The 55918-nt window shown below is 65.2% G+C and carries 54 protein-coding genes (2 of these 54 running past the window's edge); 30 read left to right on the top strand and 24 right to left on the bottom strand.

Going from position 1 to position 55918, the window contains the following annotated elements; genetic code table 11:
* The 3 genes from KMZ68_RS22240 to KMZ68_RS22230 form a co-directional block, all read left to right on the top strand.
* Positions 1–1130 carry the 3' portion of a serine hydrolase domain-containing protein gene (locus tag KMZ68_RS22240; protein WP_215613286.1) on the top strand. Its footprint begins 151 nt before the window's first position, so 1130 of the gene's 1281 nt are visible here — the last part of the coding sequence; the start codon falls outside the window, past its left edge; its stop codon occupies positions 1128–1130.
* Positions 1117–1290 (top strand): MaoC family dehydratase, encoded by a 174-nt coding sequence (locus KMZ68_RS22235; RefSeq protein ID WP_249779448.1) that lies wholly within the window; start codon positions 1117–1119, stop codon positions 1288–1290. The genes KMZ68_RS22240 and KMZ68_RS22235 overlap by 14 nt, the downstream gene beginning before the upstream one ends.
* 329 nt (positions 1291–1619) lie before the next feature.
* Positions 1620–2744: a tetratricopeptide repeat protein gene (locus tag KMZ68_RS22230; protein WP_215613285.1), complete on the top strand. Its 1125-nt coding sequence runs from the start codon at positions 1620–1622 to the stop codon at positions 2742–2744.
* Positions 2745–2901: 157 nt separating this feature from the next.
* Here the strand turns inward: KMZ68_RS22230 and KMZ68_RS22225 are convergent, their stop codons facing one another.
* Complete coding sequence (locus KMZ68_RS22225; protein WP_215613284.1) at positions 2902–3948, bottom strand: acyl-CoA desaturase; 1047 nt, start codon at positions 3946–3948, stop codon at positions 2902–2904.
* Between the two features lie 316 nt (positions 3949–4264).
* Between KMZ68_RS22225 and ykgO the strand changes: the two genes are divergently transcribed.
* Positions 4265–4390, top strand: a complete 126-nt coding sequence (gene ykgO, locus KMZ68_RS22220; protein ID WP_002718645.1) for a type B 50S ribosomal protein L36 — start codon at positions 4265–4267, stop codon at positions 4388–4390.
* Between the two features lie 119 nt (positions 4391–4509).
* The gene (locus KMZ68_RS22215) at positions 4510–5160 is read left to right on the top strand and encodes a hypothetical protein (RefSeq protein ID WP_215613283.1); all 651 of its coding nucleotides are present in this window, start codon (positions 4510–4512) and stop codon (positions 5158–5160) included.
* Positions 5161–5266: 106 nt separating this feature from the next.
* Here KMZ68_RS22215 and KMZ68_RS22210 read toward each other — a convergent pair whose 3' ends face one another.
* Positions 5267–5446, bottom strand: coding sequence for a hypothetical protein (locus tag KMZ68_RS22210; RefSeq protein WP_215603482.1), 180 nt, complete (start codon positions 5444–5446; stop codon positions 5267–5269).
* A gap of 267 nt (positions 5447–5713) precedes the next feature.
* Here KMZ68_RS22210 and KMZ68_RS22205 point away from each other — a divergent pair, with 267 nt between their 5' ends.
* Complete coding sequence (locus KMZ68_RS22205; protein WP_215613282.1) at positions 5714–6676, top strand: alpha/beta fold hydrolase; 963 nt, start codon at positions 5714–5716, stop codon at positions 6674–6676.
* A 154-nt stretch (positions 6677–6830) separates the two neighbouring features.
* On the opposite strand, the gene KMZ68_RS22200 is transcribed toward KMZ68_RS22205, so the two are convergent.
* A complete protein-coding gene (locus KMZ68_RS22200; protein WP_215613281.1) occupies positions 6831–8003 on the bottom strand; it encodes a thiolase family protein in 1173 nt (390 codons plus the stop codon).
* Positions 8004–8458: 455 nt separating this feature from the next.
* On the opposite strand from KMZ68_RS22200, the gene KMZ68_RS22195 reads away from it, so the two are divergent.
* The 5 genes from KMZ68_RS22195 to KMZ68_RS22175 all read left to right on the top strand — a co-directional run bounded on the left by KMZ68_RS22195 (position 8459) and on the right by KMZ68_RS22175 (position 14430).
* Positions 8459–9952, top strand: coding sequence for an FAD-linked oxidase C-terminal domain-containing protein (locus KMZ68_RS22195; RefSeq protein ID WP_215613280.1), 1494 nt, complete (start codon positions 8459–8461; stop codon positions 9950–9952).
* A 10-nt stretch (positions 9953–9962) separates the two neighbouring features.
* The gene (locus KMZ68_RS22190; RefSeq protein ID WP_215613279.1) at positions 9963–11201 is read left to right on the top strand and encodes an FAD-binding protein; all 1239 of its coding nucleotides are present in this window, start codon (positions 9963–9965) and stop codon (positions 11199–11201) included.
* Positions 11198–12508 carry a glycolate oxidase subunit GlcF gene (glcF, locus tag KMZ68_RS22185; protein ID WP_215613278.1) on the top strand — a complete coding sequence of 437 codons (1311 nt, stop codon included), beginning with the start codon at positions 11198–11200 and terminating at the stop codon, positions 12506–12508. Before KMZ68_RS22190 ends, glcF begins: the two co-directional genes overlap by 4 nt.
* A gap of 75 nt (positions 12509–12583) precedes the next feature.
* Positions 12584–13012, top strand: coding sequence for a hypothetical protein (locus tag KMZ68_RS22180; protein ID WP_215613277.1), 429 nt, complete (start codon positions 12584–12586; stop codon positions 13010–13012).
* Positions 13013–13398: 386 nt separating this feature from the next.
* Positions 13399–14430, top strand: a complete 1032-nt coding sequence (locus tag KMZ68_RS22175; RefSeq protein ID WP_215613276.1) for a TorF family putative porin — start codon at positions 13399–13401, stop codon at positions 14428–14430.
* A gap of 308 nt (positions 14431–14738) precedes the next feature.
* Here KMZ68_RS22175 and KMZ68_RS22170 read toward each other — a convergent pair whose 3' ends face one another.
* Complete coding sequence (locus KMZ68_RS22170) at positions 14739–16484, bottom strand: ABC transporter ATP-binding protein/permease (protein WP_215613275.1); 1746 nt, start codon at positions 16482–16484, stop codon at positions 14739–14741.
* Positions 16485–16749: 265 nt separating this feature from the next.
* Here KMZ68_RS22170 and KMZ68_RS22165 point away from each other — a divergent pair, with 265 nt between their 5' ends.
* Positions 16750–17163, top strand: a complete 414-nt coding sequence (locus tag KMZ68_RS22165; RefSeq protein ID WP_215613274.1) for an META domain-containing protein — start codon at positions 16750–16752, stop codon at positions 17161–17163.
* Between the two features lie 37 nt (positions 17164–17200).
* On the opposite strand, the gene KMZ68_RS22160 is transcribed toward KMZ68_RS22165, so the two are convergent.
* From KMZ68_RS22160 to KMZ68_RS22150, 3 genes are all read right to left on the bottom strand, one after another.
* Positions 17201–18397, bottom strand: a complete 1197-nt coding sequence (locus KMZ68_RS22160) for a hypothetical protein (protein ID WP_215613273.1) — start codon at positions 18395–18397, stop codon at positions 17201–17203.
* A gap of 112 nt (positions 18398–18509) precedes the next feature.
* Complete coding sequence (groL, locus tag KMZ68_RS22155; protein ID WP_215613272.1) at positions 18510–20156, bottom strand: chaperonin GroEL; 1647 nt, start codon at positions 20154–20156, stop codon at positions 18510–18512.
* Between the two features lie 272 nt (positions 20157–20428).
* Positions 20429–20725, bottom strand: a complete 297-nt coding sequence (locus tag KMZ68_RS22150) for a co-chaperone GroES (protein WP_215603469.1) — start codon at positions 20723–20725, stop codon at positions 20429–20431.
* A gap of 330 nt (positions 20726–21055) precedes the next feature.
* Between KMZ68_RS22150 and KMZ68_RS22145 the strand changes: the two genes are divergently transcribed.
* A complete protein-coding gene (locus KMZ68_RS22145) occupies positions 21056–21571 on the top strand; it encodes a hypothetical protein (protein WP_215613271.1) in 516 nt (171 codons plus the stop codon).
* 97 nt (positions 21572–21668) lie between these two features.
* Here KMZ68_RS22145 and KMZ68_RS22140 read toward each other — a convergent pair whose 3' ends face one another.
* Positions 21669–22439: a protein phosphatase CheZ gene (locus KMZ68_RS22140; protein ID WP_215613270.1), complete on the bottom strand. Its 771-nt coding sequence runs from the start codon at positions 22437–22439 to the stop codon at positions 21669–21671.
* Between the two features lie 293 nt (positions 22440–22732).
* On the opposite strand from KMZ68_RS22140, the gene KMZ68_RS22135 reads away from it, so the two are divergent.
* A complete protein-coding gene (locus tag KMZ68_RS22135; RefSeq protein ID WP_371741383.1) occupies positions 22733–23506 on the top strand; it encodes a L,D-transpeptidase in 774 nt (257 codons plus the stop codon).
* Positions 23507–23579: 73 nt separating this feature from the next.
* On the opposite strand, the gene KMZ68_RS22130 is transcribed toward KMZ68_RS22135, so the two are convergent.
* The 6 genes from KMZ68_RS22130 to KMZ68_RS22105 all read right to left on the bottom strand — a co-directional run bounded on the left by KMZ68_RS22130 (position 23580) and on the right by KMZ68_RS22105 (position 29517).
* Positions 23580–24368, bottom strand: a complete 789-nt coding sequence (locus KMZ68_RS22130; protein ID WP_215613268.1) for a DUF2076 domain-containing protein — start codon at positions 24366–24368, stop codon at positions 23580–23582.
* A gap of 122 nt (positions 24369–24490) precedes the next feature.
* Positions 24491–25333 carry a ChbG/HpnK family deacetylase gene (locus KMZ68_RS22125; protein WP_215613267.1) on the bottom strand — a complete coding sequence of 281 codons (843 nt, stop codon included), beginning with the start codon at positions 25331–25333 and terminating at the stop codon, positions 24491–24493.
* Positions 25330–26376 carry a glycosyltransferase family 2 protein gene (locus KMZ68_RS22120; RefSeq protein ID WP_215613266.1) on the bottom strand — a complete coding sequence of 349 codons (1047 nt, stop codon included), beginning with the start codon at positions 26374–26376 and terminating at the stop codon, positions 25330–25332. The genes KMZ68_RS22125 and KMZ68_RS22120 overlap by 4 nt, the downstream gene beginning before the upstream one ends.
* 82 nt (positions 26377–26458) lie before the next feature.
* Entirely contained in the window at positions 26459–27436 is a 978-nt protein-coding gene (gene hisG, locus KMZ68_RS22115) for an ATP phosphoribosyltransferase (RefSeq protein ID WP_215613265.1), read from the bottom strand.
* Complete coding sequence (locus KMZ68_RS22110) at positions 27433–28596, bottom strand: ATP phosphoribosyltransferase regulatory subunit (RefSeq protein ID WP_215613264.1); 1164 nt, start codon at positions 28594–28596, stop codon at positions 27433–27435. The genes hisG and KMZ68_RS22110 overlap by 4 nt, the downstream gene beginning before the upstream one ends.
* Before the next feature lie 168 nt (positions 28597–28764).
* Positions 28765–29517 carry a 16S rRNA (uracil(1498)-N(3))-methyltransferase gene (locus KMZ68_RS22105; RefSeq protein ID WP_215613263.1) on the bottom strand — a complete coding sequence of 251 codons (753 nt, stop codon included), beginning with the start codon at positions 29515–29517 and terminating at the stop codon, positions 28765–28767.
* A gap of 206 nt (positions 29518–29723) precedes the next feature.
* Between KMZ68_RS22105 and KMZ68_RS22100 the strand changes: the two genes are divergently transcribed.
* On the top strand, positions 29724–30389 hold the full coding sequence (locus tag KMZ68_RS22100; protein ID WP_215616433.1) for a hypothetical protein: 666 nt from the start codon (positions 29724–29726) through the stop codon (positions 30387–30389).
* Between the two features lie 4 nt (positions 30390–30393).
* Positions 30394–31323, top strand: coding sequence for a 4-hydroxybenzoate octaprenyltransferase (gene ubiA, locus KMZ68_RS22095; protein ID WP_215613262.1), 930 nt, complete (start codon positions 30394–30396; stop codon positions 31321–31323).
* 75 nt (positions 31324–31398) lie between these two features.
* Here the strand turns inward: ubiA and KMZ68_RS22090 are convergent, their stop codons facing one another.
* Together KMZ68_RS22090 and KMZ68_RS22085 are read right to left on the bottom strand one after the other, a co-directional pair.
* On the bottom strand, positions 31399–31701 hold the full coding sequence (locus KMZ68_RS22090) for a hypothetical protein (RefSeq protein ID WP_215613261.1): 303 nt from the start codon (positions 31699–31701) through the stop codon (positions 31399–31401).
* A gap of 146 nt (positions 31702–31847) precedes the next feature.
* A complete protein-coding gene (locus KMZ68_RS22085; protein ID WP_215613260.1) occupies positions 31848–32372 on the bottom strand; it encodes a DUF6101 family protein in 525 nt (174 codons plus the stop codon).
* 296 nt (positions 32373–32668) lie between these two features.
* Here KMZ68_RS22085 and KMZ68_RS22080 point away from each other — a divergent pair, with 296 nt between their 5' ends.
* From KMZ68_RS22080 to lpxK, 6 genes are read left to right on the top strand one after another with little or no spacing between them, the layout of a single operon-like run.
* Complete coding sequence (locus tag KMZ68_RS22080) at positions 32669–34069, top strand: TldD/PmbA family protein (protein ID WP_215613259.1); 1401 nt, start codon at positions 32669–32671, stop codon at positions 34067–34069.
* 40 nt (positions 34070–34109) lie between these two features.
* Positions 34110–34889: a 3'(2'),5'-bisphosphate nucleotidase CysQ gene (locus KMZ68_RS22075; RefSeq protein ID WP_215616432.1), complete on the top strand. Its 780-nt coding sequence runs from the start codon at positions 34110–34112 to the stop codon at positions 34887–34889.
* 60 nt (positions 34890–34949) lie between these two features.
* Entirely contained in the window at positions 34950–35198 is a 249-nt protein-coding gene (locus tag KMZ68_RS22070) for a DUF4170 domain-containing protein (RefSeq protein WP_215603456.1), read from the top strand.
* Entirely contained in the window at positions 35195–35908 is a 714-nt protein-coding gene (locus KMZ68_RS22065) for a lysophospholipid acyltransferase family protein (protein ID WP_215613258.1), read from the top strand. The genes KMZ68_RS22070 and KMZ68_RS22065 overlap by 4 nt, the downstream gene beginning before the upstream one ends.
* The gene (locus KMZ68_RS22060) at positions 35871–37205 is read left to right on the top strand and encodes a 3-deoxy-D-manno-octulosonic acid transferase (RefSeq protein ID WP_215613257.1); all 1335 of its coding nucleotides are present in this window, start codon (positions 35871–35873) and stop codon (positions 37203–37205) included. The genes KMZ68_RS22065 and KMZ68_RS22060 overlap by 38 nt, the downstream gene beginning before the upstream one ends.
* Positions 37198–38226 (top strand): tetraacyldisaccharide 4'-kinase, encoded by a 1029-nt coding sequence (lpxK, locus tag KMZ68_RS22055; protein ID WP_215613256.1) that lies wholly within the window; start codon positions 37198–37200, stop codon positions 38224–38226. The genes KMZ68_RS22060 and lpxK overlap by 8 nt, the downstream gene beginning before the upstream one ends.
* On the opposite strand, the gene KMZ68_RS22050 is transcribed toward lpxK, so the two are convergent.
* Positions 38223–38450 (bottom strand): DUF2093 domain-containing protein, encoded by a 228-nt coding sequence (locus tag KMZ68_RS22050; RefSeq protein ID WP_215613255.1) that lies wholly within the window; start codon positions 38448–38450, stop codon positions 38223–38225. The genes lpxK and KMZ68_RS22050 overlap by 4 nt on opposite strands.
* Positions 38451–38645: 195 nt before the next feature.
* Here KMZ68_RS22050 and KMZ68_RS22045 point away from each other — a divergent pair, with 195 nt between their 5' ends.
* Entirely contained in the window at positions 38646–39482 is an 837-nt protein-coding gene (locus tag KMZ68_RS22045) for a dienelactone hydrolase family protein (protein ID WP_215613254.1), read from the top strand.
* 47 nt (positions 39483–39529) lie between these two features.
* On the opposite strand, the gene xseA is transcribed toward KMZ68_RS22045, so the two are convergent.
* Positions 39530–41140: an exodeoxyribonuclease VII large subunit gene (gene xseA / locus KMZ68_RS22040; protein ID WP_215613253.1), complete on the bottom strand. Its 1611-nt coding sequence runs from the start codon at positions 41138–41140 to the stop codon at positions 39530–39532.
* A gap of 137 nt (positions 41141–41277) precedes the next feature.
* On the opposite strand from xseA, the gene KMZ68_RS22035 reads away from it, so the two are divergent.
* From KMZ68_RS22035 to purD, 4 genes are all read left to right on the top strand, one after another.
* Positions 41278–42291, top strand: coding sequence for an alpha/beta hydrolase (locus KMZ68_RS22035; protein WP_215613252.1), 1014 nt, complete (start codon positions 41278–41280; stop codon positions 42289–42291).
* A gap of 23 nt (positions 42292–42314) precedes the next feature.
* A complete protein-coding gene (locus KMZ68_RS22030; RefSeq protein WP_215613251.1) occupies positions 42315–42863 on the top strand; it encodes a hypothetical protein in 549 nt (182 codons plus the stop codon).
* A 5-nt stretch (positions 42864–42868) separates the two neighbouring features.
* On the top strand, positions 42869–43174 hold the full coding sequence (locus KMZ68_RS22025; RefSeq protein WP_215603446.1) for a winged helix-turn-helix domain-containing protein: 306 nt from the start codon (positions 42869–42871) through the stop codon (positions 43172–43174).
* Positions 43175–43281: 107 nt separating this feature from the next.
* Entirely contained in the window at positions 43282–44565 is a 1284-nt protein-coding gene (purD, locus tag KMZ68_RS22020) for a phosphoribosylamine--glycine ligase (RefSeq protein WP_215613250.1), read from the top strand.
* 748 nt (positions 44566–45313) lie between these two features.
* Here the strand turns inward: purD and KMZ68_RS22015 are convergent.
* Positions 45314–46546: an acyl-CoA dehydrogenase family protein gene (locus KMZ68_RS22015; RefSeq protein ID WP_215613249.1), complete on the bottom strand. Its 1233-nt coding sequence runs from the start codon at positions 46544–46546 to the stop codon at positions 45314–45316.
* A 131-nt stretch (positions 46547–46677) separates the two neighbouring features.
* On the opposite strand from KMZ68_RS22015, the gene KMZ68_RS22010 reads away from it, so the two are divergent.
* A complete protein-coding gene (locus tag KMZ68_RS22010) occupies positions 46678–47589 on the top strand; it encodes an alpha/beta fold hydrolase (RefSeq protein WP_215613248.1) in 912 nt (303 codons plus the stop codon).
* A gap of 140 nt (positions 47590–47729) precedes the next feature.
* Here KMZ68_RS22010 and KMZ68_RS22005 read toward each other — a convergent pair whose 3' ends face one another.
* Positions 47730–48188 carry a nucleoside deaminase gene (locus KMZ68_RS22005; RefSeq protein ID WP_215613247.1) on the bottom strand — a complete coding sequence of 153 codons (459 nt, stop codon included), beginning with the start codon at positions 48186–48188 and terminating at the stop codon, positions 47730–47732.
* 152 nt (positions 48189–48340) lie between these two features.
* On the opposite strand from KMZ68_RS22005, the gene KMZ68_RS22000 reads away from it, so the two are divergent.
* Positions 48341–50488 carry a pseudouridine synthase gene (locus KMZ68_RS22000; RefSeq protein WP_215613246.1) on the top strand — a complete coding sequence of 716 codons (2148 nt, stop codon included), beginning with the start codon at positions 48341–48343 and terminating at the stop codon, positions 50486–50488.
* A 6-nt stretch (positions 50489–50494) separates the two neighbouring features.
* Positions 50495–51049 carry a 16S rRNA (guanine(966)-N(2))-methyltransferase RsmD gene (gene rsmD, locus KMZ68_RS21995; RefSeq protein WP_215613245.1) on the top strand — a complete coding sequence of 185 codons (555 nt, stop codon included), beginning with the start codon at positions 50495–50497 and terminating at the stop codon, positions 51047–51049.
* A 154-nt stretch (positions 51050–51203) separates the two neighbouring features.
* Here rsmD and mutL read toward each other — a convergent pair whose 3' ends face one another.
* The 4 genes from mutL to KMZ68_RS21975 form a co-directional block, all read right to left on the bottom strand.
* Positions 51204–53015, bottom strand: a complete 1812-nt coding sequence (gene mutL, locus KMZ68_RS21990) for a DNA mismatch repair endonuclease MutL (RefSeq protein WP_215613244.1) — start codon at positions 53013–53015, stop codon at positions 51204–51206.
* Between the two features lie 101 nt (positions 53016–53116).
* Positions 53117–53536, bottom strand: a complete 420-nt coding sequence (gene arfB / locus KMZ68_RS21985) for an alternative ribosome rescue aminoacyl-tRNA hydrolase ArfB (protein ID WP_215613243.1) — start codon at positions 53534–53536, stop codon at positions 53117–53119.
* 91 nt (positions 53537–53627) lie between these two features.
* The gene (locus tag KMZ68_RS21980) at positions 53628–54941 is read right to left on the bottom strand and encodes a M16 family metallopeptidase (protein WP_249779663.1); all 1314 of its coding nucleotides are present in this window, start codon (positions 54939–54941) and stop codon (positions 53628–53630) included.
* 71 nt (positions 54942–55012) lie between these two features.
* Positions 55013–55918: the 3' portion of a M16 family metallopeptidase gene (locus KMZ68_RS21975; protein ID WP_249779447.1), read on the bottom strand. The gene runs 474 nt beyond the window's last position; 906 of the gene's 1380 nt are visible here — the last part of the coding sequence; the start codon falls outside the window, past its right edge; it ends in the stop codon at positions 55013–55015.

Below are 55918 nucleotides of genomic sequence, written 5' to 3'. Positions count from 1 at the left end.
CTGTGCTTGACGAAAGCGTGCGAGCGCAAGATGTGCCGTTCGCAGTCGCAATGCTTGGCGACAGGAATGGCATCAGGTGGTCGGGAGCGGCGGGACAGCGCTCGCCCGGCCAGGCCGCATCCATCGATACGGTATTCCGCATCTTCTCGATGACAAAGGCGGTCGGCAGCACGGCCGCAATGATCCTCGTTGAGCGAGGCAAGCTCAATCCCGATACACCCGTCGAAGACATCCTTCCCGAGTTTGCCAGGATCAAGGTGCTCGATCATTTCGACGGCGACAAACCGGTGATGCGCGCGCCCAGGACCAGGGCCACGGTTCGCAATTTGGCCACCCACACCAGCGGCCTCGAATATGAATTCTGGAACGGAGACGTGGCAAAGTATTTGACCGTTACGGGCCATCCGACGATCCTGAGCGGCCTGAAGGCCGCGCTGTTCTATCCCATGGCGAGCGATCCCGGCACGCGATGGGCCTACGGCATTGGCATCGATTGGCTCGGGCAAGTCGTCGAGAAGATCGACGGCCGGCGCATCGACCGGTTCTGCCGCGAGGAAATATTCGAACCTCTTGGAATGTCCGATACTGCCTTCGAGGTCTCCGAGCCGATGCAAAAGCGGCTGGCTGCCGCGGCCATTCGCGGCGCAGACGGCGCGTTTGCCCCCTTCGAAATAGCCCCTCCGTCGAACCCGGAATTCTACGGAATGGGTCACGGGCTCTACTCGACGGCCCCGGACTACATGAAGTTCCTGCAGATGTTCCTGGGTCGTGGCCAACTCGGCAGCCGCCGGTTGCTCTCGGAGGCCTCGGTGGATTGGATGCTTGCGGACCGCCTTCAGGGACTGAACTTCCGCAGGATGGTGAGCGTGTCGCCGCTGACGGCGGATTGCGATCCCTTCCCGGACACGCGACGGACACACAGCTTCGGCTTCCTGAGGATGGAAGAGGATGTACCGGGGATGCGGTCGGCCGGCTCGCAGAGCTGGGCAGGCGTCCTGAACTCGCACTACTGGTTCGATCCGAAAAAGGGCGTTGCCGCAGTCATCATGACGCAGTCGCTGCCCTTCGTCGAACCGCGGTTCATGGACACCTATGCAAAGTTCGAACGCGAGGTGTATGCGACGCTGTAAGCCGGTCAGGCCGGGCGACACCATCCAGCCCACCGGAATCGTGAAATCGAAGGGGGTCACCGCCAATTCGCGCTGGGTCCTGATCGACGTCATGGTGAAGAACCAGACCGGCGAGAAGGTCGCGACCGGGGAGGCGATGGTGGGGTTTCCGCCGGCGTAGCGGCGTGAGCGGTGTTCGAATCTCGGCACGCGCATCGGAAGCGCAGTACGGCAACGCGCAGGCGATCATTCGTTGTGGCGAACCGGTACAACTCGTCGTCCGTGAAGAACCACAAGCATCCTGATTTTTTTTGGGAATTTCCATAACGCTGACATCGGAGATGCGCGGTGCCGCCAAAGACGGTTGGCTAGCGTCCGTACAAGAATGCATGCTAACGTTGTATCCGGCGTGGAAATATTCAGAGGCAGACTGTGAGTTCGTGGCAACAGAGCTATAGCGTTCGCATCGCTTGCGCCTTCAGAACACATTTCCGGCTTCGGCGAACAGGGTTGGCATTTGCTCTGTCGGCGCAGTCTCTGATGATCCTGGGTGAAATCGGGAGCTTTGCCCGCGCAGAGGAACCAAAGTTACCTCAGGTGGTGGTCTCGGCTTGTCGTCCGACCGCCGGGCTTGCAGCTTTCGCGAAAGATCCGAAAATTCAATACGACATGAGGAAAGGTAGCCAGTTCGCCAGAGCCGCTGTTCTTCACATGCATGCGGGGAATTACGAGCAAGCATTCGAGCAATTCGACCATGCGATCAACGTCAACCCGATAAACCCTCTCTTTTACATCGAGCGAGGCATGGCCCGGACGAGGAACGACGAGCCTAGCCGGGCTGTCGAGGACTTCGATAAGGCAATAGCGCTTAATCCTAATTCCTCCGTTGCCTTCTTCGGCCGAGGACAGGCTTATGCCCGGATGAGCGAATATGACCGAGCCATTGAGAACCTCGACGAGGCAATCAAGCTCCTGCCAGGCAACGCTGCTGCCTACGCGATCCGTGGCTCGGCCTACATTAGCAAGCGCGAATACGGGCGAGCCGTTGAGGACATTGGTCAGGCCATCAAACTCGATCCCCTTTGCCCCCTTGGCTTCGTTTATCGGGGCATTGCCTACGATCTCAATGGCGAGCAGGACCGCGCCATGGTGGACTATGCTCGGGCGATCGAACTAAACCCGAGCCCGTCGGCTCCCGACAATTTCCTCTTGCGGGGAACTGTCTATCGCAGAAAGCACGACTACGACCGTGCCATCCAGGATTTTACCCGGGCGCTCGAACTCAATCCCAAAGATGCTCACAGATTGAACGACCGCTGCCACGTGCAGGCGATCGCCGGCGCTTTTGACAGGGCCCTGGGGGATTGCAACGAAGCGCTGCGGATACGACCTAACGATGCCCGCATTCTCGATAGCCGCGGCTTCACCTATCTTAAAATGGGGTTGCTCGACGACGCCATTGCCGACTACGAGGCCGCACTTCGCGTCGATCCGAAATTGGCAATTTCGCTCTATGGACGCGGTATAGCCAAACGGCGGAAGGGAGACCTCGCAGGGAGCGAGGCCGACGTCGCGGCGGCGAAAGCCATCAAGCCAAGTGTGGCGGACGAGTTGGCGCTGGTCGGAGTCAAGTGACGAATTTATGCGCAATATTAAAATTGTGCCGGTGATTTGCCCGACACGTCAAATGTTTTTGCGGGCAAGGCATCCATGCCGGCGACCCCTTGTTACTTTGCATGGGGTTGTTTTCGATATTTTGATTGGGAGCCGACGCGGCCATGCGGCCGGGCCTCTACTCGGCCGGCACGCCGTTCGATCCGCGTGTGATCAGTCTGGCGCCGGTGCGCCGTCCGGCGAGGTGGGCACTGGGCGCCACGACTTCGGTGGCAAGGCCAATCCACGCCAGGAAGCGGATGGTGAGCCAGGTATTGTCCATTTCCCACCAGCGCAGCCCATGGCGAGCCGAGCGCGGGTCGGCATGGTGGTTGTTGTGCCAGCCTTCGCCATTGGAGATCAGGCCGACAACGATGTTGTTGCGGCTGTCCTCGTCGGTCTCGTAGCTCCGGTAGCCCCACAAATGGGTCACCGAATTGACCGCCCATGTGATGTGCCAGACCAGCACGGTGCGGACGAAGACGCCGAACATCATGATGCTGAGCCCGGTCTGCATTGCCGCCGCCGTGGTCTCGCCTGACAGCCATGCTGCGGCAAATCCGGCGCCGAAGAACAGCGGCATCTGGATGAGATTGATCCAGACCAGCCAGCCATGGCGTTCGAGCGCGACGTAGAAGCGATCGCGCAGAATGTCCTTGGCGTAGCGTTCGTAGATTCCAAGCCGCGCCAGTTCCGGCTGGTGGACCAGGATCCACCCGATATGGGCCCAGAAGAAACCGGCGAGCGGGCTATGCGGGTCGGGCTGCTCGTCGGAGAACTGATGATGCCGGCGGTGGATCGCCACCCAGCGCGCCGGCGTTTCCTGCAGGCACGACATCGCCACCACCACCATGGAATGCTCCAGCCACTTCGGGCACTTCAGGCCGCGGTGGGTGAGAAGCCGGTGATAGCAGAGGTTGATGCCGAACAGGCCGCACAGATGAGTGCCGAGGATCGCGACAAGGAAGCCGCTCCAGCTGAAATAGCCGGGCATGAAGGCCAAGAGCGCGGCACCGTGATAGGCTGATATCACGATGATGTAGGGCCAGTTGAGCTGAAACGGCAGGACGCCCGCGGGCAGCGCCAGCCGCGGCCTCGCAGCAACAGGACCGGCGGCAACCGGAGAGATATCGGCCGCGGCGGCCAGCACCGCGGTCTTGGTCGTTGGCCTGGAAGCTGAGGTCATGCCGAGGTCGGAATCCCCTTGATATCTGCGCGCGACGCAGCCCGCCGAATCACCTGATCCGCAAGCTACGGCGCTTCTTGGTATCGGGTGCAAACCTTTGACTCAATTTGTTTATTTTTCGGTCCCTGCAGCGGGCGGGTTCCCGCCGCAGCGGCGACCCGGATCGAGGCCGCAGGGAGCTTGCCGGATTGACATTCGGCCCTGGCATGGCTTAGAAACCGGCCGTCCCGGGCGGTATGGCCGCTGGCGGGATAAATCTCATTTTGCCACTTTCGGCCTGTCGAAACACGGCCTTTCAAAGCATCAGGATTGTCCCATGAAGGTCCGTAACTCGCTGAAATCGCTGCGTGGCCGCCACCGCAACAACCGTCTGGTCCGCCGCAAGGGCCGGGTTTACGTGATCAACAAGGTTCAGCGCCGTTTCAAGGCGCGCCAGGGTTGATTCCGGGCTGAAGCGAGCCTGATTCCAGCTTTCCGGCCCTCGCGAATAGTTCAGGCCATCACGAGCCTTTGACGTCTTGCTGCTTTGCAAGCGCGTTTTGCTGCGTCTAGACTTTGACGATGGCAACGAGATTCCCGCGCGCGCGCCGCCAGCTCGCCATTCTCCTCGCCGCGACGTTTGCCGCGGTGTCGGCGCCTGCGTCGGCGCAGGACCCAAGGGTCGCCCCGCCGAAGAACCAGAAGAAATTGCCGGAGGCGCCGAGCAAGCTGCCGAAGGTCGGCGCCGACAAGACGCGAGGGCTGGACTTCCTGTTCGGCGCGCTGAAGGCGGCGCCCGACGAGGCCAGCGCCAAGCACGTCGAGGCGCGGATCTGGGCGCTGTGGATGCAGACCCCGAGCGATACGGCGGCGCTCCTGATGATGCGCGCCAAGGCCGCGATGGATGCCCAGCAGACCGACGTCGCGCTGAAGCTGCTCGACTCCGTGGTCAAGCTGCGCCCGGATTACGTCGAGGGATGGAACCGGCGTGCGACGCTGTACTATCTCAAGAACGATTACGCCCATTCGCTGCAGGATATCGAGCAGGTCCTGGTCCGCGAGCCCCGCCATTTCGGCGCGCTGGCCGGGCTCGGCATGATCATGCAGGACATCGGCGACGAAAGGCGCGCGCTCGACGCCTTCCGCAAGGCGCTCGCGATCAACCCGCATCTCGAGAAGGTGCCGGAACTGGTCAAGACCCTGAGCGAGAAGGTCGAAGGCCGCGATATCTGATCGATTTTCTATCGTTCCGATCGCGCCGGATAACTACGGCCGCAGACAATCCATCGTCAGCAGCTACGTTTTCCGTTGCTGCGCGCCTGCCTTGGGACAAGAAGGGTTAGTGCAGGGCGCTGTTGCCGCGCTCCAGGGGACCAGCCTGGGCGATAATGGCATGCAGCTGCTGAACCTCCGCTTCCAAATGCTCGTTGACCAGCAGCAGGGCTCTCAAGGCCCCGCGCATGTCGCCGCCGCAGCGGGCCACGATTTCGTCGATGGCGATATCATTCGGTTTGGTCATCGAAAATCCCCCAATGAGACCAAGACACTACCCCGGTGACGCGCCCTGCGTTCCCCTGTGGATTGTGTGGATAGCCCGGCCACCTGAGCCTCGACGGTGCTCGCCCGTCACATGGCAAAAGTGCGGATGACGATGATATAAAGTTGCCGATGACGGCTATATGAAGGCGCATGGCGTGCGGCGGGAAAACCTTCGCTGCCTGCCGCGAAACCATCCCCGCCATGACGCCGTAACTGGTTCGTGCCCAAGATCGTCCGGACATTGCAAATGATATTCATGGTCGTCGTGGCGGCGCTGGCGATCCTGGCGCTGATCACGCAGGTCGGGGTGGTGGCGCTGCAACGCGCCCATCCCGCGCAGGGGCGGATGGTCGAGGTTGAGGGCGCGGTCCTCAACGTCGTCGATATCGGGCCGCGCGATGCCGCCGGTCCTCCGGTCGTGATGCTCCATGGCGCCAGCTCCAATCTGGAAATCATGCGGCAACCGCTGGGCGACAGACTCGCCGAACATCATCGGGTGATTCTGATCGACCGGCCCGGCCATGGCTGGAGCACGCGCGCGGATCAGGACGATTCGACGCCGGCGGTGCAGGGCAGAATGATCGAGGACGCGCTCGACAAGCTCGGCATCAACAGGGCGATCTTCGTGGTTCATTCCTGGAGCGGCGCGCTTGGCGCGCGGATGGCGCTCGACTATCCCGCCCGTGTCGCCGGCCTGGTGATGCTGGCGCCGGTGGCCTATCCGTGGCCCGGCGGCGTCGGCTGGTACAACAAGGCCGTCAACACTCCGGTGCTCGGCCCGTTGCTCGCCCACACCATCACGCTGCCGCTCGGCTATTTCCTGGCCGAACCCGGCGCCCGCGGCGTGTTCCTGCCGCAAACCCTGCCGGACAATTTCGTGCGCAATACCGCGACGCCGCTGCTGCTGCGGCCGCGCGAATTCCTCGCCAATGCCCGCGATCTGGTGACGCTGAAGCAAGCGGTCAGGGAACAGGCGCCGCGCTACGCCGAGATCAGGGCGCCGGTCGTCGTGATCACCGGCGACGTCGACAAGACGGTGTCGCCGAATATCCATTCCCGCCCGTTCGCCGCCACCGTGCCGGATGCGAGACTGATCGTGCTGCCGGACGTCGGCCATATGGTGCAGCAGGCCGCGCCTGAACTGGTGATCGCCGAGATCGGCGCCATGATCGGCAGGATCGCGCACAAGAAGGCGGCCACGGCCGACTAGAGGCTTTTCGCTTCTGATTAAATCAGAACGTCTTGGCGAACCGGTGTCCACCCGGGGCGCGGTCTCAACCGGCTCCATTCAAAAAAACAGCGCGACGGTTGCCCGCCGCGCTGCTGGTGTCTTGACGCCGGCTTCCGCCGAACGAAGCCGAAGCTCAGCTGTAGATTTCGAACAGGCCCGCGCCGCCCTGGCCGCCGCCGATGCACATGGTCACGACGCCCCACTTGGCCTTGCGCCGGCGGCCTTCCTGCAAGAGGTGGCCCGTACACCGCGCGCCGGTCATGCCGAAGGGGTGGCCGATCGCAATCGAGCCGCCGTTGACGTTGTACTTCGCAGGATCGATGCCGAGCTTGTCGCGGGAGTAGAGGCACTGGCTGGCGAACGCCTCGTTGAGTTCCCAGAGATCGATATCGTCGATCTTGAGCCCGTGGCGCTTCAACAGCTTCGGCACCGCGTATATCGGACCGATGCCCATTTCGTCAGGCTCGCAGCCGGCCGCCGTCCAGGCGACGAAGCGGCCGAGCGGATTGAGGCCGCGCTTTTCGGCGTCCTTGGCTTCCATCAGCACCACGGCCGCAGCGCCGTCCGACAGCTGGCTGGCGTTACCGGCGGTGATGTATTTGCCGGGACCCTTCACCGGCTCGAGCTTGGCGAGGCCTTCCAGGGTGGTTTCCGGGCGGTTGCATTCGTCGCGGTCGACGACGTAGTCGACGATGCTCTCGGCCTTGGTCGCCTTGTCGACCACCTTCATCTTGGTCTTCATCGGGACGATTTCGTCCTTGAACTTGTTGGCCTGCTGCGCGGCGGCCATGCGGCGCTGCGATTCCAGCGAGTATTCGTCCTGGTATTCGCGGCTGACCTTGTAACGCTCCGCGACGATATCGGCGGTATCGATCATCGCCATGAAGATGGCGGGCGCCGTTTTCAGCAGTTGCGGATCGACCACTTCCTTCGGCAAGGGGCCGCCGGGGACCGAGATGCTCTCCACGCCGCCGGCAACGATGCACTCGGAGCCGTCCGAGCGGATCGAGTTGGCGGCCATCGCGATGGTCTGCAGTCCCGACGAGCAGAAACGGTTCACCGATACGCCGCCCGTCGACTTCGGCAGGCCTGCGAGCAGCGCGGCCTGGCGGCCGATATTCGGCGCGCCATGGGCGCAGTTGCCGAGATAACAATCCTCGACGTAATCCTTGTCGACGCCGGCGCGCTCGACGGCGTGCTTGATGGCGTGGGCCGCCATCGACATCGGCGGGGTGATGTTGAACCCGCCGCGGCCGGACTTCGCCAGCCCGGTTCGCGCATAAGAAACAATAACCGCTTCACGCATTTTCTTGGTCTCCCTTTGAGATGGCCAATTATGCCCCGCCAAGGATTGTATTCGTAGAGAATTCTCACCGGCGGCGGCAAAATATCGCTTGTTACGGCCGTCGCATTCCGCAAAGCGGAACTGACGGCCGGCGGATGGCGTTCGACCATCCGCAACGCGTCGCGGTTAGGGAAGAAATGGCTCTCAGTAAAGCTCTCATTTTTGCTTCTCGCGAACGGATTCCCGCGGCGGATCGGCGCCGGCTTCTGCATCGGCAAGCCTGCAGCGTCTGCTGTCGGGATCAGCGCCCACGCGCTGGTCCGCGGGGCGACGTGATGCCAGATATTGGTTGCCCGCTCATCCCTTCTCATTCTTTGGCGGTCTACCCAAAGCGATCCAGACGTGCTTGATTTTCCGTGATAAATCGACGGGCGCAAAGGCGCTGGTGTCCGGGGCGGGCACGGGAGACGTAACCGATGACCATCATGATGCCCGCATCCGACCAGGCGGTGCTGGCGCGCCGCGACGAGATCGTGGCGGCACTGCGCGCGATCGTGCCGGGCGAGGGCGTGATCGACAGTCCGGCCGAAATGGCGCCTTACGAGTCCGACGGCCTGATGGCCTATCGTCAGCCGCCGATGGTCGTGGTGCTGCCCGACACCACCGAGCAGGTCTCGAAGGTCCTGAGATACTGCTTCGAGCAGGGCATCAAGGTGGTGCCGCGCGGTTCCGGCACCTCGCTGTCCGGCGGCGCGCTGCCGCTGGAAGATGGCGTGCTGCTGGGTCTCGGCAAATTCAAGCGCATTCGCGAGATCGATTTCGACAACCGCGTGGTCGTGACCGAGCCGGGCGTGACCAATCTCGCCATCAGCCAGGCGGTCGCCCATGCCGGTTTTTACTATGCGCCCGACCCGTCGTCGCAGATCGCCTGCTCGATCGGCGGCAATGTCGCGGAGAATTCCGGCGGCGTGCACTGCCTGAAATACGGCATGACCACCAACAACGTGCTGGGCTGCGAAATCGTGCTGATCACGGGCGAGATCATCAAGGTCGGCGGCAAGTCCGCCGAGAACAGCGGCTACGACCTGATGGGCATCATCACCGGGTCCGAAGGCCTGCTCGGCGTCATCACCGAGGTCACGGTGCGGATCCTGCAGAAGGCGGAAACCGCGCGCGCCCTGATGGTCGGCTTCGCCGAGGTCGAGGCCGCCGGCGAATGCGTGGCGCGCATCATCGCCGCCGGCATCATTCCGGGCGGCATGGAGATGATGGACAAGCCGGCGATCCACGCCGCCGAGGCCTTCGTCCACGCCGGCTATCCGCTCGACGTCGAGGCGCTCCTGATCATCGAACTCGACGGCCCCGGGGTCGAGGTCGACGAGCTGATCAAGCGCGTCGAGGCGATCGCGCAAGGCTGCGGATCGACCAGCTGCCAGATTTCCACATCGGAGACGGAGCGCAACCTGTTCTGGGCCGGCCGCAAGGCGGCGTTTCCGGCGGTGGGCCGGATTTCGCCCGATTATCTCTGCATGGACGGCACCATCCCGCGCGGCAAGCTGCCGGAAGCGCTGGCGCGAATCCGCGACCTGTCCGCCAGGTACGACCTTCGCGTCGCCAATGTGTTTCATGCCGGCGACGGCAACCTGCATCCCCTGATCCTGTACGACGCCAACAAGCCGGGCGAGATGGACAATGCCGAAGCCTTCGGTGCGGATATCTTGCGGGTCTGCGTCGAACTCGGCGGCGTCTTGACCGGCGAGCACGGCGTCGGCATCGAAAAGCGCGACCTGATGCCGGAGATGTTCAGCGAAATCGATCTCAACCAGCAGCAGCGGCTGAAATGCGCGTTTGACGCGCAGGGGCTGCTCAATCCCGGCAAGGTGTTTCCGACCCTGCACCGCTGCGCCGAGCTCGGCCGCATGCATGTTCACGGCGGCAAACTCGCCTTCCCCGATCTTCCCCGGTTTTGAGCAGGCGCGCGTGGACACGCTGAACATACGTGACGCCAAGGACGTCGAAGACGCGGTGCGCGCGGCGATTGCCAGCGAGCAGCCGCTGGAAATCATCGGCCATGGCGGCAAACGGCTGATCGGCCAGCCGATGGCGACCAATGCGCTGCTCGACCTGTCGGCCTTGAATGCGGTCGTGGCCTACGAACCCAGCGAGCTGATCATCACGGTGCAGGCCGGTGCGCCGCTTGCCGACGTGCTGTCGCTGATCGATTCCAGGAACCAGCAATTCGCATTCGAGCCGATCAACACGTCGGCGCTGTTGGGCACGCCCGACATCGGAACCATCGGCGGCATGATCGGCGCCGGGCTCGCGGGCCCGCGCCGCATCAGGGCGGGCGGCGCGCGCGACCACCTCCTCGGCGCGCATGCGGTGTCGGGCTTCGGCGACAGTTTCAAGGCCGGCGGCAAGGTGGTGAAGAACGTCACCGGCTACGACCTCTGCAAATTGCTGGCGGGGTCTTGGGGCACGCTCGCGGTGATGACGGAAGTGACGTTGAAGGTGATGCCGCGGCCCGAGAGCGAGCGCACGCTGATGCTGCGCGGGCTGGACGACGTTGCCGCGAACCGCGCGATGACGGCGGCGCTGGGCTCGCCGTTCGACGTGTCCGGGGCGGCCCACCTGCCGAATTCGGCGTTTCGGGCATGGGCGGGCGGTCTCGGTGAGCTCGGATCGCCGGGGCAGGCGCTCACCTTGCTGCGGCTGGAGGGTATCGCCGCCTCGGCGGTGCATCGCGCCGCCGCGCTGGCCGCGATGCTGGCGCCGTTCGGCGCGGCGGAACTGCTGGAAGATGCGGCCTCGGCGGCGATCTGGAGTTCGATTCGCGACGTTCGGCCGTTTGCGGCTGATGGCGCGCTGGGAGCCTGGCCGGTATGGCGAATCGTCTGTCCGCCGGCTTCGGGCGGCGCGCTCGGTCAGGCGCTGTCGCGCGACACCGGCGGCGACGTGATCTACGACTGGGGCGGTGGCCTGATCTGGGCGGCGCTGCCGCCCAAGCCGGACGCCCAAGCCGCGCTGGTGCGCTCCCGCGTCAACGCCGCCGGCGGCCACGCCACCTTGATACGCGCGTCCGAGCAAATCCGGCGCAATGTCGACGTATTCCATCCGCAGCCGGACGGCCTTGCGAGCCTCAGCGAACGCGTCCGCCGCAGCTTCGATCCGAAGAACATCCTCAATCGCGGCCGGATGATAAGGGGGGCCGCGACATGAAGACCGAATTCAGCCTGGCCCAGCTCGCCGATCCCGATATCGCGGAGGCCGACAAGATCCTGCGCGCCTGCGTGCATTGCGGTTTCTGCACGGCGACCTGCCCGACCTACGTACTGCTCGGCGACGAGCTCGATAGCCCGCGCGGGCGGATCTACCTCATCAAGGAGATGCTGGAAAAGAACCGGCCGCCGACGCGGGAGGTGGTCAAGCACATCGACCGTTGTCTCTCCTGTCTCGCCTGCATGACCACCTGTCCGTCGGGTGTGAACTACATGCATCTGGTCGATCAGGCGCGGGTCAGGATCGAAAGGGATTATGCGAGGCCGCTGACCGAGCGGGCGCTGCGTGCGGTGCTGGCCTGGGTGCTGCCGCGGCCGCAACTGTTTCGCTGGAGCATGATTCTGGCGCGGTTCGGCCGGCCGTTGGCCGCCTTGCTGCCGGCCCCCGCATCGGCATCGCCGGGATTGTTACGGCGAATCAAGGCGATGCTGGCGCTGGCGCCGGGCAGGCTGCCCAAGCCTGGACCGGCAGGCGGAACGGTTTTTCCGGCGCAAGGCGAACGCCGCGGTCGCGTCGCCCTGTTGCAGGGCTGCGCCCAACAGGTGCTGGCGCCGCGCATCAATCAGGCCGCCATCAATCTCCTGACGCGTCACGGCGTCGAGGTCGTGCTGGTCAAGGACGAGCAATGCTGCGGCGCGCTGACCCACCACCTCGGACAGGATGGCGACGCGCTGGCGCGCGCCCGCGCCAACATCGGGGCCTGGCTCGGGGAGGCCGAGCAGAACGGTCTCGACGCCATCCTGGTGACGGCGTCGGGCTGCGGCACGGTCATCAAGGACTATGGCTACATGCTGCGCGAGGACCGCGATTTCGCAGCTCCCGCCGCCAGGGTTTCGGCGCTGGCCAAGGACATTACGGAGTATGTCGGCGGCATCGAACTGCAGCCGGCGCAGCAACGACGCGACATCACCGTCGCCTATCATTCCGCTTGTTCGCTGCAGCACGGGCAGAAAATCACGCACGCTCCGAAAGAATTGCTTTCCAAGAACGGATTCGTGGTGAAAGATGTACCCGAGAGCCATTTGTGTTGCGGTTCGGCGGGGACCTACAACATTCTCCAGCCCGACATTGCGAGCAGATTGCGCGATCGAAAGGTCGCCAATATTGCGACAGTGAAGCCGGACATGATTGCTGCGGGCAATATTGGATGCATGGTTCAAATTGCCGGCGGCACGTCAGTTCCTGTGGTGCACACAATTGAGCTTCTCGATTGGGCGACAGGCGGTCCCCGGCCAGGATTGAGCTGATCGATTGGCCCCGTGCGGAAGCGGACGACTTGAAACGCCTGATGGACATTATTCGGCGGCAACAGGAGGTTCACGATGGCTAAAGGCAAGAAGAGCAAGAAGGGCAAGAAGGCGAAGAAAGCCAAGAAGAGTGCTGTGATGGCGAAGAAGAAGTCCGCCAAGAAATCTTCGAAGAAGTCTGCGAAGAAGGCCAAGAAGGCCGCGAAGAAATCGGCCAAGAAGTCAGCCAAGAAATCGGCCAAGAAATCGGCACCGAAGAAATCGGCCAAGAAGGCCGCCAAGAAATCGGCGAAGAAGGCCAGCGCCAGGAAGAGCCCCGCCAGGAAGAAGGCGGCCGCCAAGCCCGCCGCTCCCAAGCCCGCCGCCCCGAAACCCGCAGCGCCCGAGCCGATGGCTGCTCCGGCTCCGGCCCCGAGCTGGGCGTCGCCCAGCCCGGTGGCCCCAAGCCCCGCACCGTCGTGGGGGCAGTCATCCGGTGAGGATGACGATAACCGGATCGAGTAACAGTCAAAGCGCAGATCGCGTTGCCAGGGCCGCAGCATCCGCTGCGGCCTTTTTTGTCCTCGCCCGGCGAGCCGACCGTGCGCGGCGCCGATTCGCCGGCCCTTCGATCGGCAGAGAAGTCCGTGGTTTTGCGGGGCCAGCCGGTTCCAATGCATCTCAGCCGGCACTTGAAGCCGCAGGAATTGTTGTCGGAATGCAACACCCACCCGACAACATTTCATGAAACAGCCATAACGCCTAAAAAGGCGGCACATGCTTGTCTTTTCCGCTTCACTCAACCCATGGCCCGTTTCAGATTGGCGTCAGGTTAGGAATTGGTCGCAGTCGGTTACCGCTCGTCCCTGGGGGCCCGGATCCGGACTGTTTTAAAGGTGATGGGGATCGTCATGAAAAAGTTGGCTTTGTTGGCAACGGCGCTGGCAATGGTATCGGGTTCGGCTCTTGCTGCGGATTTGCGGGTCAAGGCCGTCAAGGCGCCGCCGCCGCCCGCGTTCGATCCCTGGGATATCGCCTTCGGCAGCTCGATCACCAACGACTACGTGTTCCGTGGCATCACCCAGTCCAACCACAAGCCCTCGGTCTCGGCCTACTTCGAGCCGCGCTACAACGTCACCAAGGACGTGCAGCTCTACGCCGGCCTGGCGGGCGCAAGCATCTCCTTCCCGAACCGCGCCGCGGCTGAAATCGACATCTACGGCGGTATCCGTCCGACCTTCGGCGCGTTTGCTTTCGATTTCGGTGTTTGGGGCTACCTGTATCCGGGCGGAACCTGCCACTACGGCGCCGCCTTCGATACCGCGGGGCAACCGCTCAGCGCGGAATGCGCGACCAACGCCCTGGTCAACGGCAATGTCATCAAGAAGAACCTGAGCTTCTTTGAAGGCTACGCCAAGGTCAATTACACCATCAACGACATGTTCCAGGTCGGCGCCAACGAATACTACACCCCGAGCTTCCTGGGCTCTGGTGCCTGGGGCAACTATGCGTCGATCACCGGCAAGTTCACTGCGCCCAGCTCCACATTCGGCTCAAGCGGCCTCGGCATGTACGTCTCCGGCGAGTTCGGCCGGCAGTGGCTTGGAACCTCCGATTCGTTCTACGGAACGGGCTTTACCAATCCTGGCTTTGCGGGACCGTTCCCGAACGGCATCAACTACGCCGACTACAACACCTGGAACATCGGTGTCGGTTTCACCTACAAGGTGTTCACGCTCGATATCCGCTACTCCGACACCGATCTGTCGAAGGGTGATTGCAACGCCTTCACCAGCGATTTCGCCGCCCGCGGAAACATCACCGCAGCGTCTGGAACCTCCATCACGGCGATCAATCCGACCGGTGTTGGCTCGAACTGGTGCGGCGCCGCCGGCATCGTCAAGCTCTCGGCTGACCTGACCGCGATGACCAACCTGAAGTAAGTTATTCTCCCGAGACCTCGAGGGGCGGCAGAGCGATCTGCCGCCCCTTTTGTTTTTGCAGAAGCCGTTGCGGACCTTGGCATGCCATCGCCGTCGGCGGCGTTGAGGGGCTCTCACTGGTGTCCCGCTATCCGCTGGCGATCATCCCGTTTTGCGACGCCGATCGTGGAGGCGGTTGGATCGCTGGCGGTGAAGCCGGCGCAGCCCCGCGCCCGGATCGGCGGCCCATGTCGTAGCGCCCTGTTGGGCTCGCCACGCTGCATGTCACCGGGCCGCGTGCGCGGCGCCGGTTATGACGCGCTTGGCCATTACGGCCTGGTATTCTCGCCGCCGCTCTGCAGCGCAAACCGGTCGCCGTCGCGGGTAAGCACGACGTTGCGCTGGTGGAAGGCATCGAGCGTCGAGCGGTGGCCGATCGAAATGATGGTGGTGGCCGGCAATTTGTCCCGGAGCAGCTGATACAGCGCGGCCTCGGAAGGTTCGTCGAGCGATGCCGTTGCCTCGTCGAGGAACAGGTATTGCGGCGCATGCAGCAGCGCGCGTGCAAGCCCGAGGCGCTGTTGCTCGCCGAGCGACAGCATCCGGTTCCAGTGAGCGTGCTCGTCGAGTTGCGAGGCGAGCCCGGGCAATCCCACTGCGTCAAGGGCGCTGCCGATCTGGCCGGCGCTAAACGTCCCCTCTTTGCCGGGGTACTCGACCGCCCCGCGCAGCGATCCGACCGGGAAATACGGCCGCTGCGGCAGCATCATCAGCGTCGCCTTCGCCGGAACGGCGATGGAGCCCGCCCCGAACGGCCAGATGCCGGCAATCGCACGGAATAGCGTCGACTTGCCCGAGCCGGACGGACCGGTGACCAGCGTGCGCTCGTCCTTGCGCAAACTAAATCCGTCGGCACTGACCAGCGGCGTTCCGTTCGGCAGACGGACCGTCAATTCCCTGAGGTCGATGGCGCCGCCGCCAGCTGCCTCGACGACGTGAATCCGTTCGTCGCGGGTTGCCAGCGCGCTCGCCGCCGCAATTCCCGCCTCGAACCCGTCGAGGCGGTTCAGCACCGCCTGCCACTCCGCCAGTTGGCGGTAGACGTTGATGAAGAACGACAGCGCGCCCTGAACGCTGGAAAACGCCGATGCGGTCTGCATCATGCCGCCGAGCTGGATCTTTTGCGCGAAGTAGGCCGGCGCGACCAGGATGTAGGGAAAGATCACCGAAGCCTGCGAATAGCTGGCGGTGAACGCCGTCAGCTTCTTGGTGCGGCTCATGATGGCGAGCCAGTTTTCGACCACGCGTCCAAAGCGAACCAGCAGGCGTTCGCGCTCGGCGTCCTCGCCGCGCAACAGCGCGATTTGTTCGGAGTTTTCCCGGACCCGCACCAGATTGAAACGGAAATCCGCCTCGAACCGCTGCTGCCGGAAATCGATACCGACCAGCGGCCAGCCGATCAGATGGGTCAGGACGGTGCCGAGAACCGCATAGATCAGCGCGCCCCAGACCAGGTAGCCGGGGATCGCGAAATCCGCTCCGAACAGGTGCAGCGGCGCGGCGTTGGACAGCCCCCACAGGATGGTGACAAACGACGCCAGCGTGACGATCGAGCTCAAGAGGCCGACCCCGATGTTGAGCGTCCGGTCGACGAACAGCTTGACGTCGTCGGTCATGCGCTGGTCGGGGTTATCGGCGGCGTCGCCCTGAAGCTGCATCCGGTAGTGGTTGGCCTGATGCAGCCACTCGCCGAGATATTGCTTGGTCATCCATTGCCGCCAGCGGATCTGCAGCCATTGATTGAGATAGAGCTGGTAGACCGCGATGATCGTGTAGATAGCGGCCAGAACGCTGAAATAGATGATCTCGGAGACGAAGGTGTCCCAGTTGCGCTCCTGCAGCGCGTTGTAGAAGCGGCTGTTCCATTGATTGAGCAGGACCGTGATGCCGACGATGGCAAGCTCGGTTGCGATCACCGCCGCGAGCAGCGCGCGGCCTGCCCATTTGTCTTCGGAACGGAAATAGGGGGCAGCGATCCGCCATACGGTCGCGAGCGTCGAGCGGATATTGTTCACAGGTCAACGTCTCCAGGGGATGGCCTCAAAGGCCTGAAAAAATGGAAGAATCGAGGAGTAACAGGTTTCGGAGCCTGCGGCAGCTTGTCGCTGCCTTCCGGGCGACCCTAGCATGGCCGCCGCGACGAGGGGCGGGAGACCTTCTGACTTCGCGAGCTTGTGAGCGGATTTTGGCGTCGCGCGCCGGCGTGCCCGATCTGGTCAATGTCGCGTGCATTCTTTAGAACGGCGCGGCCATCAGGGCAGCAATATTGCGAGAGGCTTCATGATTTCATCGCCAAAGGTTTTGCCGCGGGCCGCAGCATTGGTGCTGGCCGTGGTCGCACTGAACGCCGCGCCGGCGCGCGCCGATGAGGGCTTTCCGTTCGGGCTCGAAATGACGCTCGACGTGGCGCGTCAGCCCGGATCGAAGCGGCTGCCGACGCTGGATATCGGCGACGCCGGCGAAGTGATCCTCGAGCTGTGGTGCAAGGGCGGCAAGGGCCAGTTTTCGGTGGCGGGCAATACCGTGATCTTCGTCGCCGGGCCGCTGGAGGATCGTTCCTGTCCCCCGGCGCGGGCGCAGGCCGATGACGAACTGGTCGCCGCCCTCGGCGAAGCCGCGACCTGGAAGCGTCAGGGCGATTCCGTGTCCCTCATCGGAAGCAAAACGCTACGCTTCCGCATCAATACCAACTGAGATCTGTTGCCGGAAAGCGTCCCCGGGAGAACCGGGGCTATTTCCAGGCGTTCTTGTCGCCGTCCCAGCGCTGGGCCTTGAATTCCCTGGCCAGCGCGTCGACCGAGCCGTTGTCGTCCTTTTGCTCGGCTTCCTCGTCGAGGCTGGACTCGTCAGCCAGATTGAGCTTGGGACCCGAGGTTTCGTCCGCCGTCGAAATGGCGGGGCTGCCGATCCACAGCATCAGCCGGTCGGTCGCGCCGGGCTTGTCCGGCGACACCAGGGCGGTGACCTCGACCGTCTCGGTGAGGCCGAGCGCCGGGAAAATCTGGCTCGGGCGCTTCAAGGTCAGTTTCAGTTTTCCGGTGTTGGCGTCCCATGCCGACGACGACGGTTTCGCCGCCAGTGTCCTTGCCAGCACGCCGGAGATTGCCGCCGCGAGCTTGTCGCGGTTGAGCTTGTCGCCGTCGCGCCAGTCGGCGGCGGAAAAACGGATGGTGCGATCCATCTCCACCACGCCGCTGGTCCAGCCGGCGGCAACCACGCCCGGCGACGCCTTGGCTTTCGCGATCAGCGCGGCCGATCGTTCCGGATCGATATTGATATTGATGGTCTGCTGGCCGGCGCGCAGCGCATCGCAGGACACGCTCAGGCTGCTCAGGGAAACCTCGAGATCCTGTCCCTTCAGGCTCTTCAGGAAATCCAGCGCTGCGTCGAGCTTCACCCGCACGCCGACCGATTCCGGCGACACTTCGGAAAAATCCTTGGGGCTGGCCGTGATGCCGTCGTCGCTGGTCTGGTTCTCCTGGAATTCCTTTTCGCTGAGATCGGAATTTTCGGTCGAGGCGACCTCCGTCACGCTCTGGCCGACGCTGATTTGTCCCTTGAATTCGAAGGTGTCGCCGGTCGGCTTGCGCAGCAGTTTCACCGTGACCGGCAACTTGTCGGCAATGCTCTGCGTGGTGCCGCTCAGGGTCTGTCCGTTGATCGCGAGGTTGGCGACGAAGCGGTCCTTGCGGTCGGAGCCCTTGGCGACGGGATAGCAGACGTCGAGCACCGCCGCGGTGACGGTCTTGCCCATGCGGGTTTCCTTGAGAACGACGTCGGCATTGCCGTCCATCAACCCGTCGATCGCCGTGAAGTACCTGACCTCGTTGGCGTTGGACGCGGATTTGGCCGGGGGCTTCGTTTGAGCGAAGGCGAAATCCGGCAAAGCCATCGCCAGACCGGCCAGGCAGAACAGAAGCGCGCGCATATCAACGTCCTCGAGAAAGCAGAATCGGACGTTACCGTAGAGCTTTTTCGACAAAAAAGAAGGCCGCCCGGAGGCGGCCTTCGTCGATCGGCAATGCCGGGAGCCCGGTGCCTCAGAAGCCCATGCCGCCCATTCCACCCATGCCGCCGCCACCGCCGGGCATCGGCGGCGCCGGCTCCTTCGGCAGTTCGGCGACCATGGCTTCCGTGGTCACCAGCAGCGCGGCCACGGAGGAAGCGTCCTGCAGCGCGGTGCGCACCACCTTGGCCGGGTCGATGATGCCCTTGGCGACCATGTCGACATATTCCTCGGTCTGCGCGTCGAAGCCGAAGGTTTCGGACTTGTCTTCGAGGATCTTGCCGACCACGATCGAGCCTTCGACACCGGCGTTTTCCGAGATCTGGCGGACCGGAGCTTCCAGCGCCTTCAGCACGATGTTGATACCGGCCTGGACGTCGGGGTTGTCGTTGTGGATCCGGCCGACGGCCTTCTTGGCGCGCAGCAGCGCGACGCCGCCGCCCGGCACGATACCTTCCTGCACCGCCGCGCGGGTGGCGTTGAGGGCGTCCTCGACGCGGTCCTTCTTCTCCTTGACCTCGATCTCGGTCGCACCGCCGACGCGGATCACCGCGACGCCGCCGGCGAGCTTGGCCAGACGCTCCTGCAGCTTCTCGCGGTCGTAGTCCGAGGTGGTTTCCTCGATCTGCGCCTTGATCTGCATGACGCGGGCTTCGATGTCCTTTTTCTTGCCCGAGCCGTTGACGATCGTGGTGTTCTCCTTGTCGATCACGACCTTGCGGGCGCGGCCGAGCATGTTGACGGTGACGCTTTCGAGCTTCATGCCGAGTTCATCGGAGATCAGCTGGCCGCCGGTCAGGATCGCGATGTCTTCGAGCATCGCCTTGCGGCGGTCGCCGAAGCCCGGCGCCTTGACGGCGGCGACCTTCAGGCCGCCGCGCAGGCGGTTGACCACCAGCGTCGCCAGCGCCTCGCCCTCGACGTCTTCGGCGATGATCAGGAGCGGACGGCCCGACTGCACCACGGCCTCCAGCACCGGCAGCATCGACTGCAGGCCGGACAGCTTCTTCTCGTGCAGCAGCACGTAGACGTCCTCGAGCTCGGCGGTCATCTTCTCGGCGTTGGTGATGAAATAGGGGCTGAGGTAGCCGCGGTCGAATTTCATGCCCTCGACGATGTCGACCTCGGTCTCCAGCGACTTGTTTTCCTCGACGGTGATGACGCCCTCATTGCCGACCTTCTGCATCGCCTGGGCGATCATCTTGCCGATCGCGGCGTCGCCGTTGGCCGAGATGGTGCCGACCTGGGCCACCTCGGATGACGAGGCCACCGGCTTGGCGCGCTTCTGGATGTCCTTGACCACGGCATGCACGGCGATCTCGATGCCGCGCTTGAGGTCCATCGGGTTCATGCCGGCGGCAACCGACTTGGCGCCTTCCCGCACGATCGCCTGCGCCAGCACGGTCGCCGTGGTGGTGCCGTCGCCCGCGGTGTCGTTGGTCTTGGAAGCGACCTCGCGCAGCATCTGCGCGCCCATGTTCTCGAACTTGTCCTCGAGCTCGATCTCCTTGGCGACGGTGACGCCGTCCTTGGTGATGCGCGGCGCGCCGAAGCTCTTCTCGATCACGACGTTGCGGCCCTTGGGACCGAGCGTCACCTTGACCGCATTGGCGAGAATATCGACGCCGCGCAACATGCGATCGCGCGCGTCTCCGGCAAATTTAACGTCTTTGGCAGCCATTGGAATCTACTCCTGGAATGATTGGAAACGGTCGTTCGCCGCTTAGTTGGTCGCTGCCATGGCCGGGCTTCTCTTCCCCTCTCCCCTTGTGGGAGAGGGTGGCACGGACGCGCGAAGCGCGTTCGTGACGGGTGAGGGGTCTGTTTCCGCGGATAGAGACCCCTCATCCGATCCTCGCTTCGCGAGGATCACCTTCTCCCACAAGGGGAGAAGGGAAGAAAGCAACGACCCCGCCCGCGACGACTGGTGTGCGGCGTCTGTTTTGGTTGGCCTTACGTCAGCACGCCCATGATGTCGCTCTCCTTCATGATCAGGAGCTCCTCACCGTCGAGCTTGACCTCGGTGCCCGACCATTTGCCGAACAGCACGCGGTCGCCGACCTTGAGGTCGATCGGGATCAGCTTGCCGGATTCGTCGCGGCCGCCCGGACCGACTGCCGTGACCTCGCCCTGGGAGGGCTTTTCCTTGGCGCTGTCGGGGATGATGATGCCGCCCTTGGTCTTCTCTTCGGCGTCGATGCGCTTGACCACGACACGGTCATGCAGAGGACGAAATTTGGATTTAGCCATGACGGTTCCTTTTGGAGGCTCGGTTTTCAGGTCTGGTTCGCCATCGAAAATGGCTCTGAATACGGGGCGCATTCGGCACTGCCAGGGGCAGGGCAGCTCGCGTCCTTAGCAATCGCGATCTCGGAGTGCTAATTGTGGGCCCGGGAATATGGCTTGGCGCCGATCCTGTCAAGCAATGGGGGGTTAAGCCATTGGTGAGGCTGATATAGGATGCTGCCAGGAAACCAAATCGGCGCGTCGGCGTATTTTAGTGGACGTCATTGCTCCGACAGGAGTTTTACGCTTGGCTGCAGGACGGGTGCGGCCACGATTTTTGCTCGGGGGAATGCCATGGTCAGGTCACTTAACGCGCGTGCGGTCGGCAATCTGGGGATCGCCGCCGCGCTGACGATATTCCTCGGCGGGTGCGGGAGCATGAGCCTGCCGTCATTCTCGTCGTCGCCTCCCCCGGCGCCGGAGCCCGGCGTCGCCCCGGAAATGCCGGCCACCATCCGCTCCGATGAGATCGTCGGCCGCTGGGGCCTCGCCTCCTACCAGAACCCCAATGACCGCGCGCGTACCGAGGCGGCGGCGCGGGCGCAGTGCAAACAGCCCTATGTGATTACGGCCGGCGCCTCCGGCGGCGTGGTCATGCATCTGGCCGACCAGGCGACGCCGCAGGAGCTGCGTCTGAAGGGCAGCCCGAGCGGCAAGAATTATATCGGTCCCGCCGGACCGACCCCCGGCGAGCAGGACCGCGAGATCGTTTCCTTCGACGGCCGCGTGCTGGTGACCCGCTTCGTCGACAAGGATGCCGCGGTTCGCTACGGCAACATGGTCTACGTCCGCTGCGCGCCCCGCGCCTGAGCTGCGCGCGATCCGGACGTTTCGTCTGACCGCCCATGAAACGGAAAACGCCGGCCCCCCGGGGCCGGCGTTTTTGCTGGTCGAATGCAGGTCGAATTCAGTCGAACAGGGCGTCGATGTCGTTCTGCGAGGCGTGACCGGCATCGCCATCGAGCTTCGGACCGTTCAACAGCTTGGCGTCGCCTTCGCGGTCGTCGACGATCGCCGGGGCATGCGCCTTGATGGCGTCGACGCCGCCCCAGATGTCCATCATCGCGTTGATGTGGGTTTCGATGAACTTCATCGTGGTCATCACCTTGTTGATGCGCTGACCGGTCAGATCCTGGAAATTGCAGGCCTCGAAGATGGAGACGACGCGCTCCTGGATTTCCTCGCTGAGGATCTTTTGCTGATCCGGCGAATTCACCTTGCCGAGCGCGCTGGCGGCCTGGTCGATCGACTCGGCGGCTTCCAGAATCTGCTGGGTCGCTTCCTCGGTGCCGCCGACCACGGCGCCGAGTTCGCCATTGACCTTGGCCATTTCCTGGCCGTTGAAGCTCTTGCCGTGCAGCACCGCGATTTCCCGCTTGGTGCGGTTGATGGCGTCGTGAATCAGGTCGAGTTCGACCTTGAGCTTTTCGCACTGCTCGATCTGGGCGCGGTAGGTTTCCAGCAGCGTGTGGGCTTCGGCGATCTCGCGGTTGACCGACTCGCCGATGGTTTCCGTCGCCGCGCTGTGGTTCGGCTTCGCCATCTGGGCACGGATGGCGCGAAGTTCGTTCATGATCTCGTGATGCATCGGACCGACGTCGCCGTCCACCGCTGCGGGCATCGGCATGTCGCCGCCAATAGCTTCTTCGATACGAAAACGTCTGCGAGGGATCGGCATGAGCTCTTTCCTGACTTCACTCGTGACGTTTTAGACAGATGCGATTTAACGTCAGGTTCACGCCGGGAACTCTTCGAGAGACGCCCGCGGATCGCCGCATACCAACGATTAACCATGCGGGCTCTGCGTTCATCGAAAATAAACGCTACCGCTCGAAACCGCATCAGACTGGCGACGTGGTGAATCGAAACGGCGATTCCGTTTACCAAACCGAGGCGCTTTTGATCTTAATTGGTGGCGTGCAAAGGCGCCGAATGCGGCGCTCCCACGACGAAACAGTACAGAGTACGTCGATGAAAAAAATGTCTCTCGCGTTCCTCGCCGGTGCCTCCTTTCTCGCCGGCATCAATCAGGCCGCGGCGATCGAAGCCGGTCCGGCCGCCGAACCCGCCGTGATCTATGCCGAAGAGCCCGCGCAGCGGCCGGTGCGAACCGCTTACGCCGAGCGCGCAAATATGGGCGGCGGCTTCATCGAGTTCCTGTTCGGTGAGGGGCCCTCGCAAGGCGGCCGCTACCAGGCGCAGCCGTCCTACGAACCGCGCCGTGCGCTGCTGCCGCCGCTGGGTCCCGAGCAGGCCATGCGCCGGCAGGAAGACGTCAGCGAACCCGCGCGTCCCGCCTTCGATCCGAAATACGAGAAGCAGCTGGTCGAGTATCACGGCAAGGAAGGTCCCGGCACGATCGTCGTCGACACCCCCAACAAGTTCCTGTTCCTGGTGCAGGGCGACGGCAAGGCGTTGCGCTACGGCATCGGCGTCGGCCGTCCCGGCTTCACCTGGTCGGGGGTCAAGACGATTTCCGCCAAGAAGGAATGGCCGGCCTGGACGCCGCCGCCGGAAATGCTGGCGCGCCGCCCGGATCTGCCGCGGCACATGGAAGGCGGGCCGCAAAACCCGCTCGGCGCCCGCGCGATGTATCTGGGCTCGTCGCTCTACCGCATCCACGGTTCGAACGAGCCCTGGACGATCGGCACCAACGTCTCGTCCGGCTGCATCCGGATGCGCAATGAGGACGTGATCGATCTGTACGGCCGCGTCACGGTCGGCGCCAGGGTCGTCGTCATCTAGGCTGCGTTGCGGTTCACATGAAAACGGCCGCTCGATCGGAGCGGCCGTTTGCTTGTGTCATGTCGGAAATCCGTCAGGCGGTGTCGCCGTCGCCGCCGAAGTCGTCGGAATCGAGATCCATGTCGTCGTGATCGTCATCGTTCGAGGCGGTATCGAAATATCCGTCGCGCGAATTGTCGTTCGAATCGAACAACCCCGCGCGTGAACTTCCGGACGAACCGATGTCGTTGATCCCGGCATCCTTGGCCAGGTCGCCGCCGGATTGATCGCCCCACGGCCTGCGGTCTTCAACTCCGCCGCGATGGCCCGCGGTGTCGCCGAAGCCCTGCTGGTGGCCGCCGCCCATCATCGAGCGGATGCTGCCGAGCAGCAGCGATCCGCCGACCACGCCGGCGGCGGCTGCGGCCGCCGTTCCGAGAAACGAACCGCCACCGCCCATCGGCGCCTGCGGCGTGCCATACGGCTGGCCGTACGGCGCCTGGGCATATTGCCCGGGATTTTGCGCCTGCTGCATGACCTGGCCGCTGTTCCATGTCGGGCGGCCCGGCAGTTCCGGCGGCCGGACATTCGGCACCGAGCCGCGCTGCGGGTTCTGCCCGAAGATCGTCTCCCGCATCGAATCGAGGAAGCTGCCGGATTGGTGTTGCTCGCCTGCGCCTTCCAGTTCCTGGATACGGCTGTTGGCGCGCTTCAGCGCTTCGTCCTGCAAGAGGACGGTCTGCACCAGCGCATAAACGGCGTTCGGCGCCTGGCGCTGGCCCTGGGCGATCGCAGCCGCGGCGTCGGGATCGCGCGGCGCACTCTCCACCTTCGAGAGCCGGTCGAAAAGATCGTCAATCAATTGGCGTTCTTGCGGCGTCATGGCTTTCTCCTTCGCGTCGAAGCGCGGGGGGAGATGTAGGGCCGGTTTGTGTCGCAAGTAGTGGCGGGGCGGATTAAATTTCCGTATGCGACAAAACGCCTGGCGGAGATTCCGCAGGTAAATCAGCCCAGTGTAACTTTGTTCGCCGTCAGCAGCCGCGGGAAATGCTCGCCGCCGAGAAAGGCGTGCTCGCGTTCGCGCTGCACGGTCAAAGGGTCCAGGCTGACCAGGACGTCGTCGACAAAGCCGGGGTGACACATGATGAGGCCGTCCTCCGGCAGTTGATCGAGGAACTGGTGCATCAGCGCGCTGAAATCCGGCTGCCGGGTAAAGTCATAGGCGCCGGCGAAGCCGGGGTTGAAGGCGATAGCCGCGCGCGAGGCGCGGCGTCGAAACTGCGCGCTCAGGATGTCGAGCACCAGCGCCTTGGGCGCCCCGAGCCGCCGGGCCAAGGGCTGCCGGCGTCCGCCCTGGCGCACCCAGGCGCCGGGTGCGGCTTCCTTCACCGCGGTCAGAAAGGCGTCGCGCACCCCGGGAAACAGCTGCGCGTGCTGGTGGCCGTCGACGAAGTCCGGCGCCCGGCCGAACAGCTCGCCGAACGCGGCGAGCTGCAGCATCAGTTCATCATAGACGAGCTCAGGATCGAGCCGCCGTAACAGGCCGGCGCGCAGCAATTTCGGAAACGGCAGGAAAATGCCGCCATCGACCGGCCGGAAGTGCATGGTCAGCGGGCTGAACGGCGCCGTCAGCGTGACGTGCAGGCCGATGGCGCAACGCGGACTGTCGGCGGCGGCGGATTCCAGCGCGCGGACTTCGTCGCGGCCGATCGAGGGGCCCACCACCATCACCGAGGTGGCGTTGAGACGGCCGCGCTCGATCAGGTCGCGAATGGCGCGATTGACGCCGGGGCTGAGACCGTAATCGTCGGCGCACAGCCAGATGCGGCGCGGCGCGTCGTCGCTCATTCCGCGGCGGTCCGTTCGCCGACGCCGGCGGCTGCGTCCGGCTCGACGCGTTTCACGCTGTGCTCGGCCACGAAATAGATCGGACGCGCCTTCAGCTCGGACAGGATCTTGCCGATATACTCGCCGACGATGCCGATCATGATCAGCTGCACACCGCCGATGGTCATCAGGCCGACCACCAGCGAGGGATAGCCGGGGACCGATTTTCCGCTCACCAGGGTTTCCCAGAGGATGGAAAGACCGAACAGGAAGGCGACGGTCGCGAGCAGGACGCCGAGCAGGCTGGCGAAACGCAACGGCGCCACCGAGAAGGACGTCAGGCCCTCGATCGAAAGCCCGATCAGCCGGCCCGGGCTGAAGGTGGTGACGCCATGGGCGCGGGCGGCCGGTTCGTAGTCGACGCGGATCTGGCGAAAGCCGATCCAGCTCGCCAGCCCCTTGAAGAAGCGGTTGCGCTCGGGAAGCTGCCGCAGTGCGGCGGCGGCCCGCGGCGACAGCAGGCGGAAGTCGCCGGCGTCTTCCGGGATTTTCTGCCGCGCGCCGTAGTTGATCAGGGCGTAGAAGCCGTGCACGGCGATGCGCCGCAGCGCCGATTCGTTGTCGCGGTGAGCCTTGGCAGTATAGACCACGTCGAAACCGCCATCGATCCAGTGGCTGACGAGTTGCTCGACCAAAGCGGGCGGATGCTGGCCGTCGCCGTCCATGAACAGCACCGCGCCGCGCCGGGCGTGGTCGAGGCCCGCCATCAGGGCGGCTTCCTTGCCGAAGTTGCGCGACAGCGACACCACCTGGACGTCGAGCCCGTCGGCGGCGAGTTCGCGCGCAATGCTGAGGGTGGCGTCGGCGCTGCCGTCGTCGACATAGACCACCTCGCAACCAAGGCCGTAGCGCTTCCGCAGCGTCTTCGCCAGGGCGCCGAGCCGCTCGTGGAAAAGGGCCAGCCCGGCTGCCTCATTGTAGAGGGGGACGACGATCGACAGCCCCTGCGCCGCGGCGGTGGCCGCAGTGGTCGACAGGTCAGAAACGTCCGTACCCAGCATCATCGATCAGGTTCCAAATTGTCCATGGAACAACATATGGTACTCGTTGCCAGCTGTCGCTACGATGAACGAAACACTTTCCGCCCTAACTTCGCAGGAAGGCCTCGAGCCTGGCGAACAGCGGATTGTCGCGGTCGAGCACATAGTCCAGCGACGCCACCGACACCGTGTCGGCGCCGTGTTCGCGAAGGAAGCTGCCGAGCGCATAGAGCTGCGCGGGCGGGCAGTGCAGCGTGACCATCCCCGACGAGGTCGGCCCGCCGAACGGCGAGACCACGCCGAAGCGGTTATGGGCTTCCGCCAATAGCGCGGCGTCGCAGCCGGCAAAGCGGGTGCGGACTTCGCGATACTTGCTGGCGCGGGCCCGGGCGGCAATGTGATCCAGGATGACGCGCGCGGTCTCGCGGGCTTCAACCGACCAGTCGGCGTCCTTCGAGGCCACCAGGTTGGCCTGGCTGCGCAGGATCACGCCGTCGTCCAGCACCTTGAGGCCGTTGGCGGCAAGGGTGGCCCCGGTCGTGGTGATGTCGACGATCATTTCGGCCGTGCCGGTGGCCGGCGCCCCTTCGGTCGCGCCGGCGCTCTCGACGATCCGGTAGTCGACGACGCCGTGGGCGGCGAAGAAGGTCCGGGTCAAGTTGATGTATTTGGTCGCCACCCGCATCCGCCGGTTGTGCTGGGCGCGGAAGCCGGTGGTGACGTCGTCGAGATCGGCCATGGTCCGAACGTCGATCCAGGCCTGCGGCACCGCCACCACGACATTGGCGCTGCCGAAGCCGAGATTGTCGATCAGCATGACGCGCTTGTCGGCATCGGCGATGCTTTCGCGCACCAGGTCTTCTCCGGTGACGCCGAGATGGACCGTGCCGCGCGCCAGCTGCGAGGCGATCTCGCTCGCCGAGAGATAGGCAATCTCGACATTGTCGAGTTCAGCGATGGTGCCGCGATAGTCGCGGGCGCCGCGCGGCTTTGCCAGCGTCAGCCCGGCGCGCGTGAAGAAGGCCTCGGCGTTTTCCTGCAGGCGGCCCTTCGAGGGAACGGCGAGAACGAATGGCGCGGTCATGCTGCGCTCCCGGTGCCGGGCTTGCGGCCCGCCTGCGTCAGGCATTCGACCCATATCGAAAATCCGACCGCCGGGATCGGCGCGCTCGAGCCGAGCTGGGTCAATAGTCCGTCGTAACGCCCGCCCGCCACCAGCGGTTCGGCGCCGTTGCCCTTGGCATGCAGTTCGAACTCGAAGCCGGTGTAATAATCGAGGCCGCGTCCGAACGAGGTGGAAAAGCGGGTCTTGGCGGTATCGATGCCGCGCGCGGCCATGAAGCCGACCCGGCTTTCGAACTGGTCGATCGCGGCGGTGATGTCGAGCCCGGCGTCGGCGGCCAGCGCGCGCAATTGGGCGACCGCGTCATCGGGATCGCCCGCGATCGCGAGGAAGCGCTTGATGATGCCGAGCGCGTCGCGCGGCAGCGCGCCGCCCTTCAGGGTCGATTGTTCGAGGAAGCGGTCGGCGATTTCGGCGACGGTGCGGCCGCCGACATTGGTGGTGCCTGCGATCGACATCAGGTCGGTGACCAGCGCCAGCGCCGCCTTGCGGTCGGAGCCGGCCAGGGCTGCGAGCACGCCTTCATATTCGTTGCGGCCGGGTGCGGTCGCAAGCGTCAGCCGCTCAATGTCTTCGGTCAGGCTGACCTTGCGGTTGAAATCCTTGATCAGCCGCCGCCGCCATACCGGATAGAGATCGAGCGCATCGATCAGCGCATTGAACAGCGCCACGTCGCCGGTGCGGATTTCGACTTCGGTCAGGCCGAACGTGGAGGTCGCCTCGAGCGCCAGCGCCAGCATTTCCGCGTCCGCCGCGGCGCGGTCCTGCCGGCCGAAGGATTCGATGCCGGCCTGCAGGAATTCGCTGGGACGGCCGCCGCGATAGCGAAACACCGGCCCGAGATAGCAGAAGCCCGCAGGCTGGCCGGCGCCGGCGGAGGCGAGATAATCCCGCGCCACCGGAATGGTGAGGTCGGGGCGCAGGCACAGTTCCTCGCCGCTGGCGTCGGTAGTCAGATAAAGGCTCTTGCGGATGTCCTCGCCCGAGAGGTCGAGGAACGGTTCGGCGGGCTGCAGGATATCGGGCACGGCCTGGACGTAGCCGGCCTGCGCGAACGACAATAGCAGCGCGTCCGCCCACGCGGCGGATCCGGTCGCACGAAGGGCGGCGGTCACGGTCATCTCAAGTCCAAAATCCCGAAAAACGGGTTCCAAAGGGTTCGTTGGCGGAGCCATTAGCATGGCCGGGGCGGGGTTTCGACAGGGATCGGCCAAGTGCCTTAATCAAGTCCCCCCAACCCTTAACAGCAGGCCCGTTGATAATGGGCCGGAACAGGGCGCCCGGCGGTCCTATGGCGTCCCGGCCCAGTCGCCGAGCGCCGCCTGAACCAACGCCAGGGCCGCGACGCCGGCGGTGTCGGCGCGCAGGATTCGGGGCCCCAGGGAGAGCCGGAGGATCCGCGGCAGCCGCAACAGCAGCGCGCGCTCCTCCTCGGCAAATCCGCCTTCCGGACCGATCAGGACATCGATTCCGTGGGCTGCCGCAAGGCCGCCCTGCAGCGCCTGCAGCGGGCTCGTGGCATCCGCGGCCTCGTCGCAGAACACCAGCAGGCGCCGGGCTTCGCGCTGGTCCAGATAGCGGTCGAGCGGCATCGGTTCGCCGACACTGGCAATGCTGAGGATGCCGCATTGTTCGGCGGCCTCGATCACATTGGCGCGCATCCGCTCGCTGTTGACCCTCGAGACCTGGGTGAAGCGGGTTAGAACCGGCTGCAGCGACGAGGCCCCCATCTCGACGGCCTTCTGCACCATGTAATCGAGCCGGGCATGCTTCAGCGGCGCGAAGACGTAAGCGAGGTCCGGCAGGCGATCCTGCGGCCGGGTCTGGGCCATGATGGTCAGGCTGTCGGGCCGCTTGCGACCCGCGATCGCCGCCTGCCACTCGCCATCGCGTCCGTTGAACACCCGAATCGTTTCGCCGGTGGCCAGCCGCAGCACATTGCCGAGGTAATTGCTCTGGTTGCGCTCGAGCGCCACCATTTCGCCCGCTGCCAGCGCAGCATCGACGAACAGCCGGGGAGAGCGAAAATCGACTTGAGGCATGCCTTTGATCCAATCCGGGCTGCCTTTTAGCCTAAAGGACCGCGAAATTAAGGAATTATTGCCGCCCAGCGTGGCTCTACGCCGCGCTGTTGCCAAAATCGGCGGGTTGTTAAGGGTTGGCAGGAATCGTAGAAAGCCCTATTCGAAGTCGCTCTTCCATTGGGAAGAGGCTGGGGCCGTTGGACCTTGCCGGAGGAACAGCCTTGATCATCCGCCGCCTGATTGTGCCGCTCACCGTGGCCCTCGTTACCGGCCATGCCGCCCAGAGCTTTGCGCAAGGCGCATTCCCGGCGCCGCTGCCCGGTCAGGCCGCTCCGAGCAACGCTTCGCCGTTTCCGCCGGTCAATGGCGCGGCTCCCTCCGCTTCCGTCGGGGGAGCCCCCAGTCCGTTTCCGGCGACGGGCGCGGCGCCGGTCACCGGCACCGCATTCTCGCGTCCCCCGGCTCCGCCGACGCAGGCGGGCGGTCCCCCCGATGAATGCATGAAGGGATTCATCCCGTTGCGCACAGAGGCGGAGAAGCGCGGCAAGCTGATCAAGGCCGCCAGCGACCGCAAGGCGGGCCCGGATGAAGCCTGCAAGCTGATCGGCAATTTCGGTCAGGCCGAAATCAAGATGATCAAATATATCGAAACCCATGCCGCCAAATGCGGGATTCCGGCGCAGGTCGCGGAGCAGATGAAGACCGGCCACAAGAATACCGAGGCGATGCAGAAGAAAGTCTGCGGGGTGGCACAGCAGATGCAGCAACGGGGCCCGGCTGGCCCGAGCCTGAGTGAAGTGCTGGGCTCTGCATCGGCCCCGGAGGCCACGGCCACAAGAAAGGGCGGCAGCACGTTCGATACCCTGAACGGCAACGTCCTGACGCGATGATCCGATGAGTGGCGCCCGCGTTGCCGACGCGACCGGCAACTGGGTCGATACCCGCGCGCCGTCATGGTCGCGGCCCTACTTGCGGCTCTCCCGTCTCGACCGGCCGATCGGATCCTGGCTGCTGCTGATGCCGTGCTGGTGGTCGGCGGCGCTCGCCGCCGGCGTCGCCGGCGATATCGGCCGGTTGCCCATCAACATCGTCTTGTTCTTCGTCGGCGCGTTCGCGATGCGCGGCGCCGGCTGCACCTGGAACGACATCACCGACCGCGATCTCGACGCGCTGGTGGAACGGACGCGGTCGCGGCCGCTTCCGGCGGGACAGGTGAGCGTGCCGCAGGCGGCGGTCTTTCTGGTGGTTCAGGCGTTGATCGGGCTGGCGGTGCTGCTGCAGTTCAACCGTTTCGCGGTCATGACCGGCATCGCCTCGCTGATCATCGTCGCGGTCTATCCGTTCATGAAGCGGATCACCTGGTGGCCGCAGATCGTGCTCGGCCTCGCCTTCTCCTGGGGCGCGCTGATGGGATTTGCGGTGACGCTGGGACGGATCGATGCGACGGCGCTGGTGCTCTATGCCGGTTCGATCGCCTGGGTGATCGGCTACGACACCATCTATGCCCACCAGGATGCCGAGGACGACGCGCTGATCGGCGTCAAATCGACCGCGCGGCTGTTCGGCGCGCGCACCCATCAGGCACTGGTGGTGTTCTATGGTCTGGCGGTGGTCTTGATCGGCGCGGCGCTTATGCTGGCCGGTGCGCGCTGGCCGGCCTGGATCGGGCTTGCCGCTTTCGCAGGCCATCTGGTCTGGCAAATCCGGCGGCTGGAGATCGGCGATCCCGCGCTGTGCCTGCGGCTCTTCAAATCCAACCGCGATGCCGGGCTGTTGCTGTTTGCGGGATTGCTGGTGGATGCGGTAATGCGGGCGGTCAACTAGATCCAGGCTCCGGCCGTCGACGCCCGACACCGCCCTGGCGGAGCAAGTTACCGGCTCATGAAGCCTCGCGGGCGATCAGTTGGTGCAAAACTCTTCTGCCTGCCCATTGCGGATTCGTTCAAGATTTTGAATCAGCATTCCGGAGGGAACGCGATGTTGTTCCGTTTCCTGCCGTATGAAGCCTTCGAGATTTCGAGCCAGTGTTTCACATGGCTGCCTGGCAGCGCGAAGAATGGCCAGGTGGGCTTCGGAATAGCGTTGTACTTCGCTCTTATACGGGGAAGCCAGACTCTTGGGATCTTCAGATAGATTGACGACCGCCTGGAGCGCCAACTCCGGTGCAAGGTTAGGCGCACCCACGACGATGAGGTTGGCCATCTCTCCTCGCCGTCTCGGACGGGAAGCGTGACCAGGATCGGGTGGAAGATGATCAACCAGACATAGGGTGGCATGACAACCTGTGGGACTGGGAGAGATCGCCGATCCGGCCAATCAGATCATGAAGGGCCACGATCGTACGTCAACTAATCCCTGGCGATGATCTCGCGCTCGCCCTGATGGATGTTGGCCGGATTGAGCAGGTCGCCGGCGCGTCGCCGCACCAGGAATTTCGGACGCCGCGTCCGGATCGCATTGTGACGCCGGCGCCGCGCCGCGGGCTGGCGCGGCTTGTCTTCCGGCAATTGCGGCAGCGCGAAGATGTCGCTCCACATCCGCCAGGCCGCTGCGATCTCGTCGCGATCGGAGCTGACACACAGGGGAATCGTCAATGACGGATCGCGATGCGCGAGAACCAGCATCTGGGCGTCGTCGATGCCGCGCAGGCCGACGCCGAGAAAATCGCTGACGCGGACGTTGACCGCCATCTGCATGCCGTGGACGGCACGGCGCAGCACGACGCGTTCGCGGTGAAGTTCGATCTGCCGTACGCCGCCGTCTGCGCGGATGTCATGCGCATCGAAGCGGACGGGCAGGGAAAGAGGGTCGAGCCGCAAGGCGCGGCTCGACCCGGCGGGATTGAACCCGCTTGTTGCTGTTTGACGCCTCACGGCTTTGTCTCCCCGCCGGGATTATGTTCCCGGTCGATACGCGAGACCGTAGCCGAGCCGCGTCCGAAATCGCTTAAAAAGGCTGGTTAATCCGGCGTCACCGGCCATGCATCCGCCGGCATGATTGACAAGACCTTGGCTCACATGATTGACGAGACCTTGCGGGCATGGCGAAATTCTTTCGCTTTCGGGCCCAACAAATGCTTGAAATCCCTGTGAATCAGGCACATCTGAAGTGTCGGCCGATTTGCCTCCGGGCCTGCTTCGATCCTCCTTGAATCCTCGGGATTTTGTTCGTGATCTCTTCACCATCAGCCGCATCCGCGCTTTCATCCGATGCCGCGACATCGGATCTGTTCGACCAATCGGCGCTGAGCACGCTGGCGCAGCGCCTGGTCGAGGCGGCGCGGCGCGCCGGGGCGGACGCCGCCGATGCGGTGGCGGTGCGCGGCATCTCGCAAGGCGTCGAGGTGCGCGACGGACGCGTCCAGGAATCCGAACGCTCGGAAGGCGACGACGTCGGGCTGCGCGTACTGGTCGGACAGCGCCAGGCGGTGGTCTCGACCAACGATGTCAGCGGCGATGGCGTCGCGAAGCTTGCCGAGCGTGCGGTGGCGATGGCGCGGGTCGCGCCCGACGACAAATATGTCGGTCTCGCCGATCCGTCCTTGCTGGCGCGTGATTTTCCCGATCTCGATCTGCTCGATCCCAAGGTCCCCTCGACATCGGAACTCGAACGCCGCGCCTGCGCGGCGGAAGCGGCCGCGCTCGCCGTCAAGGGCGTAACCAAGTCGGGCGGGGCGTCGGCCTCGGCCGGCATTGGCGGCATGGTGCTGGTGACCTCCACCGGCTTCCACGGCTCCTATTTGCGTTCGAGCCAGGGCATCTCGATGACCGCGATAACGGGCGACGGCACCGGCATGGAGCGCGACTACGACTACACCACGGCGCCGCACGCTTCCGATCTTGCCTCGCCCGAAAGCGTCGGCCGCAAGGCCGGCGAGCGCACGGTCGCGCGCGCCAATCCGCGCAAGGTCGAAACCTGCAAGGTGCCTGTGGTGTTCGACCCCAGGGTTTCCGGCTCGCTGGTCGGTCACCTCGTGGGAGCCGTCAACGGCGCCTCGATCGCGCGCAAGACCAGCTTTCTCAAGGATCGCCTCGGCCAGCAATTGTTTGCGAAGAACATCCGCATCATCGACGATCCCCTGCGGGTGCGCGGATTGCGCTCGCAGTCGTTCGACGCCGAGGGCGTCAAGGTCAGGAAGCTCGCCATCATCGATGAAGGCGTGCTGACCTCGTGGCTCTTGGATTCCGCGACCGGGCGCGAACTGGGGCTGGCCACGACCGGCCACGCCCACCGCGGCGTTTCGTCGTCGCCGTCGCCGGGACCGTACAATCTGCATCTCGAGGCAGGAGAGCCGACTCCGGCCGAACTGATCGCCGACATCAAGCAGGGATTCTACGTCACCGACCTGATCGGCTCGGGTGTCAATGGCGTCACCGGCGACTACAGCCGCGGCGCATCCGGCTTCTGGATCGAAAACGGCGAAATCACCTATGCCGTGAGCGAGGTGACGATCGCGGGACATCTGTTCGAGATCTTCAAGTCGATGGCGCCCGCCAACGATCTGGAATTCCGCTACGGCGTCAATGCTCCGACGGTTCGCATCGAGGGACTGACGGTTGGCGGACGTTAAAGCCGACAGCGTGCACAGCGGAATCCTGGCGCGCGATGTGATGGCGCGCGACGCCGCATTGCTGACCGATACCGTGCGGGAGGCCGGCGCGCTGGCGCTGTCGCTGTTCCGTACCGAATTGAAGAACTGGACCAAGGGCGCGTCGTCGCCGGTCTCCGAGGCCGATATCGCGGTCAACGACCTCCTGGAGAAAAGGCTGCGATCGGCCACGCCGGACTATGGCTGGCTGTCGGAAGAAAGCGTCGACGACGAAGCGCGGCTTCAGAAGCGGCTGACCTGGATCGTCGATCCGATCGACGGCACCCGCGGCTATCTTGCCGGCCGCGAAGACTGGTGCGTCAGCGTAGCGCTGGTCGAGGATGCGACGCCGGTGCTGGCGGCGGTGTTTGCGCCGGCCAGCGATGAATTCTTCTTCGCCATGCGCGGCCGGGGCGCGGTGCGCAACGATGTGACGGTCCGCGCGGCGCCCGGCGGCGAACTGGATTTCACGCGTGTGGCGGGTCCGAAACCGCTGGTCGAACGGCTCAGCCGGTCACCTCAGGAAATCGTGCTGCATCCCCGGATCGGATCGCTGGCGCTGCGGCTGTGCCGGGTCGCGCAGGGCAGCCTGGAGGCGGCTTTCGCCGGCGGTCAAAGCCGCGACTGGGACCTTGCCGCGGCCAATTTGATCGTGCAGGAAGCGAATGGTAACATGACCGCTCTCTCGGGGGACACGATCCTCTACAATCGCCGGGAGGTGACGCACGGGGTGCTGGTGGCAGCGGGTCGCGATCGTCATGCGCGCATCGTCGAGCATTTCCGCAACCGCCCGTTGCCCTGAGACGTCCTCGCTACGCGTCGCGACTGCCACTTGCCGGGCACCGCAATAGGAAGAAGAAGCATGCCAGATAGTGCCCAGCAGCAGTTGCTGCATCTCGTGATCGGGGGCGAGTTGACCGACCTCGAACACACCACGTTCAAGGATCTCAATCAGGTCGAGATCGTCGGCGTATTTCCCAATTACGCGACCGCCTACGCCGCCTGGAAGGCGAAGGCGCAGCAGACCGTGGACAACGCCCACATGCGCTACTTCGTCGTCCATCTCCACCGGCTGCTCGATCCAGGTCAAGACGCGAAGCCCGCCCGTTGAAAAAGCCAATTCGCAATGTGCTGCGCAGCAGATGGGTTCAGCGCACCGTGGGATTTCTCGCGGCCGAATACCTGCGGCTGGTCTGGCTGACCAACAAATTCACTTTCGATCCGCCCAATGTCTACGAAATGGCGGAGCCGCATCAGCCGCTGATCTTCGCGTTCTGGCACGGCCAGCATTTCCTGACCCCGTTCATCAAGACCAAGGAGAGCCACCGCGCCAAGGTCCTGATCTCGCGGCATCGCGACGGCGAATTCAACGCCATCGCGGCCGAACGGCTCGGCATCGAGACCATCCGCGGCTCCGGCGACCATGGCGGCGCGTTTCACCGCAAGGGCGGCGTCGGCGCATTCAGGGAAATGGTGCAGGCGCTCGAGCAAGGCTATAATGTCGCATCGACCGCCGACGTGCCGAAACGCTCGCGGGTCGCAGGCCTCGGTATCATCATGCTGGCGCGGGAATCGGGACGGCCGATCGTGCCGTTCGCCATGGTGACCAGCCGCTTCATCCGGTTGAACAATTGGGACCGCACCACCATCAATTTGCCATTCGGGCGCGGTGCAGTGACCGGCGTCGATGCGGTTATCGTGCCGCCGGACGCCGACGCCGAGACCATGGAAAAGTGCCGCCTCCAGCTCGAGTCCTATCTGAACGAAGCGGCCCGCCGCGCCTATGCCCTGGTCGGGCGTCCGGAGGCAGGCATTGACTAGCTCCCTGCCGATCACGTTGCGCGTCTACCGGAAGCTGTCGTCCGCCGTGGTGCCGTTGGCGCCGGCGTTGATCAAGCGGCGGCTGAAGCAGGGCAAGGAGGATCCGGCGCGGATCGGCGAGCGCCGCGGCATGAGCAAGGATGTCCGGCCGCACGGGCCGCTGGTCTGGATCCACGGCGCCAGTGTCGGCGAGGTGCTGGCCGCCGCAGCTTTGATCGAAAGATTGCGCGCGCTGAATATCCGCATCCTGCTCACCTCGGGCACGGTGACCTCCGCGGCGATCGTCGCCAAGCGGTTTCCCGCCGACATCATCCATCAATACGTGCCTTACGATTCGCCGCGCTATGTCGCGCGCTTTCTCGATCACTGGCGGCCTTCGCTGGCGCTGTTCATCGAGTCCGATCTGTGGCCAAACCTTATTCTGGCGAGCGCGGCGCGACGGCTGCCGATGGTGCTGATCAACGGCCGGATGTCGCAGCGCTCGTTTCCGCGCTGGCGCCGGATGGCCGCCACGATCGCGGCGCTGCTCGGCAGGTTCGACGTCTGCCTCGCCCAGTCGCAGACCGATGCGGAGCGTTTTGCGGCGCTCGGCAGCCGCAACGTCGTCACCACCGGAAACCTGAAGCTGGACGTGCCGGCGCCGCCCGCCGATCCCGCCAGGCTGGAGCGGCTGATGGCGGTAACGCGCGGCCGCCCGATCGTCGTCGCGGCGTCGACCCATCCCGGCGAGGAGGAAATCCTGCTGGAGGCGCATCGGACGCTGGCGGGATTCTTTCCGTCGCTGCTGACCGTGATCGTGCCGCGGCATCCCGATCGCGGCGAGGCGATCGCGCGCGCGATCGCGGCCGCCGGCCTGCACGGGACCTTGCGCTCGCGCGAGGAATTGCCGGTCGCGGCCACCGACATCTATGTCGCGGACACCATGGGCGAACTCGGATTGTTCTATCGCCTCGCGCCGATCGTGTTCATGGGTGGCTCGCTGGTTCCGCACGGCGGGCAGAATCCGATCGAGGCGGTCAAGCTCGGCGCGTCGATCGTCCATGGCCCTCACGTGTTCAATTTCACCGATGTCTACGAGGCGCTCGATGGTGCCTCCGGCGCCCGGCAGGCCGACACGCAGGAAGCGCTGGTGAAGCAGCTCGGCCAGTTGCTGGCGGATCCGGCGGCGCGCGACGCGCTGGTCGCTGCCTCGACCCGCGTGGTCGAACAGCTCGGCGGCGCGCTCGAGCGCACGCTCACGGCGCTCGAACCCTATCTCCTGCAGCTGCGGCTCGAAATGGGAGCGGCCAATGCGTGAGCCGGCCTTCTGGCACCGGCCCCCGTCATGGACTTCGCGATTTCTGATGCCGCTTGGCGCGCTCTACGGCGCGGTAACGGCCCGGCGCATGCAACGCCAGGGTTTCGATGCCGGCATTCCCGTGCTTTGCGTCGGCAATTATCATCTCGGCGGCGCCGGCAAGACCCCGACCGTGCTCGCCCTCGCCGAACTGCTGCGCGATCTCGGCGAGACGCCGGTCGTGCTCAGCCGCGGCTATGGCGGAAAATTGCGCGGCCCGATCATGGTCGATGCACAGCGGCACGCCGCCGCCGACGTCGGCGATGAACCGCTGATGCTGGCGCGGACGGTTCCGGTAGCGGTCGCGCGCGACCGCATCGGCGGCGTCGCACTGGCGCGCTCGCAGGGCGCCAGCGTGATCCTGATGGACGACGGCTTCCAGAATCCCGCCATCGTCAAGGATGCGTCCCTGATCGTGATCGACGGCAGCCGCGGCCTCGGCAATGCCTGCGTGTTTCCCGCAGGGCCGTTGCGCGCGCCGCTGGATCGGCAACTCGACCGCACCGATGCCTTGATCGTGATCGGCAATGGCGCCGCGGCCAAGGCGGTTGCCGCCGCGGTCGCCGCCCGGGGCCGGCCGGTGCTGTCGGCGCATCTGAAGGCCAGCGATGCCGCGGTGGCAGCGCTCGTCGGCAAGCGCGTGCTGGCCTTTGCCGGGATCGGCGATCCCGCGCGTTTCTTCCGGACGCTGCGCGCAAACCGAATCGAGGTCGTCGCGGAACGGGCCTTCGCCGATCACCATCCGTTTTCGATAGGTGAGATTGAAACCCTGATCGCCGAAGCCAGGCGCGACGGGCTGACGCTGGTGACCACGGAAAAGGATCTGGCGCGGCTGCGCAGCGGCGAGGGGTTGCCGTCTTGGGCCGAAGATATCGTGCCGTTCGCGGTGACGCTCGAATTCGATGACGCCGCCGGATTGCGGAAGTTCGTGGCGGAACGCCTGTTTCAGGCGCGCGAGAAGAAGTTTCGCAGAGGCAATTAGCCTTGCGTCTTCACCGCGGCGGGAAAATGCCGCTGCAGCACCGCGGTGGGGATGGCGTAGGCCTCCTGCAGATCGACGCTCCAGTATTTCAGCTCGTCGAGCGGTATCCGCGCATCGGTCACTGCGCAGCGCACATAGGTTCCCGGCGAGATCACGCGGAAATCGCCGTCCAGATATTGCAGCTGCGCTTCGCCGCTTCCCGAGGGAGCGAATTTATTCAGCAAGGTTGAGCTCTCCGACCAGTTCCCGGCGATTGGAGCCGAGGTATATGCTTTTCGCGAACCGATCTATCATAAATAGGTAGTGGTGTCCGCCGGTTAAACCCACCGATTTGTGATGATTTTTGGCTTTTGCCGCATGATAGCCTTGCGGCCCATGGACCGCCGCTCTCCCGGCACCCGAGCTATCCGGCAAACCCGATGCGCCTTCTGTCAGCAGCCATATTCCTGACGCTCTTTGCCGTGGCGTTTGCCGCCGATGCCTCGCCGTTGCCGTCGCCGCGTCAGGTCGAGGTTCCCTCCGACAACGGGACGTTGCACGCACAGCTTTACAAGCCCGACGGCGACGGCCCGTTCCCCGTGGTGATCGCGTTGCACGGCTGTGGCGGCCTCGGCGGCCGTTCCGAACCGGTGCAGCGCCGCTACCGCGACTGGGCCGAACAATTGCTGAAGGGCGGCAGGGCGGTGTTGCTGCCGGACAGCTACGGCTCGCGCGAATTGGGGCCGCAATGCCGGGTCAAGGAGCGCCGAATTCTCGCCCGCCGCGAACGGGTCGCCGACATCATGGCGTCCCGGCAGTGGCTGGCGCAGCAGCCATGGGCCAGGCAAGATCGCATCAGCCTGTTGGGATGGGCGGACGGCGCCAGCGCATTGCTGTGGGCGGTGCGTCCGCAATCCGCCTCGCGCAAGGCCGGGCCCGACTTCCGCTCGGCGATTGCGTTCTATCCGGACTGCCGCATCTCGTCGCGCCTCGGATGGAGCGCACGGATTCCGACGCTGCTGTTGATCGGCGCCAGGGACGACGTCAGTTCGCCGCCCGCCTGCCGACAGATGATCGACGGCGCGCGCGGACGCAGCGCGCTGGCGCGGATCGTGGTGTATCCCGGCGCCTGGCACGATTTCGACCGCGCGAATTTTCCGCCGCATGCGATCGGCGGCGCGGCCGATCCGGCCTTGCCGGAGCACGGTCATGTCGGCACCGACGCCGAAGCCCGCGCCGACTCGATCAAGCGCGTCGCGGAATGGCTGGCGCGGTGAGAGTGGTATGCTTTCTTACCCTCCAGGGGAGGGTAAGGCGGCGGTCTCTAAAACAGACTGCCCTGGCCGGCCGGCTTGACCACGCGCTTCGGCGCTGACGTCTTCGGCTCGCTGGCGGCCGGCTTTGCCGGACGGGTCGCCGCCGGCCGGTCGGCATCGGCCGTGGCGCCGACCTTGCCGTCGGAAAATTCCAGATCGAGCCGCGCCCCCGGGCCGATCTGGGCCGCGGCGTGCACGGGGTGGCCTTGCTCGTCGCGCACCAGTGCGAAGCCGCGCGCCAGCACGCTGCGATAGGACAGCGCGGCCAGCAATTGGCCGCTATGGGCGATGCGCGCCTGATGGCGCTGCAGCGCGGTGACGAGGGCGCGGCGGGCGCGCTCGGCCAGCCGCAGCGCGCGTTCGCGGTCGCGCGCAATGCTCTGGCGCTGCGCCTGGACGTTGGAGAGTTTCGAGGCCTTCAGCCGGACTTCCAGGCCCGCGAAGCGGTCGCGGCGGCGGCGCACCAGCGACCGCGCGCCGTTGGTCAGCCGTTCGCTATCGATGGTGAGCCGCTGCGCGGCGTGGCTGACCTGCGCGTGCAGAACGCGCAACGTCAGTTTTGCGCTGGTGGCCGCGAAGCGGCGGAAATGCGCATGGGTGTTGGCTTTCAGGCCGCGGGGCAGGGCGGCGCCGGCGCCATCGAGCCGCTGCCGCGGGATCGCCAGCAATTCGCCGGCCGCGGGCAGCGCCCGAGCGGCCGCGCGCAACTCGTTGCGGCGGCCTTCCTGGGCGCGCTGCCAGCACAGCATGGTGCGCCGCGCCAGCGCGGTGACCTCGACGAACAGTTCGGCGCGCACCGGCACCGCCATTTCGGCCGCCGCGGTCGGCGTCGGCGCGCGCTTGTCGGCCGCAAAGTCGATCAGCGTGATGTCGGTCTCGTGCCCGACCGCCGAGATCAGCGGGATCATGCTGTCGGCGGCGGCGCGGACCACGATCTCCTCGTTGAACGACCACAGGTCCTCCAGCGAGCCGCCGCCGCGTGCGACGATCAACAGATCCGGCCGCGGAATCCGGCCGCCCTCGGGCAAGGCATTGAAGCCGCGGATCGCGGCTGCGACCTGTTCGGCCGAGCCTTCGCCCTGCACCTTGACCGGCCATACCAGCACGCGGCGCGGAAAGCGGTCTTCCAGCCGGTGCAGGATGTCGCGGATCACGGCTCCGGTCGGCGAGGTGACCACACCGATCACTTCCGGCAGCCATGGCAAGAGTTGCTTGCGCGCCGCGTCGAACAGGCCTTCGGCGGCAAGCTTCCTCTTGCGCTCTTCCATCAGCGCCATCAGCGCGCCGACCCCGGCAGGCTCGATCGCTTCGATGACGATCTGGTACTTCGACGAGCCGGGATAGGTGGTGAGCTTGCCGGTGGCGATGACCTCGAGGCCCTCCTGCGGCTTGAACCGCATCCTCGCATGCACGCCCTTCCAGATCACCGCCTCGATCTTGGCGCTCTCGTCCTTCAGCGCGAAATAGCAGTGGCCGGAGGAATGCGGCCCGCGGAAACCGGAGATTTCGCCGCGCACCCTGACATGCCCATAGGCGTCCTCCACCGTCCGCTTCAGCGCGGACGACAGCTCGGAGACGGTGAATTCCGGCGCGTTGAGAAGGGGCTCGGCTGCAGCCATTCGGACCATCGATTCGGGCGTTTCAGACAGGCCCGCAAGTTAGGGATTTTCCGCCCGCACCGCCAATCGGACCTTGCCAGGGCATCTGCTCTGTATTACAGAGCACTCTATATTATTGAAATCCGGTGAGGAACGTCATGTCGAAATCGCTGCTACGCGGCTCCTTGAGCACCCTCAAATGGGCGCTGTGCGCGGTGGGCGCGGCCGCGCTGCTGATCGCAGCGTTGGTCGCCGCGCCGCTGACGCGCCCGCCTGAACTCGCCTCCATCTCGGCTGCGCGCGGCACGGTCGATTTCAGCGCCCTGCCCGCCGTCGAGCGGTTTCAGGCGCGGGACGGCACCTGGCTCGGCTTCCGCTACTACCCGGCGAATGGTCCCGGCGTGGGCCGTGCGGCCATCGTGATTCACGGCTCGTCCGGGTCCAGCGGCGGCACCATCCACGCACTGTCCGGGGCCCTGGCCGCGCGCGGCGTGGAAACCTGGGCGGTGGACATTCGCGGCCACGGCACCTCGGGCACCCGCGGCGACATTGGCTATGTCGGCCAGCTCGAGGACGATCTGGCCGATCTCGTCGCCATGGTTCGCAAGACCAGCCCGACCGTGCCGCTGACCCTGGTCGGCCACTCCTCCGGCGGCGGCTTCGCGCTTCGCGTCGCCGGCTCGCCGATCCAGGTTCTGTTCGAGCGCACCGTGCTGCTGGCGCCCTATCTCGGCTACAACGCGCCGACCAACCTGCCGAACTCCGGCGGCTGGGCCCGTGCCGACATTCCACGCATCGTGGGGCTGGCGGCGTTGCGCGCCATCGGCATCCGTTGCTGCGAGGCGCTGCCGGTGCTGGCTTTCGCGGTCCCGCCGAATTCCGAGAAGAATTTGGTCGGAACCTACAGCGACCGGCTGATGCGCAACTTCGCGGTCCGCGACGGCGATTTTCGCCGCGACCTCGCTGCGGCAAGGAAGCCGGTGACGATCATTTCCGGCGCCGATGACGAACTGATGCTCGCGGACAAATATGCCCAAGCTGTGCACGCGGTCGCGCCCGCGGTTGACGTCAAGCTGATCGATGGCGTCAATCACATGGGCATCGTCAGCACCCCAAAGGCGGTATCGGTCATTGCCGACGACGTCGCCACGCGTGCAACAGCCGGGTCGTAACCGCGACCGGGGAAGAGGGCGAGATGATCGACAGCCAGCAAGCTTCAAAGGCGCTCGCCGAAATCAACGAGATCGCGCGCCGCGTCCGCCAGTCGCGGATCTACAACCTCGCGAGCCTGTTGATGATCATGTGGGGCGGGCTGGTCTTTGCTGCCAACGCCGCCTCGTTCGCCTGGCCGCGCCATGCCGGCTTTATCTGGATCGCCGCCAACGCAATGGGGGTCGCGGGTTCCTTCGCGGTCAGCGCCTTCACCTACTCCCGGACCGGAGTCCGCACCTTCGATCTGCGGATGCTGGCGGCGTTCCTGCTGTTCTTCGCCTTCGGTTTCGCGACCTGCGCGCTCGGCCATTTCGGGCCGCGGGAACTCGGGACCTTCTGGCCGATCTATTTCATGCTGTTCTACACCATCGCCGGGCTGTGGGTCGGCCTGGCCTTTGTCGTGATCGGTCTTTCCATCAGCGCGCTGACGCTGATCGGCTATTTCTTCGTCGGACCGTGGTTCGAGCCATGGATGGCGGTGGTCAATGGCGGCGGGCTGATGCTGGGCGGGCTCTGGATGCGCCGGAACTGAAAGCGATGGCCGAACTCGACGATATCATCCACCAGCCGCTGCGGCTCAAAATCATGGCGGCGCTGAACGCGCTGCCGGCCGCCTCGGGGCTGGAATTCTCCCGGCTGAAGAAGCTCACCGGCGCCACCGACGGCAATCTCGGCGCCCATATCGAGACGCTGGCGAAGGCCGGCTATGTAGCGGTCGACAAGGCGTTCGTCGGCAAGAAGCCGCAGACCACGGTGACCGCCACCGCGGCCGGGCGCGGCGCCTTCGCCCGCCATGTCGCGACGCTGCAGGAAATCATCGCCGCCTCGGCGCGGCAGCCCTAAGGCTCGCAGCCACATATCCACATCCGCGTCAGGGTGTGTTGCAGCGCCCCGGCGCCGTGCTAAACCGTGCGCCTCGTCACGCGCCAACCCCGATCTGGCTGCATTTCATGAACATCCTCCTGCTCGGTTCCGGCGGCCGCGAACACGCTCTCGCGTGGAAGATCGCAGCCTCCCCGTTGGTGACGAAACTCTGGTGCGCGCCGGGCAATGCCGGCATCGCCCGGGAAGCCGAGTGCGTGGCGGTCGATGTAGCCAACCACGCCGCGGTGATCGATTTCTGCCGCGCCCATGCCGTCGATTTCGTCGTGGTCGGCCCGGAAACACCGCTGGCCGCCGGGATCGTCGACGATCTCGCCGTCGCCGGCATCAAGGCGTTCGGGCCAAGCAAGCAGGCGGCGCAGCTCGAGGGCTCGAAGGGATTCACCAAGGCGCTCTGCACCGAGTTCAATATTCCAACCGGCGCCTACGGCCGCTTCACCAATGCGGCCGAAGCGCTGGCTTACGTCCGCGCGCAGGGCGCGCCGATCGTGGTCAAGGCCGACGGACTTGCAGCGGGCAAGGGCGTCGTCGTGGCGATGACGCTGGCCGAAGCGGAGGCTGCCATCGCCATGATGTTCGATGGCGGGTTCGGCGCAGCGGGCGCCGAAGTGGTGATCGAGGAATTCCTGTCCGGCCGCGAGATCAGCTTCTTCGCGCTGTCCGACGGCGAGACCGCGATCGCGCTCGCATCCGCCCAGGACCACAAGCGCGTGTTCGACCATGACGAGGGCCCGAACACCGGCGGCATGGGCGCCTATTCCCCGACGCCGTTCGTGACGCCGGAAATCCACGACCAGATCATGTCCCGGATCATCCTGCCGACCGTCGCCGGCATGAAGGCGCGCGGCACGCCGTTTCGCGGCGTGCTCTATGCCGGTGTCATGCTGACGCCGGACGGCCCAAAACTGTTCGAATACAATGTTCGCTTCGGCGATCCGGAATGCCAGGTCTTGATGCTGCGGATGATGTCGGACATCGTGCCGGCCATGCTGGCGTCGTGCGACGGCCAATTGAAGAACTTCGACCTGCGCTGGTTTCCCGATCCCGCGCTGACGGTGGTGATGGCGGCGAAGGGCTATCCCGGCGACTACGGCAAGGGTTCGGTGATCGAGGGCCTCGATGACGCCGCCAAGGTCGAGGGTGTCGAAATCTTCCATGCCGGGACCAAGGCCGGCGACGGCAGGATTCTCGCCAGTGGCGGCCGCGTGCTGAACGTCTGCGCGTCCGGCAAAACCGTCAGCGAAGCGCAGAGCCGCGCCTATGCCGCGGTCGACCGCATCCGATGGCCGGAGGGCTTTTGCCGCCGCGACATTGGCTGGCAGGCGGTGGCAAGAGAGAAGGCGAAAAGCTAGCGCGCTCTATCTTCCGTCCTCACGCTGAGGAGCGCGCTCTTGCGCGCGTCGGGCGAGGGCGGCCCCATCCTTCGAGACGCCGCGAAGACGCGCGGCTCCTCAGGATGAGGTCGGTGGTTGCTGGTGCGGCAAAACAACCCGACGGGCAAGATTTCGCTTAACCCGTCGGGCAAATCAGCACTAACGATTCGCCCGTCTCACCCGACAAGAGGGGCGGCTCGCGATCGTCACGAAACGCGCGGTGGGATGCGATGGACGCGGATGCGCCTTTGACGAACGGTGTGGACGCGGACGGTGAAGTCGTGTGGTCCTGACACCCCGACGCTGGTGTCAAGTTCGCGCTAAGGAGCGCGGGCGACGGTGGCAAGAAAGCCCGGTCACCGGGGAGAGCGCGCTATAAGCCGTAAAACCATTGCGCAGGGAAGGCCGGATTGCCTCCGCTGAACCTGTATGCTCGTGTGCGTGTTCTCTATGTGCATTTGCATGCGAGACCGCGGGTGCAGCGCGCACCCGGTCTTCCCTGCGCCCTCCGATTTCAGGCGGGCGTGACGTTTACCGAAAACCTCGCGCCAATCATGCGGCGAGAACGCGAACCCGTGTTTGCGAAACAAGATGCCGATACTAGCAAATTTGTCACGCGCGGGCTTTCGCCCTCACCCTGAGGAGCATCGCGCAGCGATGCGTCTCGAAGGGCGAGGCGGCCCCATCCTTCGAGAGCGCGCTCCTCAGGATGCGGCCGTCATTGCGTTCAGAGCAAGTCGCCGCCCGCGGCGCTCGCCGTGGTGCCGTGCTCGCGGAACGCCTTGATGACGTTCTTGCCGATCTTCCACTTGTGCACTTCGTCCGGACCGTCGACCAGCCGCTGCGAGCGCACCTGGGTGTACCATTTGGCCAGCGGCGTATCCTGGCTGAAGCCGAGGGCGCCGTGGAGCTGGATCGCGGTGTCGATCACCTTGTGCACCATATGGGCATGGAAGATCTTCGCGATCGAGTTTTCCTGCCTGATGTCCAGGCCCTTTTCCGCCTTATAGGCGATGTGCAGCAGCATCAGCCGCCCGATATAGAGTTCGCTGGCGCAATCGGCGAGCATGAACTGCACCGCCTGGCGGTCGGCCAGCAGCTGGCCGAAGGTCGAGCGCTTCGTCACATGCGCGGCCGCCATGTCGAGCGCGCGCTGCGCCTTGGCGACGTTGTGCATGCCATGGCGAAGCCTGCCGTAGGCGAGGCGGTGCTGGCCCATGTTGAAGCCGTTGCCTTCGCCGCCGAGCAAATTGTCGGCCGGCACCTTCAGATCCCTGATTTCGATCTCGGAGTGGCCGCCGTGCAGGATGTCGTCATGCGGACCCTCGATCGCCATGTTCGCCACGTTGCGCTTGATCTTGTAGCCGGGATTCGGCAGTTCGACGATGAAGGTCGAATGTTGCTTGTGGCGCGGCGCGTTCGGATCGGTTCTGGCTATCACCAGCGCCATGTCGGCAACGCTGGCGGAGGACGAGAACCATTTTTCGCCGTTGAGGATGTAGTTCTCGTTGCCGTCCTTCACCGCCGTGGTCTGCATGCCCGTGGCGTCGGCGCCGGCGGCTTTTTCCGTCATCGAGAAGCAGATGCGCTTGTCGCCGTTGAGCAGCGGCTTGAGGAACTTTTCCTTCTGATATTCCGTGCCGTGGGCGAGGATCGTCATCATCGAGGCGTCGTCGGGCCCCTGCGTGTTCATCGAGAGCGCGCCGAGCATGCTCTCACCGAGCTCCATCTGTACCAGCGCGTTGGCGAGCGGGCCGAGACCCATGCCGCCATATTCCTTCGGCACCCACGGACACCACAAGCCCTGCGCGCGTGCCTTTGCCCGCAGCGGGCCCAGCACTTCGGCGAGCGGCTTGGTGTCCAGTTCCTTTTCCGCGGGGATGCATTCGTCCTGCACCCATTTACGGACTTTCTCGCGGATCGCCTTGGCTTCTGCCGGGATTTCGAAATCGATCGACATCGGAAGTTTCCTCGTGCTGGTTTATTGTTGGTCGGGCTTGGGCGATGGCATATATCCCGGGGCAGCCAGCGGCAACGGCAAACAAAGTTTGAAGCAGGTGCCGTCGTCAGCCGCGAAGGAGTGCCAGCCTGATGCCCGATCTCGCCGATCTGTTTCCCGGCTATGCTTCCGAATGGATCAACACCAGCGCGGGCCGCATCTTTGCGCGCGTCGGCGGCAAGGGGCCGCCGCTGCTGTTGCTGCACGGCTTCTCCGAAACGCATGTGATGTGGCACCGCGTCGCGCCGCAGCTTGCGGACAAATTCACGCTGATCATCGCCGACCTGCCGGGCTATGGCTGGTCGGACATGCCCGAGAGCGACAAGGACCACACGCCCTACACCAAACGTACGATGGCGCAGACCATGGTCGAGGCGATGGAGCAGCTCGGCCATGTGCATTTTGCGCTGGCGGGGCATGATCGCGGCGGCCGCGTCGCCTATCGTCTCGCGCTCGATCATCCCGGCCGGCTGTCGCGGCTGGCGGTGCTCGATATCCTGCCGACCTTCAACTACTGGGAACGGATGAACCGGCTCTATGCGCTGAAGATCTATCACTGGACCTTCCTGGCGCAGCCGTTTCCGCTGCCGGAGACCTTGATCGGCGGCAATCCGGATTTCTTCCTCAGGCAGAAGATGGCGAGCCAGACCAAGTCGAAGGATCTCGACGCCATCGATCCGCGCGCGCTGCAGCACTATCTCGCGCCGTTCCGCGATCCCTCGCGCGTGCATGCGATGTGCGAGGATTACCGCGCCGGGGCCTATGCCGATTTCGAGATCGACAAGAGAGATCGCGACGCCGGCAAGAAGATTACCATCCCGATGCTGGCGCTGTGGGGCGATGCTGGCGTCGCCAGCGCGGCCGCGACGCCGCTCGACACCTGGAGGACCTGGGCGACCGATGTGTCGGGCGCGCCGGTCGACAGCGGGCATTTTTTGACGGAGGAGAATCCGGACGCGACGGCGAGGGCGCTGCGGGAGTTTTTTCTGGCGGGGGTAGGCTAGAGCCCTCACCCTGAGGAGCATCGCCAACGGGTCGCGCGAATGCGCGCCCGATGACAGGCTCCGCGATGCGTCTCGAAGGGCGAGGGCGGGCGTTCATCCTTCGAGACGCGCGCGGTGCGCGCTCCTCAGGATGAGGGTTATCACCTTCGTACCTTGAAGAACTCCTTCAACAACGCCGCTGCTTCGGTCTCGCCGACGGCGGAATAAACCTGCGGCACATGATGACAGGTCGGAGACGAGAAGAACCGCACGCCGGAGTCGACCGCGCCGCCCTTGGGATCGGCCGCGCCGTAATAGAGCCGCCGGATCCGCGCAAACGAGATCGCGGCCGCGCACATCGTGCAGGGCTCCAGCGTGACGTAGAGGTCGCAATCGACCAGCCGCTCGGTGCCGATCGCCTCGGCGGCTTGCCGGAGCGCCAGTATTTCGGCATGCGCGGTCGGATCGCGGTCGGTCAGGGTGCGGTTGCCGGCGGCGGCGATGACCTCGAAACCCCGCACGATCACGCATCCGATCGGGACTTCGCCGGCTTTTCCGGCGTTTTTGGCCGTTTTAAGCGCCAAATCCATGAAAGAAGGGGCGGTCATGCCTCGTATCATTGGAAGAAACCTGCTACTAGATGCACATTCAGCAAAAGTGGATGCCGGTTTTGCGTGAGAATGCGCCTTGAGCCAAGTGCGCGCGCGTGATCGCTATGACAGCCCGTCCACATCCGCCTGATCGCCATTTCATTTGGACACGAGAGACATTCATGCCCCGCGACAACGATAAAAACAACGATTCCCGCGGTCGGCGCGATCGTCCCTCCGGCGGCAAGGGCCGCTCCGGCGCCGCCCGGGGACCCGAGAAGAAGTTCGCCAAGCGCGGCTTTGCCGGCAAGAGCGAGGGCGAGCGGCGCCCCTATGCCGGCAAGTCCGACGGTGAGAAATCCTACGGCAAGAAGCCCTATGCGGGGGCCGGCAAACCCTACGCCGGCAAGCGCGACGGCGACGCTCCGCGCCGCGACTACGGTGACGCCCCGCGTCCCCGCGGCGACCGGCCGTTCGGCGATCGTCCGCAGCGTTTCAACCGGGATGACCGTCCCCGCAGCGACGACCGCGGTGGCGAGAAGCGTCCCTATACCCCCCGCAGCGAACGCGGCGATGCGCGTCCGGCTGGACGTTTTTCCGACCGCAAATTCGGCGACAAGAAGCCCTATACTCCGCGAGAGGGAGGCGGCGAGAAGCGACCCTACACGCCGCGTGGCGACAGACCGCAGGGCGATCGCCCCTACAGCGCGCGTCCGTCGCGCGATGGCGATCGTCCCCGCGGCGACCGGCCCGAGCGGAAATTCGGCGGCGACAAGAAATTCTCCCGCGGTGCGCCCCGGGACCGCCATAGCGGCCCTGGTGATCGCGGTCCGCGCAAGGATTTTGGCGACCGTCCGGCGCATGGCGAGTCCAAGCCCTGGCAGAAGCGCGACGCCAGTTCGCCCGACCATGCCGGCCGCAATTCCCGTCCGCCCCGCGATGGCGCGCGCAATTTCGATCGACCGAAATTCGACAAGCCCCGTTACGACAAGCCGCGCGAGGATCGTGGCGGCGATGAACGTCCGCGGTTTTCGCGTCCGCGCGAGGATCGCCCCCACGGGGATCGTCCCCAGGGCGATCGTCCGTTTCGCGAGCGTCCGAAATTCGACCGTCCCCGCGAGGACCGGCCGAAATTCGATCGGCCGCGTCGGGATCGCGAGGGCGGCAGTTCCTGGCAGGAGCATCCGCGCAGCGAGACCTCAGGCGAAAGGCCGCGCCGCGACAACGAGGACGACAGCAAGGTGTTTGCCAAGCGCCCGGCCTTCGGCGGCCGCGGCGCCTATCGTGAGCGCAAGCCCGAGTTCGAGAAACGCGCCGCCCGGCCGCCGCGCGAAAAGAAATCCGGCGAGCGCATCGCCAAGGTGTTGTCGCGCGCCGGCCTTGCCTCGCGCCGCGACGCCGAGGAGTGGATCGTGCAGGGCCGCGTCACCGTCAACGGCCGCATCATCAATTCGCCGGCGCTGGACGTCACCGCCAACGACGTCATCACCGTCGACGGCAAGCCATTGCCGCCGCGCGAGCGCACCCGGCTGTTCCTGTATCACAAGCCGCGCGGCTTGATGACCACCCATGCCGACCCCGAAGGACGGCCGACGGTGTTCGACCATCTGCCGGAAGGGCTGCCGCGGCTGATCTCGATCGGCCGGCTCGATTTCAACACCGAGGGCCTGTTGCTGCTGACCAATGACGGCGGGCTGGCGCGTGCGCTCGAACTGCCCGACACCGGCTGGCTGCGGCGCTATCGTGTCCGCGCCCATGGCGAAGTAACGCAGGCGCAGCTCGACGAACTGAAAAAGGGTGTCGAGGTCGACGGCGTCAAGTATGGCCCGATCGATGCGACGCTGGAGCGCGACCAGGGCGCCAATGTCTGGCTGGTGTTCGCGATCCGCGAAGGCAAGAACCGTGAAGTGCGCAACGTCATGGCGCATCTCGGGCTCGAGGTGAACCGGCTGATCCGGGTGTCCTACGGTCCGTTCCAGCTCGGCGAACTCGAGGAAGGCCAGGTCGAGGAGGTCAAGACCCGCGTGCTGCGCGAACAGCTCGGCGAAAAGATTGCCGAACTCGCAGGCGCGGATTTCAACCGGCCGATGCCGGGTGAAGCGATCGAAGATGCCGGCGGCGATAGCGCGCCGCGCGGCAAGAAGCCGTTCAAGCCGGCCGGCAAGAGCGCCCTGATCGCCGACCGCAAGGGCCGCCGCGTGCTGGTGCAGCGCACCGGCAGCGAGGAAGCCCGCGCCCGCAACGAGGAAGAAGCCAGCGGCTATGGTCCGCCGCGCCGTCCGAAGCGCGGCTATCACGGCAAGCGCGACATCAAGCCGCTGGACGAGTGACGCTCGATGCGCGTCGTCGGTGGGCGATTGAAGGGCCGCAATCTCGCGTCGCCGGCCTCGCGCGACATCCGCCCCACGGCGGACCGCTTGCGCGAGTCGCTGTTCAACATCCTGATCCACGCCTATGACGACCCGATCGCGGACGCGCGCGTGCTCGACCTGTTCGCCGGCACCGGCGCGCTCGGCATCGAGGCGATCTCGCGCGGGGCGAAGTTCGCGCTGTTCGTCGACAACGGCGCCGAGGCGAGGGCGCTGCTGCGCAACAATGTCGAGGCGCTGGGCCTGGGCGGCGTCACCAAGGTCTACCGCCGCGACGCCAGCAATCTCGGCCCCGCGCATCCCATGGAACCGTTCTCGCTGGTATTCGTCGATCCGCCCTATCGCATGAAACTGGCCGAGAAGGCGCTGGCCTCACTGCGCGACGGCGGCTGGCTGACGCCGGGTGCGCTCCTGGTGGTGGAAGAGGCCAGGGATGCCGCGTTCGCAGCGCCGGATGGCTTCGAGGAGCTGGAGCGGCGGGCGTATGACGATACCGAGTTTACGTTTTTGCGGGCGCAGTGATTACGTGGCCCGCCCAACCCTAACTCGTCGTCCCCCGCGAAGGCGGGGGATCCAGTATTCCAGAGGCATCGATGGTTTATCAAGAACGGCGCGGCGTACTGGGTCGCCCGGTCAAGCCGGGCGATGACGGCGGAGAATGCGGCAGCGTCCCGCCTCATCTCCTCCCGAACAGCTTCTCGATATCCGAAAGTTTCAATTCCACGTAAGTCGGCCGGCCGTGATTGCACTGGCCGGAATTCGGCGTGTCTTCCATCTCGCGCAACAGCGCGTTCATCTCCTCCGGCTTGAGGATGCGGCCGGCGCGCACCGAGCCATGGCAGGCCATGGTGGCGGCGACGTGCATCAGCCGACGCTCCAGCGGCAGCGACTCGTCCCATTCGGCCATGTGTTCGGCGAGATCGCGCAGCAAGGCTGCGGCATTGGTCTTGCCGAGCAGCGATGGCGTCTCGCGCACCGCGACCGCGCCGGGCCCGAAGGATTCGATCGCCAACCCGAACGACGCCAGTTCGTCGGCGCGATTGAGCAGCCGCTCGACGGTCGCTTCGTCGAGTTCGACGATTTCCGGGATCAAGAGGATCTGGCGCTGCACGCCGCTGCGCGCCAGCGACGCCTTGAGCCTTTCATAGACGATGCGTTCATGCGCGGCATGCTGATCCACCACCACGAGGCCGTCGCGGGTCTGCGACACGATATAGGTCTCGTGAATCTGCGTCCGCGCCGCGCCCAGCGGACGGTCGAGCAGATCGGCGGACGGCTGCTCCTGAAAGCGCACGTCCGCCATCGGCGTGCCGACATCGAACGCGGCCTGTCCCGGTTCGGCGAACGCGGGCGCCGCCGAGCCTTCGAAGCCCGGCACCGGGCGGACCGGATAGGCCGGCGAGCGACGCCAGTCCCAATTGCCGGGACGCGGCGCGAACGACGGGCGGAACGAGGCCAGCGCCGCGCCATCGCTGTTGGCGGCGGTGCGCCTGCCTTCGCGGGCAAGCCCTTCCTTCAGCGCGTGCACGATCAGCGCGCGGACCAAGCCGGCATTGCGGAACCGGACTTCGGTCTTGGCCGGATGCACATTGGCGTCGACCTCCTGCGGTTCCAGCGTCACGAACAGCGCCACGACCGGATGGCGGTCGCGCGGCAGATAGTCGGAATAGGCCGCGCGTACCGCGCCGATAATGAGCTTGTCGCGCACCGGGCGGCCGTTGACGAACAGATATTGCCCGAGCGCGTTGGCGCGGGTCAGCGAGGGGGCGGCGGCAAAGCCTTCGACCACCACGCCTTCGCGCTCGCTGCGCACCTCGATGGCGCAGCTTCGAAAATCGGCGCCCAGGATATCGCCGAGCCTCGTCAGCCGACCGGCAGAGCCGGGCAGGGCCGCGGCCCAGGTCACCGGCGCGCGCTCCTCGCCGGCCAGCGTGAAGGCGATGTCGGGCCGCGCCATGGCGAGGCGGCGCACGACTTCGCGGATCGCTTCGGCTTCGGTGCGGTCGGTCTTGAGGAACTTCAGCCGCGCCGGCGTCGCATAGAAGAGATCGCTGACCTCGACCCGGGTGCCCTGGCTCAGCGCCGCCGGCATGATGCCGGATTTGACGCCGCCTTCGACCGACAGCGACCAGGCATGCGGTTCCGATGCGTGGCGCGTGGTGATGCCGAGCTTCGCCACCGCGCCGATCGAAGGCAGCGCCTCGCCGCGAAATCCCAGCGTGCGGATCCGCAACAGGTCCTCGTCGTCGAGCTTGGAGGTGGCGTGGCGATCGACCGCAAGCGCCAGATCGCCATGGGTCATGCCGCTGCCGTCGTCGGTGATGCCGATCCGCCGCCTGCCGCCGCCGTCGGTGAAGATGTCGATCCGGCTGGCGCCGGCGTCGATGGCGTTTTCCACCAGTTCCTTGACCACGCTGGCGGGGCGTTCGACCACTTCGCCGGCGGCGATGCGGTTGACGATCTGTTCGGGGAGCTGGCGGACGGGCATATGGGCGACTCAAGGATATGAGGCCCCAATTTAGGGAGTTTTGCCGGTCGAGGGGAGGCCGCACGCGGAAAACCCCGGACTCTCCCCGCTGTTCTCAGTCGTCAATCGTCGAACCGGGCCGAGCCGCGTTTCGCCTTGATGTCGCTGCGGCGCTTCTTGCCTTCCAGCCGGCGGGTTTTCGAGCCCAGCGTCGGCTTGGTGGCCCGCCGCGGGATCGGGCGCGTCATCGCCTCGCGCAACAGTTCGAGCAGGCGGTCGATGGCGTCGGCGCGGTTGCGCTCCTGAGTGCGGAAGCGCTGCGCATGAATCACGATTACGCCGTCCTTGGTCATGCGCTGGCCGGCCAGCCGGTTCAGCCGCAACGCGGCATCTTCCGGCAGCGCGATCCGGCGGGTGTCGAAACGCAATTGCGCGGCGGTCGAAAGCTTGTTGACGTTCTGCCCGCCCGGGCCGGAGGCGCGGACGAAAGAGATCTCGATGTCGTTCTCGTCGATCGAAAGGTCGCGGGAAATCCGCAGCATGGCGTCACCGGAAGGCCCGACATTACCGTGATGGAATCGGGTGGCAAACAGGATACCGGGTTTGCCGAGCCTTTGTCTCCCCGCGCGGGGGTCAGTTCTTCGCCGTAGGCGGCGTCGCCGCGGCCGGCTGCGCGGCGGCCTGCGGGGCGCGGCCGACGATCACGGTGAGCAGGCCCTGCCCCCACAACCGCCTGGCGGCCTTCCTGGCGTCGTCGAGCGTCACGGCATCGACGATGGCGTTGCGCTTCTCGATGTAATCGATCGGCAACTTGTCGAGCTGGTACTGCAGCAGCGCCGAAGCCAGCTTCGAGGAGGTGTCGAGCGCCAGCATCTGCGAGCCCTTGAGGTAGGACTTGGCCTCGTCCAGCTCCTGCTGGGTCGGGCCATCCTCGGCGATGCGGCGGATTTCCTTTTCGATGGCGTCGACGGTCTCGCCGGCGCGGTCGGCGCGGGTGCCGGTATTGCCGATGAAGATCGCGGAGCGATCCATCCACAACAGCGATTCATAGACCGAATAGGCGAGGCCGCGCTTCTCGCGCACCTCTTTGTAGAGCCGCGACGACAGCCCGCCGCCGCCGAGAATGTGGTTGACGATATAGCCGGCCATGAAATCCGGTTCGTGGCGTTTCATGCCGGGGCCGCCGAACGTCACCACGGTCTGCGGCACGTCGAGCGGAATGAAAGCGCGCTGCGGCGGCCTGGCGGCTTCGACGTCGGCGACCGGCGTCAGGCCGGCCTTGGCCGGCAATCCGCCGAAGGTCTTGTCGAGCAAGGCGCCGAGCGTGGCCGGGTCGACATCGCCGACCACGGCTATCCGGAGCGTGTCCTTTGCCAGCACGCGGCGGACATAGTCCTTCATGTCGGCGGTATTGATCGTCGGCACGCTTTTCAGCGTGCCGTTGGCCGGCCGGCCGTAGGCGTGGTCGCCGAAGGCGACTTCCAGGAATTTGCGGCTGGCCAGTGCAGTCGGATTGGAGCTTTCGCGCCGCAGGCCCGAGATCACCTGGGCGCGAATACGCTCGACATCGGCGCCGTCGAAATGCGGCGATGTCAGCGCCATCCGCAACAGGTCGAAGGCCTCGTCCCGATTGTCCTTGAGCATGCGCAAGCTACCGCGGAAATAGTCCCGGTTCGAGGCGAAGCTCAGCTCGATGGCGCGGCGGTCGAGGCGTTCGTGAAACGTCTTGGAATCCAGGTCGCCCGAACCTTCGTCGATCAGGCTGGCAACCATATGGCCGACGCCGGGCTTGTCGGCTGGGTCCTGCGTCGCGCCGCCGCCGAAGGCATATTCCATCGCGATCAGGGGCACGGTGGCGTCCTGCACGAACCAGGCTTCGATGCCGCCGGGCGAAATCAGGTGCTGGATCCTGGCCGCGGCGTGCGAAGGCGTTATCGCCGGCGGCATCAGGGTCAGGCAGGCCGCCAGGACGAATGCGAAGCGCCGCGCGCGAGCGCTGAAAAAGGCCTTGGCAAAATTCACGAACGCTTCTCCTCGCGTTTCGGCGCGGCATCCTTGATCAGATAGCCCGTCACCGATCGCTTCTTGTCGAGCCATTTTTGCGCGGCGTCGCGGACCTGTTCGGCGGTCACGGCGCGAATGCGATCCGGCCAGCTTCGGATATCGTCGACGCTCAGGCCGGAGGTCAGCGCACCGCCGTACCAGCGCGCCAGCGTCGCCTGGTTGTCCTGGGCGTAGATCGCTTCCGCAATGAGCTGGGTCTTGACGCGCTCGAGGTCCTCGGCGCGGATCGGGTTCTGTCCGATTTCCGCAATCACGCTGTCGATCACCTGCTCGATCTGCGAAAATTCGACGCCGGGCTTCGGCGAGACCGAGATCATGAACTGCGTCGCATCGAGCGAGGTGCCCTGATAGCCGGCGCCGGCGCTGACGGCGAGCTGCCGGTCGATCACCAGCGCGCGGTAAAGATAGGAGTTGGCGCCGCTGCCCATCAGTTGCGCGAGCACGTCGAGCGCCGGGCTTTCGCCCGCGGCGGCGGTGTTGGCGGAAGGAACGAGATAATAGCGGCGCACGCTGGTCTGTTCGACGCGAGGGTCGGACAGCGTCACGGTGCGCGGCGCTGCAGGCACCGGCTCCTGCGGCCGCAGCCGCTGCGCCGGGATCGCCGGCTGCGCCGGGATCTCGCCGAACGTCCGCTCCACCATCGGGCGGATATCCTTGGCGTCGACGTCGCCGGCGATCACCAGGATCGCATTGTTCGGCGCATAGAAGCGCTTGTAGAAGGCGAGCGCGTCTTCGCGGTCGAGCTTTTCGATCTCCTGGCGCCAGCCGATCACCGGGCGGCCGTAGGGATGATTGAGATACAGCGCCGCCATGATCTGCTCGGTCAGCCGCGCGTCGGGGTTGTTGGCGACCCGCATGTT

Source organism: Bradyrhizobium sediminis (genome assembly GCF_018736105.1).
Lineage (GTDB): Bacteria > Pseudomonadota > Alphaproteobacteria > Rhizobiales > Xanthobacteraceae > Bradyrhizobium.
This window is presented reverse-complemented; position numbering and strand designations above follow the sequence as displayed.

Coding starts and splice junctions, on each gene's coding strand:
- KMZ68_RS22235 (WP_249779448.1), top strand. CDS start 1,117: ATGCGACGCTGTAAGCCGGTCAGGCCGGGCGACACCATCCAGCCCACC.
- KMZ68_RS22225 (WP_215613284.1), bottom strand. CDS start 3,948: ATGACCTCAGCTTCCAGGCCAACGACCAAGACCGCGGTGCTGGCCGCC.
- ykgO (WP_002718645.1), top strand. CDS start 4,265: ATGAAGGTCCGTAACTCGCTGAAATCGCTGCGTGGCCGCCACCGCAAC.
- KMZ68_RS22215 (WP_215613283.1), top strand. CDS start 4,510: ATGGCAACGAGATTCCCGCGCGCGCGCCGCCAGCTCGCCATTCTCCTC.
- KMZ68_RS22210 (WP_215603482.1), bottom strand. CDS start 5,446: ATGACCAAACCGAATGATATCGCCATCGACGAAATCGTGGCCCGCTGC.
- KMZ68_RS22205 (WP_215613282.1), top strand. CDS start 5,714: ATGATATTCATGGTCGTCGTGGCGGCGCTGGCGATCCTGGCGCTGATC.
- KMZ68_RS22200 (WP_215613281.1), bottom strand. CDS start 8,003: ATGCGTGAAGCGGTTATTGTTTCTTATGCGCGAACCGGGCTGGCGAAG.
- KMZ68_RS22195 (WP_215613280.1), top strand. CDS start 8,459: ATGACCATCATGATGCCCGCATCCGACCAGGCGGTGCTGGCGCGCCGC.
- glcF (WP_215613278.1), top strand. CDS start 11,198: ATGAAGACCGAATTCAGCCTGGCCCAGCTCGCCGATCCCGATATCGCG.
- KMZ68_RS22180 (WP_215613277.1), top strand. CDS start 12,584: ATGGCTAAAGGCAAGAAGAGCAAGAAGGGCAAGAAGGCGAAGAAAGCC.
- KMZ68_RS22175 (WP_215613276.1), top strand. CDS start 13,399: ATGAAAAAGTTGGCTTTGTTGGCAACGGCGCTGGCAATGGTATCGGGT.
- KMZ68_RS22165 (WP_215613274.1), top strand. CDS start 16,750: ATGATTTCATCGCCAAAGGTTTTGCCGCGGGCCGCAGCATTGGTGCTG.
- KMZ68_RS22160 (WP_215613273.1), bottom strand. CDS start 18,397: ATGCGCGCGCTTCTGTTCTGCCTGGCCGGTCTGGCGATGGCTTTGCCG.
- groL (WP_215613272.1), bottom strand. CDS start 20,156: ATGGCTGCCAAAGACGTTAAATTTGCCGGAGACGCGCGCGATCGCATG.
- KMZ68_RS22150 (WP_215603469.1), bottom strand. CDS start 20,725: ATGGCTAAATCCAAATTTCGTCCTCTGCATGACCGTGTCGTGGTCAAG.
- KMZ68_RS22145 (WP_215613271.1), top strand. CDS start 21,056: ATGGTCAGGTCACTTAACGCGCGTGCGGTCGGCAATCTGGGGATCGCC.
- KMZ68_RS22140 (WP_215613270.1), bottom strand. CDS start 22,439: ATGCCGATCCCTCGCAGACGTTTTCGTATCGAAGAAGCTATTGGCGGC.
- KMZ68_RS22135 (WP_371741383.1), top strand. CDS start 22,733: ATGAAAAAAATGTCTCTCGCGTTCCTCGCCGGTGCCTCCTTTCTCGCC.
- KMZ68_RS22130 (WP_215613268.1), bottom strand. CDS start 24,368: ATGACGCCGCAAGAACGCCAATTGATTGACGATCTTTTCGACCGGCTC.
- KMZ68_RS22125 (WP_215613267.1), bottom strand. CDS start 25,333: ATGAGCGACGACGCGCCGCGCCGCATCTGGCTGTGCGCCGACGATTAC.
- KMZ68_RS22120 (WP_215613266.1), bottom strand. CDS start 26,376: ATGATGCTGGGTACGGACGTTTCTGACCTGTCGACCACTGCGGCCACC.
- hisG (WP_215613265.1), bottom strand. CDS start 27,436: ATGACCGCGCCATTCGTTCTCGCCGTTCCCTCGAAGGGCCGCCTGCAG.
- KMZ68_RS22110 (WP_215613264.1), bottom strand. CDS start 28,596: ATGACCGTGACCGCCGCCCTTCGTGCGACCGGATCCGCCGCGTGGGCG.
- KMZ68_RS22105 (WP_215613263.1), bottom strand. CDS start 29,517: ATGCCTCAAGTCGATTTTCGCTCTCCCCGGCTGTTCGTCGATGCTGCG.
- ubiA (WP_215613262.1), top strand. CDS start 30,394: ATGAGTGGCGCCCGCGTTGCCGACGCGACCGGCAACTGGGTCGATACC.
- KMZ68_RS22090 (WP_215613261.1), bottom strand. CDS start 31,701: ATGGCCAACCTCATCGTCGTGGGTGCGCCTAACCTTGCACCGGAGTTG.
- KMZ68_RS22075 (WP_215616432.1), top strand. CDS start 34,110: ATGGCGCGCGACGCCGCATTGCTGACCGATACCGTGCGGGAGGCCGGC.
- KMZ68_RS22070 (WP_215603456.1), top strand. CDS start 34,950: ATGCCAGATAGTGCCCAGCAGCAGTTGCTGCATCTCGTGATCGGGGGC.
- KMZ68_RS22060 (WP_215613257.1), top strand. CDS start 35,871: ATGCCCTGGTCGGGCGTCCGGAGGCAGGCATTGACTAGCTCCCTGCCG.
- lpxK (WP_215613256.1), top strand. CDS start 37,198: ATGCGTGAGCCGGCCTTCTGGCACCGGCCCCCGTCATGGACTTCGCGA.
- KMZ68_RS22045 (WP_215613254.1), top strand. CDS start 38,646: ATGCGCCTTCTGTCAGCAGCCATATTCCTGACGCTCTTTGCCGTGGCG.
- xseA (WP_215613253.1), bottom strand. CDS start 41,140: ATGGCTGCAGCCGAGCCCCTTCTCAACGCGCCGGAATTCACCGTCTCC.
- KMZ68_RS22035 (WP_215613252.1), top strand. CDS start 41,278: ATGTCGAAATCGCTGCTACGCGGCTCCTTGAGCACCCTCAAATGGGCG.
- KMZ68_RS22030 (WP_215613251.1), top strand. CDS start 42,315: ATGATCGACAGCCAGCAAGCTTCAAAGGCGCTCGCCGAAATCAACGAG.
- KMZ68_RS22025 (WP_215603446.1), top strand. CDS start 42,869: ATGGCCGAACTCGACGATATCATCCACCAGCCGCTGCGGCTCAAAATC.
- purD (WP_215613250.1), top strand. CDS start 43,282: ATGAACATCCTCCTGCTCGGTTCCGGCGGCCGCGAACACGCTCTCGCG.
- KMZ68_RS22015 (WP_215613249.1), bottom strand. CDS start 46,546: ATGTCGATCGATTTCGAAATCCCGGCAGAAGCCAAGGCGATCCGCGAG.
- KMZ68_RS22010 (WP_215613248.1), top strand. CDS start 46,678: ATGCCCGATCTCGCCGATCTGTTTCCCGGCTATGCTTCCGAATGGATC.
- KMZ68_RS22005 (WP_215613247.1), bottom strand. CDS start 48,188: ATGATACGAGGCATGACCGCCCCTTCTTTCATGGATTTGGCGCTTAAA.
- KMZ68_RS22000 (WP_215613246.1), top strand. CDS start 48,341: ATGCCCCGCGACAACGATAAAAACAACGATTCCCGCGGTCGGCGCGAT.
- rsmD (WP_215613245.1), top strand. CDS start 50,495: ATGCGCGTCGTCGGTGGGCGATTGAAGGGCCGCAATCTCGCGTCGCCG.
- mutL (WP_215613244.1), bottom strand. CDS start 53,015: ATGCCCGTCCGCCAGCTCCCCGAACAGATCGTCAACCGCATCGCCGCC.
- arfB (WP_215613243.1), bottom strand. CDS start 53,536: ATGCTGCGGATTTCCCGCGACCTTTCGATCGACGAGAACGACATCGAG.
- KMZ68_RS21980 (WP_249779663.1), bottom strand. CDS start 54,941: ATGCCGCCGGCGATAACGCCTTCGCACGCCGCGGCCAGGATCCAGCAC.